The 57,671-nt window shown below is 66.7% G+C and carries 47 protein-coding genes (2 of these 47 cut by a window edge); 28 read left to right on the top strand and 19 right to left on the bottom strand.

Features of this window, described 5'->3' with window-relative positions:
* From LGM56_RS29595 to LGM56_RS29520, 16 genes are all read left to right on the top strand, one after another.
* On the top strand, positions 1–2,709 hold the 3' portion of the coding sequence (locus LGM56_RS29595; RefSeq protein WP_226207527.1) for a GLUG motif-containing protein. The gene continues 234 nt to the left of window position 1, outside the view; only the last 2,709 of its 2,943 coding nucleotides appear in the window; its start codon lies off the left edge, out of view; its stop codon occupies positions 2,707–2,709.
* A 254-nt stretch (positions 2,710–2,963) separates the two neighbouring features.
* Positions 2,964–5,975: a GLUG motif-containing protein gene (locus LGM56_RS29590; RefSeq protein ID WP_226207526.1), complete on the top strand. Its 3,012-nt coding sequence runs from the start codon at positions 2,964–2,966 to the stop codon at positions 5,973–5,975.
* A 962-nt stretch (positions 5,976–6,937) separates the two neighbouring features.
* Entirely contained in the window at positions 6,938–8,350 is a 1,413-nt protein-coding gene (locus LGM56_RS29585; protein WP_226207525.1) for an undecaprenyl-phosphate glucose phosphotransferase, read from the top strand.
* 52 nt (positions 8,351–8,402) lie between these two features.
* Positions 8,403–9,572: a polysaccharide biosynthesis/export family protein gene (locus LGM56_RS29580; protein WP_226207524.1), complete on the top strand. Its 1,170-nt coding sequence runs from the start codon at positions 8,403–8,405 to the stop codon at positions 9,570–9,572.
* Entirely contained in the window at positions 9,569–10,048 is a 480-nt protein-coding gene (locus LGM56_RS29575; RefSeq protein ID WP_226207523.1) for a low molecular weight protein-tyrosine-phosphatase, read from the top strand. Before LGM56_RS29580 ends, LGM56_RS29575 begins: the two co-directional genes overlap by 4 nt.
* Positions 10,045–12,339, top strand: coding sequence for a polysaccharide biosynthesis tyrosine autokinase (locus LGM56_RS29570; RefSeq protein WP_226207522.1), 2,295 nt, complete (start codon positions 10,045–10,047; stop codon positions 12,337–12,339). Before LGM56_RS29575 ends, LGM56_RS29570 begins: the two co-directional genes overlap by 4 nt.
* Complete coding sequence (locus LGM56_RS29565) at positions 12,336–13,583, top strand: glycosyltransferase family 4 protein (RefSeq protein WP_226207521.1); 1,248 nt, start codon at positions 12,336–12,338, stop codon at positions 13,581–13,583. The genes LGM56_RS29570 and LGM56_RS29565 overlap by 4 nt, the downstream gene beginning before the upstream one ends.
* Positions 13,580–14,812 (top strand): polysaccharide pyruvyl transferase family protein, encoded by a 1,233-nt coding sequence (locus tag LGM56_RS29560; RefSeq protein WP_226207520.1) that lies wholly within the window; start codon positions 13,580–13,582, stop codon positions 14,810–14,812. Before LGM56_RS29565 ends, LGM56_RS29560 begins: the two co-directional genes overlap by 4 nt.
* Positions 14,806–16,098, top strand: a complete 1,293-nt coding sequence (locus LGM56_RS29555; protein WP_226207519.1) for a polysaccharide biosynthesis protein — start codon at positions 14,806–14,808, stop codon at positions 16,096–16,098. The genes LGM56_RS29560 and LGM56_RS29555 overlap by 7 nt, the downstream gene beginning before the upstream one ends.
* On the top strand, positions 16,088–17,215 hold the full coding sequence (locus LGM56_RS29550) for a hypothetical protein (protein ID WP_226207518.1): 1,128 nt from the start codon (positions 16,088–16,090) through the stop codon (positions 17,213–17,215). Before LGM56_RS29555 ends, LGM56_RS29550 begins: the two co-directional genes overlap by 11 nt.
* Positions 17,216–17,222: 7 nt before the next feature.
* Entirely contained in the window at positions 17,223–18,257 is a 1,035-nt protein-coding gene (locus LGM56_RS29545) for an acyltransferase family protein (protein WP_226207517.1), read from the top strand.
* A 38-nt stretch (positions 18,258–18,295) separates the two neighbouring features.
* Positions 18,296–18,529, top strand: coding sequence for a hypothetical protein (locus LGM56_RS29540; RefSeq protein ID WP_226207516.1), 234 nt, complete (start codon positions 18,296–18,298; stop codon positions 18,527–18,529).
* A 328-nt stretch (positions 18,530–18,857) separates the two neighbouring features.
* Complete coding sequence (locus LGM56_RS29535; RefSeq protein ID WP_226207515.1) at positions 18,858–19,868, top strand: fimbrial protein; 1,011 nt, start codon at positions 18,858–18,860, stop codon at positions 19,866–19,868.
* A gap of 574 nt (positions 19,869–20,442) precedes the next feature.
* Complete coding sequence (locus LGM56_RS29530) at positions 20,443–21,033, top strand: fimbrial protein (protein ID WP_226207514.1); 591 nt, start codon at positions 20,443–20,445, stop codon at positions 21,031–21,033.
* A 73-nt stretch (positions 21,034–21,106) separates the two neighbouring features.
* Complete coding sequence (locus LGM56_RS29525) at positions 21,107–21,850, top strand: molecular chaperone (RefSeq protein ID WP_089497898.1); 744 nt, start codon at positions 21,107–21,109, stop codon at positions 21,848–21,850.
* A 199-nt stretch (positions 21,851–22,049) separates the two neighbouring features.
* A complete protein-coding gene (locus LGM56_RS29520) occupies positions 22,050–24,668 on the top strand; it encodes a fimbria/pilus outer membrane usher protein (protein ID WP_226207513.1) in 2,619 nt (872 codons plus the stop codon).
* A gap of 116 nt (positions 24,669–24,784) precedes the next feature.
* Here the strand turns inward: LGM56_RS29520 and LGM56_RS29515 are convergent, their stop codons facing one another.
* The 7 genes from LGM56_RS29515 to LGM56_RS29485 form a co-directional block, all read right to left on the bottom strand.
* Positions 24,785–27,829 carry a hybrid sensor histidine kinase/response regulator gene (locus tag LGM56_RS29515; RefSeq protein ID WP_226207512.1) on the bottom strand — a complete coding sequence of 1,015 codons (3,045 nt, stop codon included), beginning with the start codon at positions 27,827–27,829 and terminating at the stop codon, positions 24,785–24,787.
* A gap of 135 nt (positions 27,830–27,964) precedes the next feature.
* On the bottom strand, positions 27,965–28,654 hold the full coding sequence (locus LGM56_RS29510) for a response regulator (RefSeq protein WP_089497901.1): 690 nt from the start codon (positions 28,652–28,654) through the stop codon (positions 27,965–27,967).
* 441 nt (positions 28,655–29,095) lie between these two features.
* The gene (locus LGM56_RS29505; protein WP_413226807.1) at positions 29,096–29,353 is read right to left on the bottom strand and encodes a hypothetical protein; all 258 of its coding nucleotides are present in this window, start codon (positions 29,351–29,353) and stop codon (positions 29,096–29,098) included.
* Between the two features lie 43 nt (positions 29,354–29,396).
* On the bottom strand, positions 29,397–32,456 hold the full coding sequence (locus tag LGM56_RS29500) for a hybrid sensor histidine kinase/response regulator (RefSeq protein ID WP_226207511.1): 3,060 nt from the start codon (positions 32,454–32,456) through the stop codon (positions 29,397–29,399).
* A gap of 338 nt (positions 32,457–32,794) precedes the next feature.
* Complete coding sequence (locus LGM56_RS29495) at positions 32,795–33,832, bottom strand: hypothetical protein (protein ID WP_226207510.1); 1,038 nt, start codon at positions 33,830–33,832, stop codon at positions 32,795–32,797.
* Between the two features lie 123 nt (positions 33,833–33,955).
* Positions 33,956–34,783, bottom strand: a complete 828-nt coding sequence (locus LGM56_RS29490; protein WP_089497903.1) for a hypothetical protein — start codon at positions 34,781–34,783, stop codon at positions 33,956–33,958.
* 121 nt (positions 34,784–34,904) lie between these two features.
* Positions 34,905–35,492, bottom strand: coding sequence for a tetratricopeptide repeat protein (locus LGM56_RS29485; RefSeq protein ID WP_089463341.1), 588 nt, complete (start codon positions 35,490–35,492; stop codon positions 34,905–34,907).
* A gap of 359 nt (positions 35,493–35,851) precedes the next feature.
* Here LGM56_RS29485 and LGM56_RS29480 point away from each other — a divergent pair, with 359 nt between their 5' ends.
* The 3 genes from LGM56_RS29480 to atsR are packed head-to-tail and all read left to right on the top strand — an operon-like array spanning position 35,852 to position 39,087.
* On the top strand, positions 35,852–36,724 hold the full coding sequence (locus tag LGM56_RS29480) for a response regulator (RefSeq protein WP_089497904.1): 873 nt from the start codon (positions 35,852–35,854) through the stop codon (positions 36,722–36,724).
* Positions 36,725–36,766: 42 nt separating this feature from the next.
* Entirely contained in the window at positions 36,767–37,270 is a 504-nt protein-coding gene (locus LGM56_RS29475; RefSeq protein WP_089446952.1) for a molybdopterin-dependent oxidoreductase, read from the top strand.
* A complete protein-coding gene (atsR, locus tag LGM56_RS29470; protein WP_226207509.1) occupies positions 37,267–39,087 on the top strand; it encodes a hybrid sensor histidine kinase/response regulator AtsR in 1,821 nt (606 codons plus the stop codon). The genes LGM56_RS29475 and atsR overlap by 4 nt, the downstream gene beginning before the upstream one ends.
* A 54-nt stretch (positions 39,088–39,141) precedes the next feature.
* On the opposite strand, the gene LGM56_RS29465 is transcribed toward atsR, so the two are convergent.
* Positions 39,142–39,561 carry a secondary thiamine-phosphate synthase enzyme YjbQ gene (locus LGM56_RS29465; protein ID WP_089428528.1) on the bottom strand — a complete coding sequence of 140 codons (420 nt, stop codon included), beginning with the start codon at positions 39,559–39,561 and terminating at the stop codon, positions 39,142–39,144.
* Between the two features lie 10 nt (positions 39,562–39,571).
* Positions 39,572–39,898 (bottom strand): thioredoxin family protein, encoded by a 327-nt coding sequence (locus LGM56_RS29460; protein WP_039369742.1) that lies wholly within the window; start codon positions 39,896–39,898, stop codon positions 39,572–39,574.
* Positions 39,899–40,124: 226 nt separating this feature from the next.
* On the opposite strand from LGM56_RS29460, the gene LGM56_RS29455 reads away from it, so the two are divergent.
* The 5 genes from LGM56_RS29455 (at position 40,125) to LGM56_RS29435 (ending at position 43,417) form a co-directional block, all read left to right on the top strand.
* A complete protein-coding gene (locus tag LGM56_RS29455; RefSeq protein WP_226207508.1) occupies positions 40,125–40,826 on the top strand; it encodes a flavin reductase family protein in 702 nt (233 codons plus the stop codon).
* A gap of 198 nt (positions 40,827–41,024) precedes the next feature.
* Entirely contained in the window at positions 41,025–41,357 is a 333-nt protein-coding gene (locus LGM56_RS29450; protein WP_041493406.1) for a DUF2322 family protein, read from the top strand.
* Between the two features lie 108 nt (positions 41,358–41,465).
* The gene (locus LGM56_RS29445) at positions 41,466–42,335 is read left to right on the top strand and encodes a PASTA domain-containing protein (RefSeq protein ID WP_226207507.1); all 870 of its coding nucleotides are present in this window, start codon (positions 41,466–41,468) and stop codon (positions 42,333–42,335) included.
* A 210-nt stretch (positions 42,336–42,545) separates the two neighbouring features.
* A complete protein-coding gene (locus LGM56_RS29440; protein ID WP_089497909.1) occupies positions 42,546–43,178 on the top strand; it encodes a LysE family translocator in 633 nt (210 codons plus the stop codon).
* 53 nt (positions 43,179–43,231) lie between these two features.
* Positions 43,232–43,417 carry a hypothetical protein gene (locus LGM56_RS29435; RefSeq protein ID WP_226207506.1) on the top strand — a complete coding sequence of 62 codons (186 nt, stop codon included), beginning with the start codon at positions 43,232–43,234 and terminating at the stop codon, positions 43,415–43,417.
* 102 nt (positions 43,418–43,519) lie between these two features.
* On the opposite strand, the gene LGM56_RS29430 is transcribed toward LGM56_RS29435, so the two are convergent.
* The 3 genes from LGM56_RS29430 to LGM56_RS29420 form a co-directional block, all read right to left on the bottom strand.
* Positions 43,520–44,230 carry a YebB family permuted papain-like enzyme gene (locus tag LGM56_RS29430; protein ID WP_226207505.1) on the bottom strand — a complete coding sequence of 237 codons (711 nt, stop codon included), beginning with the start codon at positions 44,228–44,230 and terminating at the stop codon, positions 43,520–43,522.
* Positions 44,231–44,367: 137 nt separating this feature from the next.
* Positions 44,368–44,937 (bottom strand): hypothetical protein, encoded by a 570-nt coding sequence (locus LGM56_RS29425; RefSeq protein ID WP_226207545.1) that lies wholly within the window; start codon positions 44,935–44,937, stop codon positions 44,368–44,370.
* Between the two features lie 231 nt (positions 44,938–45,168).
* Complete coding sequence (locus LGM56_RS29420) at positions 45,169–45,627, bottom strand: Lrp/AsnC family transcriptional regulator (RefSeq protein WP_012365188.1); 459 nt, start codon at positions 45,625–45,627, stop codon at positions 45,169–45,171.
* Between the two features lie 124 nt (positions 45,628–45,751).
* Between LGM56_RS29420 and LGM56_RS29415 the strand changes: the two genes are divergently transcribed.
* The 3 genes from LGM56_RS29415 to surE all read left to right on the top strand — a co-directional run bounded on the left by LGM56_RS29415 (position 45,752) and on the right by surE (position 47,747).
* Positions 45,752–46,486, top strand: a complete 735-nt coding sequence (locus LGM56_RS29415; protein ID WP_226207504.1) for an AzlC family ABC transporter permease — start codon at positions 45,752–45,754, stop codon at positions 46,484–46,486.
* The gene (locus LGM56_RS29410) at positions 46,479–46,787 is read left to right on the top strand and encodes an AzlD family protein (protein WP_011356491.1); all 309 of its coding nucleotides are present in this window, start codon (positions 46,479–46,481) and stop codon (positions 46,785–46,787) included. Before LGM56_RS29415 ends, LGM56_RS29410 begins: the two co-directional genes overlap by 8 nt.
* 180 nt (positions 46,788–46,967) lie before the next feature.
* Positions 46,968–47,747, top strand: coding sequence for a 5'/3'-nucleotidase SurE (surE, locus tag LGM56_RS29405; RefSeq protein ID WP_226207503.1), 780 nt, complete (start codon positions 46,968–46,970; stop codon positions 47,745–47,747).
* A gap of 197 nt (positions 47,748–47,944) precedes the next feature.
* Here the strand turns inward: surE and LGM56_RS29400 are convergent, their stop codons facing one another.
* The 6 genes from LGM56_RS29400 to LGM56_RS29375 form a co-directional block, all read right to left on the bottom strand.
* Positions 47,945–48,766: an SDR family NAD(P)-dependent oxidoreductase gene (locus LGM56_RS29400; RefSeq protein WP_089497913.1), complete on the bottom strand. Its 822-nt coding sequence runs from the start codon at positions 48,764–48,766 to the stop codon at positions 47,945–47,947.
* Positions 48,767–48,780: 14 nt separating this feature from the next.
* Positions 48,781–48,921 (bottom strand): hypothetical protein, encoded by a 141-nt coding sequence (locus LGM56_RS29395; protein ID WP_226207502.1) that lies wholly within the window; start codon positions 48,919–48,921, stop codon positions 48,781–48,783.
* 224 nt (positions 48,922–49,145) lie between these two features.
* The gene (locus LGM56_RS29390) at positions 49,146–51,812 is read right to left on the bottom strand and encodes a GH92 family glycosyl hydrolase (protein WP_226207501.1); all 2,667 of its coding nucleotides are present in this window, start codon (positions 51,810–51,812) and stop codon (positions 49,146–49,148) included.
* A gap of 67 nt (positions 51,813–51,879) precedes the next feature.
* On the bottom strand, positions 51,880–54,351 hold the full coding sequence (locus LGM56_RS29385; protein WP_226207500.1) for a GH92 family glycosyl hydrolase: 2,472 nt from the start codon (positions 54,349–54,351) through the stop codon (positions 51,880–51,882).
* 327 nt (positions 54,352–54,678) lie between these two features.
* Complete coding sequence (locus LGM56_RS29380) at positions 54,679–55,146, bottom strand: cupin domain-containing protein (protein ID WP_226207499.1); 468 nt, start codon at positions 55,144–55,146, stop codon at positions 54,679–54,681.
* Between the two features lie 119 nt (positions 55,147–55,265).
* Complete coding sequence (locus LGM56_RS29375; RefSeq protein WP_226207498.1) at positions 55,266–56,489, bottom strand: Zn-dependent hydrolase; 1,224 nt, start codon at positions 56,487–56,489, stop codon at positions 55,266–55,268.
* 144 nt (positions 56,490–56,633) lie between these two features.
* Here LGM56_RS29375 and LGM56_RS29370 point away from each other — a divergent pair, with 144 nt between their 5' ends.
* Positions 56,634–57,551 carry a LysR family transcriptional regulator gene (locus LGM56_RS29370; RefSeq protein ID WP_226207497.1) on the top strand — a complete coding sequence of 306 codons (918 nt, stop codon included), beginning with the start codon at positions 56,634–56,636 and terminating at the stop codon, positions 57,549–57,551.
* Between the two features lie 3 nt (positions 57,552–57,554).
* Here the strand turns inward: LGM56_RS29370 and LGM56_RS29365 are convergent, their stop codons facing one another.
* Positions 57,555–57,671: the final stretch of a pyridoxal phosphate-dependent decarboxylase family protein gene (locus tag LGM56_RS29365; protein WP_226207496.1), read on the bottom strand. Its footprint extends 1,236 nt past the window's final position; only the last 117 of its 1,353 coding nucleotides appear in the window; the start codon falls outside the window, past its right edge; its stop codon occupies positions 57,555–57,557.

Genomic DNA, 57,671 nt, shown 5'->3' with positions numbered 1-57,671 from the left:
CAGCAAACCGACAAGCTCGTCACGAACTGGCAGGACTTCAGCGTCGGCGGCGGCGAACGCGTCAACTTCCACCAGCCCACCGCGCAATCGATCGCGCTCAACCGCGTGATCGGCGGCAACGGCAGCCAGATCGACGGCCAGATCTCCGCCAACGGTCGCGTGTTCCTCGTCAACCCGAACGGCGTGCTATTCGGCTCGGGTGCACAGGTCAACGTCGGCGGCCTCGTCGCTTCCACGCAGAATCTGTCGGACGCCGACTTCCTCGCCGGCAACTACCGCTTCTCCGGTTCCTCGACGCAAGCCGTCACCAACGACGGCACGATCACCGCCGCCGACGGCGGTAGCGTCGCGCTGCTCGGCGCGCGCGTCGCCAACAACGGCACGATCCAGGCGAAACTCGGCAGCGTCGCGCTCGGTGCAGGCAACGCGTTCACGGTGAACTTCGACGGCAGCGGCCTGCTGAACCTGCAGGTCGACGGCGGCGCGGTCGATGCGCAGGCGTCCAACGGCGGCCTGCTGAAGGCCGACGGCGGCGCGGTGCTGATGACCGCCCGCGCGGCCGACAACCTGCTCGGCGCCGTGATCAACAACACCGGCACGATCGAGGCGCGCGGCCTCAGCACGCGCGGCGGCAAGATCACGCTCGACGGCGGCACCGTGAACGTCGGCGGCAAGCTCGACGCGAGCACGGCCGACGCCGGTACGCCGGCCGGCTCGATCACGACGCGCGGCGAACGCGTGAACGTCGCGAACGACGCGCAGGTCGATACGCGCGCCGGCAACACGGCCGGCACGTGGGCGATCGAAGCCGCCAACGCGGGCGTGAACGGGGCGAATGTCGACGGTCAGGCAATCGACGCGGACACGCTGTCGCGCAACCTCGGTACGACGAACGTCGCGCTCGCGAACACGAAGGGCGACCTGACGGTCGGCGGCCCGGTCGCGTGGACAAGCGACAACGCACTGACGCTCACGTCGCAGAAGGGCAACGTCGACCTGAATCAAACGCTGTCGGCCACCGGGGCGAACGCGAGCCTGTCCGTCAACGCCACAGACCGGATTCGCGTGAACGATGCGGTAAAGCTCTCGGGCCGCAACGCGCATCTCGAGCTGAATTCGACCAACGGCCACACGCTGGCGAACGACACCGGCGTCGTCACGCTGTCGGGCGACAACGCGTCGTACAGCTCGAATGGCGAAGGCTACAAGGTGCTGCATACGCTCGCCGACCTGCGCAACGTCGACGCGGACCTGAACGGCCGCTACGTGCTCGGCAACGGCATCGATGGCGCGAACGCCGGTTTCACCAGCATCGGCGGCAGCAACAACGCGTTCGCCGGCACGTTCGACGGCCTCGGCAACACCATCCGCCGCCTGACCATCAGCAATCCCCGCAGCGACGTGGTCGGACTGTTCGGGTGGAACTTTGGGACGATCGGCAACCTGAGACTCGACTCGCTCGCCGTCAGCAGCGTATCGACGTACTACAACGCGATGATCGGCGGGCTCGTCGGCGCCAACTTCATGGGCCGGATCCACGACGTCTCGGCCACGAACGTGAACGTCGTCCACAACGGCGCGGGCCTCGGCTGGGTCGGCGGCATCGTCGGCCGGAATGTCTCCGGCACGATCGACAACGCCCGCTTCAGCGGGAAGCTCGACGGCACCCGCGACACGATGAACATCGGCGGTATCGCCGGCAGCAGCGAAGGCGCGCGCGCGACGATCACGAATAGCCGCGCCGACGCCGACATCAAGATTGCCCGCGCCAAAGATCTTGCCCAGCACATCCAGAGTGCCGGCACGCTGGTCGGCCTGAACACCGGCACCATCGAGAATTCATCCGGCAGTGGCCGCATCGCAGCCGGCGACGGCATGAACGTCGGCGGGCTCGTCGGCCTGAACGACGACGGCACGCTGCGCAACGTGTCGGCGGCCGCAACCGTCACCGCTGGCAAGGGCAGCCATGTTGGCGGGCTCGTCGGCAAGGCCGTCGGCGGCACGATCGAGCATGCGTCGGCGAGCGGTACGGTCAACGCGACGCAAGCCGCGGCAGTCGGCGGCCTCGTCGGCCTCAACGAGCACGGCAGGATCGCCAACGCGTCGTCGTCCAACACCGTCCAGGCCGGCACGTCGGCCTACGCAGGCGGGCTCGTCGGCTTCAACTCAGGTGTCCTGTCGAAGGTCTCGGCAAGCGGTCAGGTCGTCGCGGACGGCCCGGGCTCCGTCGGCGGCCTCGTCGGCCGTCACACCGGCACGATCGAGAACGCGTCGGCCGACGTCGACGTCTCGGCAGGGCGGGATGCCAACGCAGGCGGCCTGGTCGGCACGAACGGCGGCGGCGTAATCCGCAACGCATCGGCCAAGGGCAGCGTCAAGGCCCTTCGTGCCAACGTCGGCGGCTTGGTCGGTGTCAACGAGAAAGGCGGGCTGATCGAGAGCGCCAACGCATCCGGCGTCATCGGCGGCGCTGGTTCGACTCTTGGCGGCCTCGTCGCGATCAATGACGGGGCAATCCGCTCGTCCGAGTCGCATACGACGCTCGATGCCAATGCATCGACCAACCCCGGCTTCCGCGGCGGGCTGGTCGGATTCAATAGCGGCTCGATCGAATCGAGTGCCACCTTCGGCCCCGCGAAGCAATTCAACACCGTCGGCTTCAACGTCGGCCTCATCGACGGCCAACGCCGCCCGGGCCAGATCAGGTAAGTCACACCGGCCAGCGTCGGCTTCCCGCACGGCGCTACCGGTACGAGCAGCCGCATCGCGACCGTGCGATGCGGCTGCCGGGGAGCAGGCAAAGCCCGCTCCCACCAGATTCGCTTCGCCCCATGTCTCGCCGCCTCGCCGCTTTGAACCCCGGCGCAGGCGGCCGACTCGTCCCGCCCCCCGTCGCGGATTCCGCGTCGGGTCCGGGAACATTTCCCGCTGAAGATCAGCGCAACCCTGAGGAAACAACAAAGATGAACAAGACCTATGCATTGGTATGGAACGGCGCCCAGCGATGCTGGACCGCGGTCGGGGAAACCGCGCGCCGCCGCGGCAAGGCGAGCGGCGGCAAGCGCGCTGCCGTCACCGCCGTCTCGCTGCTCGGCTTCGCCGCGCTGCCCGCGTTCGCACTGCCCACCGGCGAGGCGATCACGTCCGGCAAGGCCGACATCCTGCGCACCGACGACGGCCGCACGATGAACATCAATCAGCAAACCGACAAGCTCGTCACGAACTGGCAGGACTTCAGCGTCGGCGGCGGCGAACGCGTCAACTTCCACCAGCCCACCGCGCAATCGATCGCGCTCAACCGCGTGATCGGCGGCAACGGCAGCCAGATCGACGGCCAGATCAGCGCCAACGGCCGCGTGTTCCTCGTGAACCCGAACGGCGTGCTGTTCGGCTCGGGTGCACAGGTCAACGTCGGCGGCCTCGTCGCTTCCACGCAGAACCTGTCGGATGCCGATTTCCTCGCCGGCAACTACCGCTTCTCCGGTTCCTCGACGCAAGCCGTCACCAACGACGGCACGATCACCGCGGCCGACGGCGGCAGCGTCGCGCTGCTCGGCGCGCGCGTCGCCAACAACGGCACGATCCAGGCGAAACTCGGCAGCGTCGCGCTCGGCGCCGGCAACGCGTTCACGGTGAACTTCGACGGCAGCGGCCTGCTGAACCTGCAGGTCGACGGCGGCGCGGTCGATGCGCAGGCGTCCAACGGCGGCCTGCTGAAGGCCGACGGCGGCGCGGTGCTGATGACCGCCCGTGCGGCCGACAACCTGCTCGGCGCCGTGATCAACAACACCGGCACGATCGAGGCGCGCGGCCTCAGCACGCGCGGCGGCAAGATCACGCTCGACGGCGGCACCGTGAACGTCGGCGGCAAGCTCGACGCGAGCACGGCCGACGCCGGCGCAGCGGCCGGCTCGATCACGACGCGCGGCGAACGCGTGAACGTCGCGAACGACACGCAGGTCGATACGCGTGCAGGCGACACGGCCGGCACGTGGGCGATCGAAGCCGCCAACGCGGGCGTGAACGGGGCGAATGTCAACGGTCAGGCAATCGACGCGGACACGCTGTCGCGCAACCTCGGCACGACCAGCGTCGCGCTGACCAACACCCGCAACGATCTGACAGTGAGCGGCCCGGTCGCGTGGACGAGCGACAACGCACTGACGCTCACGTCGCAGAAGGGCAACGTCGACCTGAATCAAACGCTGTCGGCCACCGGCGCGAATGCGAGCCTGCTCGTCAACGCCGCGAACCGGATTCGCGTGAACGACGCGGTAAAGCTCACCGGCCACAACGCACATCTCGAGCTGAATTCGACCAACGGCCACACGCTGGCGAACGACACCGGCGTCGTCACGCTGTCGGGCGACAACGCGTCGTACAGCTCGAACGGCGAAGGCTACAAGGTACTGCACACGCTTGCCGACCTGCGCAACGTCGACGCGGACCTGAACGGCCGCTACGTGCTCGGCAACGGCATCGACGGCGCGAACGCCGGCTTCAACAGCATCGGCGGCGGCACGACGTTCGCCGGCACGTTCGACGGCCTCGGCAACACCGTCCGCCGCCTGACCATCAGCAATCCCGGCAACGACCGGGCCGGCCTGTTCGCGGCGAACAAGGGATCGATCGGCAACCTGACGCTCGATTCGCTCACCGTCAGCAGCACGTCGACGTCCCCCAACGCATTCATGGGCGGGCTGGTCGGCATCAACTACGGCGGCCGGATCCACGACGTCGCGGCCACGAACATGAGCGTCGTCCACAACGGCAAGGGCATCGGCATACTCGGCGGGATCGTCGGCAAGAATAACGACGGCACGATCGACAACGCCCGCTTCAGCGGGCGACTCGACGGCACCCGCGACACGTTCAGCATCGGCGGGATCACCGGCAGAAACGAAGGCGCACGCGCGACGATCAGGAACAGCCGCGCCGATGCCGACATCAAGATTGCCCGGTCCTACCGCCTCCCCACGTATGCGCAGAGCGCGGGCACGCTGGCCGGCCTGAACACCGGCACCATCGAGAATTCGTCCGGTAGCGGCCGCATCGCGGCCGGCGAAGGCATGCACGTCGGCGGGCTCGTCGGCCTGAACGACCGCGGCACGCTGCGCAAGGTGTCGGCGAACGTGGCCGTCTCGACGGGCAAGGACAGCCATGTGGGCGGGCTCGTCGGCAAGGCCCTCGGCGGCACGATCGAGAACGCCTCCGCCAACGGCACGGTCAACACGATGCATGCCGCGACAACCGGCGGCCTCGTCGGCCTGAACGAACGCGGCCGGATCGCCAACGCATCGTCCGACGTCAAGATCGATGCATTCGGCGGCGGCCCGGTGGGCGGCCTGGTCGGCCGCAACGACCGCGGCGCTATCGAGAACGCAAGCGCAACTGGCGACGTGCAAGCCTACGTGGCGGCGCCCGTGGGCGGGCTGGTCGGCAACAATACGGGCACGATCGAGAATGCGTCCGCCAGCGGCAACGTGATCGCCGGCACCCGCTCGGACGTGGGCGGGCTCGTCGGAACCAACACAGGCACGATCACGCGCGCATCGGCCAGCGGCAGCGTCACGGCCGGCAGGGAATCGAACGCGGGCGGGCTCGTCGGCCTGAACGACTTCAACGGCGTGATCCGTCAGTCGTCGTCGTCCGGCAGCGTCACCGCGGACCTTTCGTGGGTCGGCGGCTTGGTCGGCGCCAACGTCAACCTGATCGAAAACAGCCAGTCGACGGGTTCGATCGACGGCGTGAATTCGGATCTCGGTGGCCTGGTGGCGCTGAACATGGGCACCATCCGGTCGTCGGAGTCGAGCACCCGGATCGGCAGCCGTCCGTTGCCGGAACCGCTCCTCCGCGGCAGCCTGGTCGCGCTGAACTTCGGGAGCATCGAGTCGAGCACGGTGTCGGGTCCGTCGGCGGGCATGCAGATCGTCGGCGAAAACTGGGGTACGGTTGACGGCAAGACCGGCTGGTAATCGAGCAGTAATCGGTTGACCCCATCGGGCGGCGAGGTGGCCGGCAGGCCATCCTTGCCGCCCGTGTGCGTTTGGAGGTGGAAGGGTTCACCCCGTCTTCGTGCGTTTCATGGCATGCGAATCGATTGGTATTTCGGGATGTTCCGGAAGGGTCGAGGCTCCTCCGGCGGAACGATGCCTGCCCGGCACGGATGCACCGTGCCTCTGCCGAACCCGGCAAACCCGGAGCATCGTCAGTCGTGCAATCCCGTCACGGTACGAATGAAACGGGCGAATACGCGGCGATACCGCCATGGGGGCGCTACGCAGCCCGTGATCACCGCTTCGGAATAGGCATCCATCCGGCCGCAGTGGTGCGAGAGCTTGCCGGGATGGCACGTATCGTCTGGCATCGGGAAACGCGACGAAGCGCTGCGTCGCGAAACGCCAGCCGATATTGCGCGCTACGCCCGGATCACCGTGGCTGCTGCGCCCTTTACGCGTCCTCCGACCTGTACACCACTTCTTCGACCGCCGCAAACCCTCCCTTCTTCGCCAGCCGCCCTCAGCTCGTTGCGAATCGTTCGCGTCGACGACCCGACATTGCGCGTCTTTCTAAAGACAAGTCCGACTCTGTCAATCGCCCATTCGGACATGAATCCGGCTGATTCGTACACGTACTAATCCATTTCCACGGCAATTAGTAGGCGTTCTATTTAAATCAGGCCTCTGCTTCCCGAAAATTGACCCTGTCGAGTCGGCCGAAACGTTTCGCAAGCATTCGTCCTTCATCGCGCGAGGCTCGGATCGCACCGTTGCAGCGCATCCGGTCGACCGGCACCCCAGGCAGCGTCTCCTTCCCCGGTGGCATTTCCCATGCAGTGGAAACAGCGGCCGCGCTCCGCTACGGCCGAGCGTGCGGTTTCGCGTCGCGATCGGAACGACGGGCGTCCCTTTAAATCAGAACGGCAGCAGAAGGGTATATGGATATGTCATTCGAACCACGGCACGCGCACGCAGCGCGTACCGCAGGCGGCCTGATCGCGCGCATTGCTGACGTCGCCCTGATCTCGTCCGGCGCGCTGGCCGCCGCGCTCGTGTTGCCTGGCACGGACGTCGATCGGTCGTCCGAACTGGCCGCCGTCGCCTGCGCGGCAACCTTTGCGCTGATGCTGTTTCCCGCATTCCGCCTCTATCACGCGCCGGCCCATACCCCCAAGCACCGCACCGCGCTGCTGACCGCATTCGCGTGGCTGGCCGCGCAGGCCGGCGCGGCGCTCGTGATGCGGGTGCTCGCGCCGACCCTGGCCATTGCGCTGCCCTGGTACCTGCTCTGGACGGCGATGAGCGGCATCGCACTTGTCGCATCGCGCGTCGTCGCCGGCACGACGCTCGAACGGATCGGCCGCCCGCAGGAAAGCGAGCGCCTCGTCGCGATCGTCGGCACCGGCGCCCATCGCGACGCCGTCCTCGACCGCATCGCCGGTGCGCCGTCGGCCGGATTTCGTGCAGCCGCGATGTTCGACATCGCCAGCGCCAACCCGACGAGCCCCGACGGCATGCCGCGCTTTTGCGATCTCGATACGTTCGCCCGGCATGTCCGCACGCACGCGATTCCCGAAGTCTGGCTCGCGCTGCCGATCGGCGAGGCGCGCATCGTGATGGCCGTGCTCGACGCGTTCCGCGACGATCTCGTCAACATCCGCTTCATGCCCGACGTCAGCAAGCTCGCGATGTTCGACGGCGAGATGATCGACCTTGTCGGCGCACCGGCGATCAACCTGGTCGCGTCGCCGCTGTCGTCGCGCGCGCTGCTGCACAAGGCGATCTTCGATCGCGTGTTCGCGGCCACCGTCCTCGTCGGCCTGGCGCCGCTGCTGCTCGCGATCGCGGCGGCGGTCCGGCTGTCGTCGAGCGGCCCCGTGCTGTTCCGCCAGCAGCGCAAGGGCGCGGACGGCCAGGCGTTCACGATCTTCAAGTTCCGCACGATGCGGCTGCACGACGCGGGCAGCGAAGTGCACCAGGCGACGCGCGACGATCCGCGCATCACACGGGTCGGCGCGTTCCTGCGTCGCACGAGCCTCGACGAGCTGCCGCAGTTCCTCAACGTGCTGCGCGGCGAGATGTCGGTCGTCGGCCCGCGCCCGCACGCGCTCGAACACGACGACCTCTACCGGAAGATCGTCGACGGCTACATCCACCGCTACCGCGTCAAGCCCGGCATCACCGGATGGGCGCAGATCAACGGCCTGCGCGGCGAAACCGACCGCGTCGAAAAAATGCAGCGCCGCGTCGAAGCCGATCTTCATTACCTGCGCAACTGGTCGTTCGCCCTCGACATGCGCATCGTCCTGGCCACCGCCCTGCGCGGCTGGGCCCACCGCAACGCGTACTGATACGCACGCGGCACCGCCACCGCGCGTCGCCGCATCACGATAAGGATGACTGATGAAATCCGCCATGATCGAGCGGGCCGGAACCGCACGTCCCTACCGCGTGCGCACGCTGCTCGCCGCAGCGGTCAGCGTCGCGCTGTCGGCCTGCGCATTCGCGCCCGGCATGCAGATGAGCGCACCGCCCGCCACCACCGACGGCCAGTTTGCCGGACACGCGAACGCCAGCGCGAGTGCCATGCCGTTCCGGATCACGACGATCGACGCCAGCCTGATCCGCCAGCTCGACACGCAGGCCGCGCAGCAGCCGAACCTGCCGTCCGGCCCGCTGGCAGCCACGCCCGGCGCGTACCGCCTCGGCCCCGGCGACGTGCTGCAGATCACCGTCTGGGATCACCCCGAACTCGCTGCCGCGCAAGGCGCCGCGCAGCAGAACGCACCGCGCACGGCCGACCCGGTTGCCGGCTTCGTCGTCGATCCGCACGGCAACCTGGCGTTCCCGTTTGCCGGCAGCGTGCCGGTCGCGGGTCTGACGGCCGACGCCGCGCAGGCGCGCCTCGCCGCCGCGCTGTCGCGTGTCTATCGCAATCCGCAAGTGACGCTGCGCGTCGCGTCGTTCCGCTCGCAGCAGGTCTATATCGACGGCGAAGTCCGCACGCCGGGCGCACAGCCCGTCAACGACGTGCCGATGACGCTCTACGAAGCGCTCGGCCGCGCGGGCGGGCTCGGCACGGCCGCCGACCAGAGCCGCATGACGCTCGTGCGCGACGGCGTGTCCTATCCGCTCGACCTGACGCGCATGCTGCGCGACGGCCGCAATCCGGCCGACGTCGTACTGTCGGCCGGCGACCTGCTGCACGTACCAGCGCGCAGCGATTACGGCGTGTACGTGATGGGCGAAGTGAACAAGCCATCGCTCGCCGTGCCGCTGCGCGACGGCCGGCTGACGCTGTCCGACGCGCTGTCGCAGGCGGGCAGCGTGAACGCCAATACCGCCGACGCCGCGCAGATGTTCGTGATCCGCGGCTCGCAGACGGGCGACCCGCAGGTGTTCCACCTCGACGCGCGCTCGCCGGTGTCGATGGTGCTCGCGAACGAGTTCGCGCTGCAGCCGAAGGACATCGTCTACGTCGACGGCAACGGCCTGGTGCGCTTCAGCCGCGTGCTGAGCCTGCTGCTGCCCGGCGTCAACACCAGCGCCACCGCGGCGCTCGCCGTCAAATGAGCGCCATCGCCACGCTGCTCGTCGTGTGCGTCGGCAACGTCTGCCGCAGCCCGATGGCGCAGGCGCTGCTCCGCGCGCGCCTGCCCGGCGTCGACGTGCGGTCGGCCGGCATCGGCGCGCTCGACGGCCAGCCGGCCGACCCGCACGCCATCGACCTGATGCGCGAGCGCGGCCTCGACCTCGCCGCGCACCGCGCGCGCCAGGTGTCGTCGCGGCACGTCACGCGCGCCGACCTGATCCTGACGATGGACCTCGAGCAGAAGCGCTGGCTCGAGCGCCGCCACCCGTTCCTGTGCGGCCGCGTGTTCCGCCTCGGCGCCGCCGCGCATGGCTTCGACATCCCCGACCCCTATCTCGGCCCGCGCGCGTCGTTCGAACACAGCCTGCAGCTCATCGAGCGCGGTGTCGACGCGTGGTGCGCGCGCATCGCGCCGGCCGCTTCCTCCCCCACCCCGCTTTCCGGACCGAATCGATGACCTCACCCGTTTCCCGCGAACGATCGCACGATCGCGGCGCCGAACTCGACCTCGCCGGCGTCGTCGACGTGCTCGCCGCCCAGCGCTGGCTGATCGCGCTCGCTACCGCCGCCTGCGTCGGCGCCGGCACGCTGTACGCGTTCCTCGCCCCGCCGCAATACCAGGCTGACATCCTGCTCCAGGTCGAGGACAGCGGCGACACGTCCGCTGCAAAGAGCATGCTCGGCGACGTGTCGTCGCTGTTCGACATCAAGTCGAGCGCCGCGGCCGAAGCGCAGATTCTCGCGTCGCGGCTCGTCGTCACGCGCGCCGTCGACGAGCTGCGCAGCTACATCGTCGCGCAGCCGAAGCGTTTTCCGCTGGTCGGCGATTTCGTGTCGCGCTTCAACACCGGTCTCGCGCACCCCGGCCTCCTCGGTTTCGGCGGCTATGCATGGGGCGAGGAAGCGATCGTGGCCGCCCGCTTCGACGTCCCCCGGGCACTCGAAGGCGAGCGCTTCGAACTGACGCGGCTCGACGGCCAGCGCTACCGGCTGACCGGATCCGCGCTGCCGTCGGCCGTCACCGGCCACATCGGGCGCCTGGAAATGTTCCCGACCGCGAGCGGCCCGATCGCACTCGATATCGCGCACATCGACGCGAATCCGTCCACCCGCTTCACGCTCGTGCGCGAATCGCGCGCCGAGACGATCGACGCGCTACGGCGCGGCCTCGACGTGCAGGAGAAGATCAAGCAATCGGGCGTGATCGTCGCGACGCTGCGCGGCCCCGACCCGCAACGGATCCAGTCGCAGCTTCAGGCGGTCGCGAACCACTACGTGCGCCAGCACATCGAGCGCAAGTCCGCCGACGCGGCGCAATCGCTCGCGTTCCTCAACGCGCAGCTGCCGGTGCTCAAGCGCCAGCTGCAGGAAGCGGAACAGCGCTACACCGACATGCGCAACGCGAACGGCACGATCGACCTGACCGAGGAAGCGAAGCTGATCCTGCAGCAGACGGCCGACGCGACCACGCGCCGCCTCGAACTGCAGCAAAAGCGCGACGAAATGGCCACGCGCTTCGCGCCGGGTCACCCCGACATGGCCGCGCTCGACGCGCAGATCGCCACGCTCGGCCGCGAGCAACGCGGCTTCGAGCATCAGGTGCGACGGCTGCCCGACCTGCAGCAGGACGCCGTACGGCTGATGCTCGACGTGAAGGTCGACACCGATCTCTATACGGCGCTGCTCGCGAACACGCAGCAGCTCGAACTGGTCAAGGCCGGCAAGACCGGCAGCGTGCGGCTCGTCGATACGGCAATCGTGCCCGAGGATCCCGTGCGCCCGAAGCGGCCCGTCGTGATCGCGGCAGCCGCGCTGATCGGGCTCGCGCTCGGCATCGCGCTCGCCTTCGCGCGCGACTTCCTGTTCGGCGGCGTCCGCCACGCGGACGAGATCGAGCGGCATCTCGACATCGACGTCTACGCGACGATTCCGGACTCGGCGGCCCAGCGGCAAATGGCACGTCGCATCGCGCAGCACGCACCGGGGCCGAACCTGCTGAGCGTACGGCACCCGCACGATCCGGCCGTGGAAAGCCTGCGGAGCCTGCGCACGGCGCTGCGCTTCGCGATGCAGGGCGCGCGCAACAACGTGCTGTTGCTGACCGGCCCCGCGCCGGGCGCGGGCAAGTCGTTCGTCGCGGCCAACTTCGCGGCGCTGCTCGCGGCCAACGGCGAGCGCGTGCTGCTCGTCGACGGTGACTTGCGCAAGGGGCATCTGCACGAATCGCTCGGCGTCCCGCGCGAGCGCGGCTTCGCCGAGCTGCTGTCGGGCACGGCCGCGCCGGTCGACGTGATCCACCGCGACGTGGTGCCGCGCCTCGATTTCATCCCGACGGGCGCCGTGCCCGCGCATCCTTCCGAACTGCTTGCCGACGAACCCGTCGCCGCGCTGCTCGACGCGCTGTCCGCCGGCTACGACACCGTCGTGATCGATGCGGCGCCGATTCTCGCGGTGACCGACGCGGTCACGCTCGGCCATCACGCCGGCACCGTGCTGCTTACGGCGCGTGCCGCGACGACACGCGTTGCCGAGCTGGACGAAGCGATGCGGCGCCTCGCGCACAACGGTGTCGCCACGAGCGGCGTGCTGCTCAACGGCGTCGATCCGCACGTCGGCCGATACGGTTCGCGCTACGGCGCCTATCGCTATACGCAGTACCGTTACGCGCCGTCGCGTTGCGGACTGGCATCGTCGATCGGCCGAAGGCTGCGCGCGCTCGTGTCCCGCCGCCGGGGAGCGCCGCGATGAGCGATTCCCGTCACCTCGAACGCGTCGCGATACGCGATGCCGCGCCGGCGGGCACGTCCGCCACGACCGAAATGCGCGCCGGCCACGCGCCGGCCCGTGCGGGACGCCTGCGGATCGCGCTCATCGTCGAAGCCGCGGGCGGCGGCGTGGCCGTCCATCTCGCCGACCTGATCGACGGACTGAGCGCAACCAACGGCATCGAACTGCACCTGATCGTGCCGCACGGCCCACGTTTCGATGCAACGATCCTCGATGCGCGCGTGCTGTCCCGCTGCGCGAGCGTGCAGGCGGTGCCGATGCGGCGCGCGGTTGGCTGGCGCGACGCGCTCGCGGTCGCCCATGTCTATCGCCACCTGCTGCGCATCCGCCCCGACATCGTGCACAGCCACAGCTCGAAAGCCGGTGCGATTGCACGCCTGTGCGTCGGGCCGTGGCGGCAGGTATACACACCGCATGCGGTCTATACGCTGAACCCGACGCTGGGCAACCGCCAGCGCCGTTTCTACGGAACCATCGAGCATCTGCTCGGCCGCCTGTGCACGCACCGGATCGTCGCCGTGTCGTACGACGAGGCCCGACATCTGAACGAAGCGCTCGGCATTCCGGCCGCGCGGATCAAGACGATCGTCAATGGCGTCCGATCGCCCGCGCTGATACCGCGCGAAGCGGCAAGGCGCGCGCTCGGCATCGCACGCGATGCATGCGTCGTCGGTTTCGTCGGGCGCTTCGATCATCAGAAGGGCGTCGACCGTCTCGTGCGGATCGCGCGCGGCGTGTATCGCCAATGCGGCCGCACCGTGCAGATCGTCGCGATCGGTTCCGGCGACTTCATCACGGCGGCCGGCAACGAGGCCGACGATCTTCCGCCGAATCTTCACGTCGTCGGCCGCGTGAACCATGCGAGCCGCTATTTCTCCGCGTTCGACCTGTTCGCGTTGCCGAGCCGCTACGAAGGCTTTCCCTACGTGTGCCTCGAAGCGATGGCGGCCTGCGTGCCGATCGTCGCCACGCAGGTGTCCGGCGCGACCGAGCTGATCGCCACGCATGACATCGGCGTCGTGGTGCCGAACGAAGACGACACGACGCGTTTCGCCCGCGCGGTCGTCGCGCTCGCGAACGATCCAGCAACACGCGACGCGATGCGTGCGAACTGCGTGGCGGCCTTCGAGCACTTCTCGGCCGAAACCATGGTCGCGCACACGCTCGACCTCTATCACACCCTTTCCGGACGAGGCCCGGCATGACTGCTCCCATTCACGTCGCGCTGCTGCATGCCTACAGCGCCCGCAATTCCGGTGACGGCCTGCTGGTCGACCTGTCTGTCGGCCTGCTCCGTGAAGCCTTCGGCGATGCCGTCCGCGTGTCGATCGTCGCGGCCGATCCGGCTTCGTTTCCGTCTTACGACGACGTATGCGGGGCGCCTGTGCTCGCCGAACGCGGCAAGAGCCGGCTCGTCGGCGCCGCCGCTGCCGCACTGCCCGTTCGAATGAACCGCAGGTTGAACGCACTGCGCGACCTGCTCGACGAAGCCGACCTGATCGTCGGTGTGGGCGGCGGCTATCTGCGCGCACGCACGGCCATCGAAGCGCTCAAGCTCGAAGCCGGCCACCTGCTGCAGATGCGGGCCGCGCTCGCTTCGGGCAAGCCCGCCGTCTATCTGCCGCAAAGCATCGGCCCGGTGCTGTCCTCGCGCGCCGTCGGCATGCATCTTCAGTCGCTGCTCGGCGCGTTCGATACGGTATTCGTGCGTGACGACCGATCCGCCGCCTTTCTCGCCGCGAATCCGAACGCGCGGCGCGCGCCCGATCTCGCGGTGCTCGACTTCGGGCATCGCAGCGAGTCCATCCTTCGGCATGCCGCGCCGACGAGCGACACCGCCCGCCACGTCGCGTTCGTGCTGCGCCGCGCGCCGGCCTGGAGCGCGAAGCGACGCGCGCGCTATGACGCGTCGATCGCGCGGCTGATCGAGCAGGTGCGCGCGACGTGCCGGGTCAGCTTTGCGGTGCAAAGCACCGGGCGTGGCAACGACGATCCCGCGTACTACCGCAGTCTCGGCATTCGGGAACCGCTGACGCCGCTCAAGACGCTCCTCGAAACCGACCGGCCGGACATCACGGTGTCGGTCCGCCTGCACGGCGCGCTCGAATCGATCCTGCATGGCGTACCCGCGTTCCACGTCAGCTACGAGCGCAAGGGCTTCGGCGCGTATGCGGACATGAAGCTCGGCGACTGGGTCGTCAACGGTGCGGATTTCGATCCGGCGCAGGTCTGCCGGACGATCCTCGCCCCCGGCGCTACCCAGGCGTTCTGGAACGCCGCGCAGGGCGGCTTTACGCGCATCCGTGCCGCACGCGCACGCGTGATCGACACGCTGCGCGCCGCCCGTCGTGCCGATTCCGGCTCCGACGTCGAAACGAATGCCGGAGCCGACGTAAAAGCGACAGCAGCCGTCGACGAGGTCACGCCATGCTGACGCGCCTGCTCCTGCGCGGCCTGGCGCTCGCCCTGAAATTCGCGCTCGCGATCATCGTCGCGCGCACGCTCGGCTTCGACGCGGTCGCCGCATACGGGCTCGCGGTCGCCGCAACCGTGATCGCATCGAAACTGCTCGGCCTCGGCTTCAGCCCCGAACTCAACCGGCGGCTCAGCGAAGCTGATCCGTCGCCAGCGTTCGGCGCAATGCACACCCTTTGCCTCGCGTACGGCGGGCTCTACCTGCTGCTCATTGCGACGCTCGCCATTGCGACGAGCAACGGCGACGCCGGCCTGCTCGCCCGCTTCGGCCTGTCGACGCGGCTCGCGTGGTGCGTGCTGCTCGTTGCGCTGTCCGAGCATGCGGCATTCGAGGCGAACGGCTGGCTGTTCTCGCTGCATCGACCGCGCGCCGGCTCGCTGCTGCTGTTCGTCCGCACGGGTGCATGGGCCGGCCTCGCGTGCGCGGGGCTGCTCGTCGGTGCGCTGCATTCGATCGAGGCCGTCCTGGCCCTGTGGTTCGCGGCCAATACGTGCGTCGTCGCGCTTTCCTGCTGGCGTATCCGCGCGGTTGCACGCCACGCGCACGGCAGCCCGCAGGCGGCTCGCGCATCGGCCGCGCGCGAGCGCGGTGTGCTGTCGGTCTGGTGGCACGGGTTGCCGTTCTACGTGGCCGGCATCGTCCTCGCGTCGCTGCAATACGCGGAGCGGTTCATCGGCGGCGGCCAGCTGGGCGCCGATGCACTCGGCCGGTACGTGTTCGCGTGGTCGATCGCCAACGCGATCCAGGCACTCGCTTTCTCGACCGTCGTCGTGACGGCCGGCCCGCGCTTCGTGCGCGTGCTGGCCGACGCGCCGCATACATTCTCCCGGCTCGCCGTGCGCGCGACCGTGGCCAGCGTGGCCGTCACCTCGATCGCGGCGGCCGCGGTCCTTGTGCTGCATCGCGACCTGCTCGCGCTCGCGCACGAGCCGGCGGCCACCGGCGAGTTCGCCCTGTTCGCGACACTGCTCGCGTCGTTCGTGCTGCGCGGCGCAGCGGACGTGCTGTGGACGGCCGCGATCGCACTGCGCACCGGCTGCGCCGTGATGGTGTCGATGATCGCGCTCGCGCTGTCGTACCTGCCGCTGGCGTGGGGCCTGATCGTTCACGCTGGCGCGATGGGCGCGGCCATCGCGCACCTGGCGGCAAGCGCCGGCATCGTCGTCACGCTGGCACTGATCGTCGCGCGCACCGGCCGGTCGCGCATGGACGCAAGCATGGAGGCTGCCCCGCATGCTGCGTAACCTGATTGCCGGTGGCCCGGCACTGAGCCGCGGCGTGACGCGCGCGGTCGGCGCGATGATCGTGTTCGTCTACTGGATCGTCTACGCGAAGGCCGGCACGTTCCTGCCCGAGTTCGTGTTCCGCGACGCGGAGAAGATCCAGAGCCAGATTGGCGGCGGGAGCACTTACGAGGGCACGTCGTTCGATGCGGTCGCGAAGTTCTATGCACTGCTCGGCCCCACGGGCACGTCGCTGTTCGTTGCCGCGATCGGTACGGCGTTCATCTGGCGGATCGTCGGCGAAGGCCGCCGCCTCGGGTCGCTGGCCGCGACCGTCGTGCTGCTGGCGCCGTGCGTGTTCTTCAATCTGTTCGTCGCGAGCAAGGACACGCTCGTCGTGCTGATCGCGCTCGTGCTGGCCGGCACCGTGCGGCGCCGCTCGAGCGCGTGGACCTTCGTGGCCGTCGTTGCGCTCTACGCCGGCTATGCGGCCGTCGTGCGCAGCTACTTCGCACTGATTCTCGCGATCGCGCTGGCCGCGTTCCTGCTCCGGCACGTGTCATGGCGCGGCAAGACGTTGCTGATCGGCGCGGCCGCGATCACGCTGTTCCTGCTGCCGCCGGACGTGTACTACCTGCTCCAGCATCCTCGCGACATGGCAGCCGACTATCTCGCCTACGGTTCGCCATTCGGCGCGCGCACGAGCTTCTACAACCCGGTCGTGCCCGATTCGTTCATCGCGTTTTGCGCGAACTATGCGTATGCGGCGCTGCGGTTGAACCTGCCGCTGCTGTTCGATGTGGGCGCAAAGGAACTCGCGATGCAGCTGTTCGTGTGGATCGCGCTGGCCGCCGTGTGGCGTCGTGCGCGGCATCGCACGCATCCGGCTCGCGACCTGCTTGCCTGCGTCGTCATCGGTCACGTTGCCGTATCGATGCTGTTCGAACCGGATCTCGGCAGCTATACGCGCCACCTGTCGAGCGTCGCGTTGCTGTGCGCGCTTCAGTTCGCGGGATTCGATTCGCGTGCCGGTCGACGCCGGCCGGAGCGCGCCGCAGCGGCGAACGGCATACGACAACCGAACGCACCTGCCGCGCCAACTCTCGCCCGCCTGCCGCACATGGACACCCCCCGCTGAACCCGACATGCAGACCTTCCCCCTCCATTCCGGCATCTTCCGGAACCTCCAATGCGCGCGCGCGTTTGCAGCGCTCGCCGTCGTCGGGTATCACATGGGCGTGCTTCCGTTCGGGCAGGCCGGCGTCGATATCTTCTTTGTCATCAGCGGCTTCATCATGTCCGTCGTTGCGCCGCGCGAGGGGCGCGACTTCCTGCGCAAGCGCCTGATCCGGATCGTGCCGCTCTACTGGCTGACCACGCTCGGCGTGTTCGCGATCGCGGTCGTGAAGCCGCAATGGCTGAATTCGACGACGGCCAGCGTCGACTATCTCGTCAAGTCGCTGCTGTTCGTGCCGTACGTGAAGGAGAACGGCCATTGGGGGCCGCTGAACCTCAATGGCTGGACGCTCGAATACGAGATGCTGTTCTACCTCGTCATCGCCGGATCGATGTGGTTCGTTCGCGCGCGTCATGCAACGACGTTCGCGGCGTTCGCGCTTGCGCTGTTCTGCGCGTACGTGGCCGCCGGCGGCCCGGCGGGCGAAGTCGTCGCTCATCTCGGCCAGCCGTTCGTGCTCGAACTCGGGCTCGGTGTGCTCGCCTGCCGCGTGCTGGAAACCGGCATCGCCGGGCGCCTTCCAGGCTTCGCCTGGCTCGCGGCTGCCGCAGCCGCGCTTGCTGCGATACCGCTCGCCGCCGACCTGTCCGGGACGCTGGCCGGTTTTGAACGTGTTTTCTGGTGGGGCGTGCCGGCCTGCGTACTGATCGTCGCCGCGGTCGCGCTCGATCTGAGGGGCTGGACAATCAGGAGCCCGACGCTCGCCCGGCTCGGCGATGCGAGCTATTCGATCTATCTGCTGCATCCGTACGTGATCGGCGCTGCGAACAAGATCGTCGACGCGCGTCTCGATACCGGCACGGGGTCGGGCACGGCGGCCGTGCTCGCGACGCTGGCCGCCGTCTGTGCATGCGGCTATGCCTGTCACGCGTGGATCGAGCGGCCGATGCTTGCTGCCATGAAGAACGGGTTGTCGTGGAAGCGCCGTGCGTCGGCGTCTTGAGCTCAATTGCGATTGACGCGAAAACCTGATGCGAATGAATGATGGGAACAAGTCACTCGTACTTGTTCCGTCGCTGCGCCGACGGTTTGATTGGCGTCAACATCGGCCGCATCGACCGCTCGGCGACGGAGAGCCGCATCGCATTCACGAACCGCTATGGCCCGAATTGCGACGCACTTGTCGCTGTCAACCAGGAAACGCCAAGCGGTAATCGCGTGCCGGTAAAAATGATTGGCATCTTGAAGAAGACGCCGATCGATCAACAAAAATAAGACAAGTAACGGCGGATAAATATGTGAGTTAGTACGTGTACTAAATACACCGTCTCACCGCCCCAATATCATCACTTCTGCAAACAACCGGCTCCTCAATCCCGGCATCGACGCAGAGGATGGCAGTTTCCATCTCGTCCACCCCGATCCGCTTCGCGACGGTAAATCCACTCGTGCGCGCTTTGAGCTATCAATGACAGGCAAAGCGATTAAGGGAGCCGGTTCCCACTCGGCACGCGGGCGAACGCAGCGACCCACGGAGCGGCTCGACACCACCATCCGTGACGCGCAACCGCTCAACACACCAAATGAACGAGGTTACGATCCCATGAACCAGAACCGAAAGAGATCCGTCGCGACCAGCGCGGGATTAGGCTTGGCCGTGTTGCTGAGTGCGCTGGCACCTGGCGACGCGTCAGCCCTCGAATGCAAAGCGCTGACCGGTGAGACGCTCCCCTTAACCCGGAAGATCGCGTCCTTTTCTACGCCATCGTTCAGTCCATCAGTGCCCGTCGGAACCGTGCTTCACAGCCAGAAAGCCGTTGCAAAGCCAGCCAGCGGTAAACCTACTGAAATCAAATGCGACAATTACTTCAGGGCCATCAAACACGCGGCCGACAAGGTCACCGGTGCATACAACACATGGCCGACCTCGATCGCCGGCATTGGTATCCGCATACGCATTGACAACGACAGTACGGATTGGTGGCCCTATACGATTTTTACAAGTCAAACAACCCTAACCTCAGGAAACTTTCCTTTCGTCATCGAGTTCGTCAAAACGGGACCGATCACCGCCGGTGGAACGATTTCGGGTGAGATCACCGGCTCCTGGCTTGACAGCGTCAAGTACGCGTCCTACGTCATGGAAGGCGACATCGTGATCAAGCCGGTGGTGCCGACATGCAAGGTCCGGCAAACGTCGCTCAGCGTGCCGCTCGGCGACATCGCGGCCAACCGCGTCATGCCTAACGTCGGCGATACGTCGGAGGCCAAGCCCTTCAAGATCGTGCTGGATTGCAGCGGCGGTGAAGTCGGCAGCATCACGAGAACGTTCATGACGCTGACCGACGTGAACGACAATGCGAACATCGGAAGCACGCTGACACTGTCGCCCGAATCGAGCGCGAAGGGTGTCGGCGTGCAGGTCCTGAACGGCTCGAAGGTCGTCTCGTACGGCCCGGACAGCAGCGAGACCGGCAACACCAACCAGTTCTCCACCGGCGCGACCAAGAACGGCGTGCTCGAGATTCCGCTGAGCGCGCGCTACGTGCGTACCGGCATGATGATCGGCGGCACCGTGAAGGCGCGTGCGTCGTTCACGATGAGCTATCAGTAAGTAAAGACAAACGGCGCGCCCTTGGCGCCCGTTTCATACGCTCGGCTGCATTCGTCGGCCGACAATCGAGCAGCATCGATCCGCGTTCCGGCATGGTGAAACGGTGGCCCCGACACGACGCCACCTCTCTCCGCCTCCCCTTCCGACTCACCGCGCATCGACGCATCGCATACACGACGCATCGCATACACGACGCGTCGCCCCGGCAATCCATCCGGTCAAATTTACATTCATTTATTTCGCAATACATATCGATATCCCAATACCGGAGGGTGACGTATCACGACTACGCCCACCCGATCGAGTCCGCGTCGCGAAAGCAAGATCTGCCCGACCGCGCGCGAATCGTCAAATCTGGCTAACAGTCTGAAAAAGACAGGCGTGTACCTCACTAATTTTCATTAATTCGTACGTGTACTAGTAGTTATTGGACCTCATTCGATCTCGTCCAATTTTCTCGAATCCCCTGAATTTCGATAATTGACACCGAAATGTAAAGCACTGCTCTCCTGCAAAACCGGCGGGCGCCGCCTCTACTTTTCACCCTGTCAATCTATCGTTTGAGATCGAGAACATGAAAATCGCAACGCGCACTAAAGTCCTTTCGACGCTTCTGGCTGTGGCGGGCCTCGGCCTGGTATCGGCCGCCCATGCATCGGACGGCACGATCACGTTCACCGGCAACATCACTGCCGCAACCTGCAAGATCGACGGCACCGACGCCGGCCAAACGTCGAACAAGTCGGTGGCGATGCCGACGGTCAGCACGGGCTCGCTGAATGCAGCGGGGGCCGTCGCGGGCCGCACCGCGTTCGGCTTCAAGCTGAGCGGCTGTGCCGTGGATACCGAAACGAGCAAGGGTAACCCGACGAAGGTCCGTGTCGCATTCGAAACCGCAACGAACGTCACCGCCGACGGCAAGCTGTCGCTCGACAAGGGCACGGCGGAAGCACCGGAAGCCAGCAACGTCGTGCTGCAGGTCCTCAACGACCAGCAAGCACCGATCAAGGTCGGCGCGAACGCGAACGACCAGAACTCGCAGGTCGTGACGATCGGCGCAGACGGCTCCGCGCAGATGAACTTCTTCGCGGAATACCTGGCGACCGGCGCCGCAACGGGCGGTTCGGCGAACTCGAAGGTCCAGTACTCGGTGGTCTACGAGTAAGCGCTTGACGAGGCCCGCCGCCCGGCGGGTCTCGTTCTTCGTTCGCCCCTCCCTAAAACGAAAAAAGGCCGCCATGAAACTCATCCAATCGCTCCAATCCATTGCGCTGATCTCTACGCTGATCGCCTCGCAAGCCTATGCGAGCGTGGTGATCTCTGGCACCCGCGTCATCTTCCCGGGCAACGAACGTGAAGTGACGATCAAGCTGTCGAACGACGGAAAAGCGCCCGCGCTCGTCCAGACCTGGATCGACACCGGCGATCAGAATGCATCTCCGGAAAACATCAACGTGCCGTTCACGCTCACGCCCTCGATGTTCCGGATGGAACCGAACAAGGGCCAAACGTTGCGGATGGTCTATACGAACGAGCCGCTGCCTGCCGACAAGGAATCGCTGTTCTGGCTCAACGTGCTCGAAATTCCGCCGAAAGCCGATGACAGCACCGATCGCAACCAGTTGCAGATCGCATTGCGCACGCGCATCAAGGTCATGTTTCGTCCGGAAGGGCTGAAGGGCGACGCGAAAGACGCACCTGCCCAGGTCCGCTGGCAGATCGCCCCCGGCAAACAGGGCGCCTACGTCCTGAAGGCCACGAATCCCACGCCGTACGTCGTCAATATCGGCAGCATCCTGCTGCACACGGGCGGGCAGAAATATGACGCCGGTGCAGGCTACGTCGTGCCCGGCGCCACCCAGGAATTTCCGGTTGCCAAGCTTAACGCGATGCCGGCTGCCGGCGCGAAAGTGCAATTCAACAGCATCAACGACTGGGGCTCGTCGACCAACAACGAACAGCCGCTGTCGGCTCAGCCGTAACACCGGTTGACTCCGCGCCCCTGATCACCGGCGAAGCGGGCACATCGTGCCCCGCTCGACAGGAGCGATCAACCCGATCGCCGATTGACCCACTTTCTTCTTCGCTCATGACGCGTGCGTTCGACATCGCGAACGTTTGCGTCGCACAAGCGTGCCTCAGCGGATACGCACACATGACCCTCAACTGGAGTGCCGGGGAATGATTTCGCCGATTGAACGTTCGAGCGCCGAGGTATCCAGCCTGCCTCGGCTCAAACCTGTCTACGCGCTGGTGCTGTCGAGTCTCGCGGCGTGGTCGGCCGAGGGCCGCGCGGATGCGCTCGAACCGCCTGCGGCCCCCATCGAGCGCATCCAGCTCGCGCAAACGGATTTCGCGCAGGCCACTTTCGACCCCGGCTTCCTGAACAACGGTAGCGGCCAGGCCGTCGACATCTCGCGCTTCTCGCGCGGCAACGTCGTGCAACCGGGCACCTACACGGTCGACCTCATCGTCGGCCAAAGCTGGAACGGCCGCTACAGCATCGCGTTCAACAGCGCGCCGGGCACACCCGACGCGCAGCCCTGCTTCGACGAGAAGCTGCTGCGCCGGATCGGTGTCGATTTCACGAAGCTGCCGGCGGAGACGGTCGCCGCAATCGCCGTCAAGGGCGAATGCCGCCGGATCGGGCAGGTGATTCCCGAAGCCAGCGTGTCGTTCGACTTCAGCGAGCAACGCCTGACGCTCAGCATTCCGCAGGCATCGCTCGTGAACCAGGCGCGCGGCTACGTGAGTCCCGATCAATGGGATGCCGGCGTGCCCGCCGGCATGGTCGACTACAACCTGAACGTCTACAGTTCGAAAGTCCGCGACAGCCGCGCCGACACGCAGGCGTACCTGGGCCTGAACGCTGGCTTCAACGTCGGCAACTGGCATTTCCGTCATCAGGGTTCGGCTACGTGGTCGCAACGCGGCGGCAGCCAGTACCAGAACCTCTCGACCTACGTGCAGCGCGATCTGCCGAGCCTGTCGTCGCAACTGGTGCTTGGCGAGACGTACACCTCCGGCGAACTGTTCGACTCGTCGCAGTTCCGCGGTGTGCGGCTGTCCAGCGACGACCGGATGCTGCCGGATTCGCTGCGCGGCTATGCGCCGGTCGTGCGCGGCGTCGCGAACTCCAACGCGAAGGTCACGATCAGCCAGAACGGCATGACGCTCTACGAGACGACCGTCTCGCCCGGTGCGTTCGAGATCCGCGATCTCTATCCGACCGGTTACGGCGGCGATCTCCAGGTGTCCGTCACCGAAGCGGACGGCACCGTGCATACGTTCTCGGTGCCTTACGCGGCCGTTCCGCTGTCGCTGCGGCCGGGCATCCATCGCTACAGCTTCGTCGCGGGCGCGTTGCGCAACCAGCAGAACTCGAGCAACCCGCTGTTCGCGCAGGCCACCTACCAGCGCGGCCTGACCAACATGCTGACGGGCTATGGCGGTGTCACGGTTGCGGCCGGGTACGCATCCGCGATGCTCGGTGCGGCCTTCAACACGCCGATCGGTGCGGTGGGCCTCGACTTCACGCAAGCGTCCACGTCGATCCCGGGTGTCAAGCGCTTCAACGGGTCGAGCTTGCGAGTCAGCTACGCGAAATCGATCGAACCGACGGGCACCAACGTCTCGATCGCGGCCTACCGCTATTCGACGAGCGGCTACTTCAATCTGAACGACGCGATGAGCACGCGCGACGCGGTGCGAATCGGGTATCCCGTCGATACGGTCTGGCGGCAGCGCAACCGCGCGTCGCTGATGCTCAGCCAACAGCTCGGCAAAAAGGCAGGGCAGCTCAGCCTGACCGCGTCGGCCGCCAACTACTGGAATCGCCCCGGCGCCGACGTCAACTATTCGGCCGGCTACAACAACTCGTTCCGCAACATCTCGTACAGCGTGTCGGCCTCGCGTCAGCGCAGCTTCAATGGCGAGAAAAGCACGCTGTACTACGTGAGCGCGACGATTCCGTTCGGCAAGGCAAGGCCGTCGACGCTCTCGAGCAACGTGTCGCACGACACGCAGGGCCGCACGCAAGTTCAGTCGATGCTCAACGGTTCGCTCGGCACCGACAACGACCTGTCGTACGGGCTCGCCGCGAACCACACGAGCGGCAATGGCGGGTCGAGCACCGAAGGTAGCGGCAACCTCACGTATCGCGCCCGCTTTGCCGAGCTCAACCTCAGCGCAGGCGGCAGCTCGAACTACCAGCAAGGCTCGATCAACATTCGCGGCGCGGCGGTTGCCCACCCGGGCGGCGTCACGCTGTCGCAGCCGCTGTCGGAAACCTTCGGCATCGTCGAAGCGAAGGGGGCCGAGGGCGCGCGCGTCGCGAATGCGTCGGGCGTACGTGTCGACGGCCGCGGCTATGCGATCGTGCCGTACCTGACACCGTACAACCTGAATACGGTCGAGCTCGACCCGAAGGGCATGTCGATGGACGTCGAGCTGAAGGAAACGAGCCAGCAGGTCGCACCGCGCGCGGGCGCCGTGCCGTTCCTCAAGTTCGAGACCGATACCGGCCGCTCCGCCGTGATTCTGGCGCGCAAGTCGGACGGCACGCCGATTCCGTTCGGTGCTGCGGTCACGGACGAAGCCGGCAAGGAACTCGGCCTCGTCGGCCAGGGCAGCAAGCTGTTCGTACGCGGCCTGAAGGACAACGGCGAACTCGTCGTCAAATGGGGCAACGATGGCCGTTCGGTCTGCAAGATCGTTTACGACCTCCCGGTCAAGGCGAGCGAGCGCAAATCGACGTCGTACCGGCAGATCACCAGCGTGTGCCGCACTGGCGCGATCTGAGTCAGCGCCTTCATGTGCAGACAACGCCCGCCTTTTGGCGGGCGTTGTCGTTTCCGGGTGCCGGCCGCGTGATAACGTCACCCTGGGGCCCGCGCTTCACGCCCCCTCATTCCAAGTCAGCGCCCGAATTCCGCCAGACGATCCAGCGCTTCATCGATCCTGTTACGGAAGTCCGGCCAGTTCGCGCCGAATGCCGTCAGCCCGTCGTCACGCACCGCAATCGCCTCCATCTCCGCACAGGCGTCGCGCGCGGCGTTGTCGCCGGCGAGCGCGAAACCGCCCCGCATCGAATGCAGTTCGACTCGGATCGACGCGGTATCGCCAACGGACAATGCGGCATCGAGCACGTCGAGCGAGCGCAAGGTCGCCTCACGCAACGTTCGGCGGATTTCATCGGTCACGACCGGCGCCGCATGCCGTGCAGGCGCGCCCGTCGAACCGCTGTCGGCACTATCGCGTGCCGCGTGCTTGTGGCCATGCCGCAGCAACACCGCGTCGAGCACATCGATCGACAATGGCTTGAGCACCACTTCCGCCACGCCCACCTGCGCACAGCGGCGACGATCTTCATCGGTCGCATGCGCGGTCATCGCGATCACCGGCACCTTTGCACCCTGTTCGCGCAGGAAATTCGCCAATGCGAAACCGTCGAGCTGCGGCATGCTCAGGTCGGTCAGCACGACGTCGAACGTGTGCGCGAAATACGCACGCATCGCTTCCATCCCGTTCTCGACGATCATCGCGTCGTGGCCGAGCGCATCGAGCTGATCGCGCAGCAGCGCGCGGCTGGCCGGGTGATCCTCGGCGACCAGCACGCGTAGCGGCGGCACGTCGTCGCGTTGCTGCTGCGTTTGCGCAACGTGCACTGCATCCGGTTCGGGTTCGGAGCCCTGCCAGCCAGCCGGCGCGTCGGGGAGCGGCAACGTCGCCACGAACGTCGAGCCCTCGCCTGCGCGGCTCTCGACCGTCAGTTCGCCGTGCATCAACCGCGCGATGCGGCGACACAGCGGCAAGCCGAGCCCGGTGCCGCCGAAGCGGCGATAGATCGACGCATCGGCCTGCATGTACACGTCGAACAGCGTCGGCAACGCGTCCTCGGGAATGCCTACGCCCGTGTCGCGCACGGCAATCTCGACGCAACCGGCACTCGCGCCGCCACGCGCCAGCCGCGCGTCGATCGTAATGCCACCATGCTCCGTGAACTTGATCGCGTTGCCGACGAGATTCGACACGAGCTGACGCAACCGCGTCGGATCGCCGACGTAGCCATTGGCCAGTTCCGCCGCGACATGGCATTCGAGCGCCAGCCCCTTCGCCTCGGCAAGCGGCCGAAAAATCGCCGCAACGTCTTGCAGCACACGCCGCAGGTCGAACGCGATGTGCTCCAGCGCCATCTGGTTCGATTCCGCTTTCGACAGGTCGAGCACGTCGTTGATGATGCGCAGCAGCGCATCCGACGACGAAACGATCGTCTTCAGGCGGCGCTGCTCGACCGCCGGCAATTCGGCCCGCCCCATCAGCTCCAGGTTGCCGACGATCGCATTGAGCGGCGTGCGGATCTCGTGGCTCATCGTCGCGAGGAACGTCGATTTCGCCTTGTTGGCGTCGTCTGCAGCCACGCGCGCCTCGCGCAGCTTGTCTTCGGTCAGCTTGCGGGCCGTCACGTCGGTCAGCGTGCACAGCAGCACGTCGACGCCCCGGAACTTGGTACGGACGATATGTGCCGCGAGGTAAGTCGTGTCCTGACCGGGGCGCTCGACAGCCAGCTCCTGCTGCATCACGAAACGCCGCTCACCCTCGCCTGCCGCCTGCCGTTCGCGATACGCGTGCCAGATGCGTTTGCCGAGCGGCGGCCCCGATGCGTCGTTGTCGTACGCAAGCGCGGCGTCGTTGCGCACCACCGTGTCGCCGTCGGCCGCCGACAGCAGCAGCAAGCCGGCCGGTGCCGTGCGGATCAACGTGCGGTTGAACGCCTCGCTTTCGATCAGGCGGATCGCGCGGCGGTTCGCGGGGCGAAGCGCACGGCGGTCGAATGTGACGATCGCGATCCACAGCATCGCAATGGCAAGCAGCGCGGCGGCCAGCGTCACGCTCACGCCAACGGCAGTCGCCCTTGCCACGCTTCGCCACGAGAACGTCGTCAACACGGTGAGGCTGGAATCAGGCGACCGGTCGCTGATCACGAACCGCGTGCCGATCCGGCGCACGGCGACATGCCGCACGGCCGATACACGCGCGTCGTTCAGGACGCGCTCGATCATCGCCGGGTCGCGCTGTCGCCCGAACACCACCGCACCGCGCGCGTCCACGACCGCGACATCCTCGTCGTCGGATTGCGGCGTCATGACGTCGTCGAGACGAAACTGGCCGTTGAAGACGAGCCAGCCGAACGGGCGGCCGGACGCATCGTCGAGCCGGCGCCCGAACCGCACGACGGCGCGACCGACGATCGGATCGTAGCGACGGTCGATCATGTACTTGCCGACATCCAGCCCGAGCTTCTGCTTCGTCGCGCCGGTCGGCATCAGGCGGGCGGTCAACGCGTGCAGGTCGGTATCGAGCGGCAACGACCGTGCGTGCGCAACGAGCCCCACACCCAGCACGCCGAGAAACGTCCCGTCGAGCCCGATCAGGTAGCCGCCGAGCGGCTCGGCGTTTGCCGGGCGCGGCGGAAGTAACGAACGGCCCGAGCCGCTGTCGAATTGCGGAAGCATCGCCCCGAGATATCCCGCATACGACTCGGCCGGCCGAGCCGCCGTGACTTCCGCGATCGCGAACAGGCGGTCCCCACGGCCGAGATCGCCGGCGGTCAACCTGCCGTGTGCCGCCGAGAAGGCCTGGAGTGCATCGGGCGGCGGTTGTGCCCCCTGGCTCCAGAGTTGTTCCGCCCTGGGCCCGAAGGTCGCCAGCATCCCGTCCACCGCCTTCTGGTTCGCGTAGAACTCGGCCTCGCGCAGCAGAAACGTCGACCGCGCCTGCCCCAGGCTGTCCTGCACCTCGAGCCGGATGACCAGCGCCGCGCAGACCAGGATGAATGCGGTGACCGCACCGCCGCCGCCGTACAGCAACACCTGCTGCTGCCGCCGGACGCGACCCGGATCGAACGGCTTGCGGCCCACCGCCGCCGCGTGCGCGAGAAGTCGTTTCAGTTTTGCGGGCATGGATCGTTATCGGTGGCGCCGGACAGGGTGGTCACGCGCCGTACGCATGCATCCGGCGCGCCGCTCGGCCGGATCGCCCGTCGCCGTGCGACGCAATGGTCGATGCATCCGGCAGGGCCGCATTCGGCTTGCCGGCTATTCGCTTGCGGCAGGCGCATCGGGCGCCGGTACGTCCGACACGGGTGTGTCGGGCAGGTTGCCGTCGCTCGCATAGCGGATCAGGTCGGCGTCGCGCACGACGCCGAGCTTCTTCATCGCACTCGTTTTCTGCGAGCTGATCGTCTGCTTGCTGCGATGGAGCTGTGTGGCGATTTCGCCGACCGTATAGCCGGCGCCGAACAGCCGGACCACCTCGATCTCACGTGTCGTGAGCGGGCGTGCCGTATCCAGCGTGCCCGCCGACTCCAGCAATTGCTTGATGTACGGCGACAGGTAGTTGGCGCCGACGTACGCTGCATGCACCGCACCGACGAGATGGGAAATCGCATCCGACTTGCTCAGGATGCAGCCGACGCCCTGCTTGCGGATCGCGTGCAGCACGCTCGGATTGTCGATCATCGTGATCGTCACGAGCTTCAGCGCCGGATAGCGGCGCTGCAGGAACGACAGCAGCACGAGGCCGTCGCCGAACTTGCCGCCCGGCATCACGTAGTCGACCACCAGCACGTCGCTCGGTTTCTCGTCGAGCGCCGCCACCAGATCGGTCGAATTGGACACGGAGCCGACGAGCCGGATCGTGCTGCTCTCCGCGAGCGCCTGCGACATGCCCATCGCGGATGATGGGTGGTCGTCCGCCACCATCACACGCACAAAGAATTCATCCATGGTCCCTGTTCTCCCCGAGGCTTTCGATCGCGCATACGCCGGCGGCCGCCAATGCGGGCCGCGGCTCCGTTCCATCCAGCGGACGGGCCGTCGAGTCGACCGTCGCTTCGATACATCGGAGAATGCTAGCGCGCCTCGATTTTAAGATAAAACACTGACAAGACCGTAAGCATTGGCTGACCGGCAGAGGCGGGCCGTGTTCCGCGCCGCCCCGTGACGTGACCCGCATGCGGATACCGGGCGCACGCACCCGGCTGTTGACGATCAGCATACGCTTGCAGGAAAGCATCACGGGCGCGGGTGAAACGGACGATGACGCACGCCGCAGGCTCCCGGTGCGAGGCACCGCGGCGCCCGGTTTGCCGCAGCGCCGTCGTGACCGCCTGCGTGGCGGCGCACCCGTCACACAGCCATTGCACACCGGCGTGCTACCCGCCGTGACTATCTGTGCGTCCCCTCATCCGACTCGCCCCGCTCCTCCAGCACCTGCTTCCACTCCGTGATCGCGCGCCGCTTCTGTTGCGGCGACATGATCATGAATTCGTTCATCCTGCCGAGAAAATCCTTTCTGGACTTCTCGGGAAGCGTGGCGAAATCGAGCAGCATTACGAAGACTTTCACCATATAGCGCACGGTCTCCCCCTCTTCTCTCCTGATTGATCTGCGCCGCTCCTGCCGATGCGGCGCGCTGCCTTCCATTCTTCGGACCCCGGCACCCTCGGGCGTGACACATGATCCCCACTCACGCCGTGTCGCCATGCGCGAAGTGCGCGACGTCCTGTTTCTGTATTCTTTCGCCACCCTTCGGCACGCCGCGCCGTCGGCCAATGCCCGCCAACGCGCCACGCAGGTGCGCGAGCGTCACCGGCCTGGTGAGCACGCAGCCGATTCCCGCGTCGCCATATCGCTGCCCGTCACCGGGCGCGACATGCGACGTCACGACCATCACGTCGCAATCCACGCCGAGCGCGCGCGCGGCATTCGCCAGCGCGCAGACCGACATGTCCGGCAGGCGGGCATCCACCAGCAGCACGTGCCACGCGCCGGTGGCCAGCAGGTCGAGCGCCGCTTCAGCCGAACCGGCCGCCTGCACCTCGCAGCCGAGCACGTGGAGTTGCTCCCGCAACAGCGTGCTGCTGACGGAATCGATGCCGGCGAGCACCACGTGCCATGCGCCCGGACGCACGGTTTCCACGTGCTTGCTCGCCGGCCGTTGCGCGGCCAGGCCGCCGGCGTCGGCCATCGCCTGCGCAAGCGCAGCCTTCAAGCCGCCCAGCGCATAACCCGACACGCGTATCGTCCTGCCCGCCCGGTACGCTTGCGGCGGGCCGTCCGGTGCGGCGAACACGACAGGGCCGTCGCCGCCCAGGCTGTCGAGCTCCGTGCGCGACCACGCATCCGAATCGCCGAACAGGACGATCGCGGCGGCCCGCGCACGACGGTCAGCCGGGATCCGCGCCGGGCGCTCGTATGCGTCGACGTCGAAGCCCCATGCACGCAGATGCGGCAACGCAAAGCGCTGCCATTCCGTACGCGCGACGACGATCACCGGCACGCGCGCGCCGCGCGCGGGATGCGCGTCGAGCGGCACGACCGCCATGCCGAGCGGCAACGTCAACGTGAAACGGCTGCCGGTGCCCGGCACGCTCGCCACGTCGATCCGCCCACCCATCGCGGCCGCGAGGCGATCGCACAGCGCGAGCCCGAGCCCGGTGCCGCCGTAGCGGCGCGTGATCGACGCGTCGACCTGCGAGAACGCCTTGAACAGCTTATGGCGATCGGCGCCCGCGATGCCGATGCCGGTGTCTTCGACCGCGATCGACAGCTCGGCGCTGCCCCGTCCGGCCGACACAACCGACACGCGCACCAGCACGTGCCCGCTGGCGGTGAACTTGATCGCGTTGCTCAGCAGGTTGCCGAGCACCTGCCCGAGCCGGGTCGGATCGCCGCGCATCCGCTGCGTGTCGCTCGCGTCGATTTCACAGAACAGCGACAGCCCCTTCGCCTTCGCGACCGGCGCGAACGCACCGAGCGTGCGCTCGATCACGCCGATCACGTCGAACACGATCGCTTCGACCGTCATCGCACCGGCTTCGATCTTGGAGAAATCGAGGATGTCGCTGACGAGCGTGAGCAGGCCCGACGCTGCCGTGCGCAGCGTCTGCACGCGGCCGTGCTGCGACGCATCCAGCGCGGAACGGTCGAGTAGTTCGAGATTGCCGAGGATCACGTTGAGCGGCGTGCGGATCTCGTGCGTGATCGCCGCGAGGAACGACGACTTCGCCGCATTCGCCGAATCGGCCGCGTGCACCGCTTCCTCGAGCTGCCGGACGAGTTGCCGGCGTGCCGTGACATCGGCGACCGCGACGATCAGCACGTCGATCTCCTGGTAACGCGCGCCGCACGCGCTCACCTCGAGATGCAGCGGCGCAGCGCCTGCGCTCGCGTCGGCCAGCACGAGATCGGTCTGCAGCGTGCCGCCGGCCGCGCCGCCTGCAATGAACGCGTCGTAGCGCGCGACGGCCTGCGCGGACAGCGTGCGGTAGTCGCTGCCGAGCCGCGCGATCATCTCGGCCAGCGCGGGGCTCACGAGCATGAAATGCCCGTCGGCGCGCGAGATCAGGCCGAGGCCGACCGGTGCCGTTTCGATCACGCTGCGGCACAGCGCCTCGCTGTCGAACACACGCTGCGAGCGCGCATAGACGGACGCGAACACATGCCGATGGAAGCGCACGAGCAGGGTCCACATGATCGCGATGGTGAGCAGCGACGCGCCGAGCAGCAGGCTCGCACGCCACGCGACGTTCGCGACGACGTCCGTCCACGGCAACGCATAGGCAAGCGTCCAGCCCGTCGCATCGAGGGTGCCGTGGAAGATCACGAAGCCGTCGCGGAACGCGGCCTGCTCGGACTTCGTGCGATCGCGCGACGGATCGAGCGCCAGCAGGCGGGCGGTGCGTGCTTCGTCGCCGGCCACGCCGGGGCTCGCCGCGACGAGTTGATTGTCGCCGGTCGTCACGAAGAACACGCCGTCGACCGGATGCTCGGGCAGCCATGACAGCAGATGCTCGGGGGCGTATTCGGTGACGAGTACCGCGAACGGTTCGCCGTCGGCCTGTGCCTGCGCGGCGAGCCGGATGCGGGCGGCGCCCGAGATCGGATCGATGAACGGCGGCAGCCAGCGCACGTGCGGGCGACCGGGGGTGCCGCCCTCCTGCGCCGGGACGGCGCCGAAATCGATCCGCAGCGCATCCATCACGCGCGCGCGGCCCTCCGGCGTCGCGAGCGCGCCGCCGCCGGCGCCGGTATCCGGCACGAGCCCGAGCAGGCTCGTGCGCGTGCTGTAGTGATAGCCGACAAGGGTATGCCCGCGATTGATCGAGCTTGCCGCGCAGATGCGCGCCAGCAGCACGGACAGCGACAGGTAGCGGGCCACCTCGGTACGATCGGCGGGCTGCGTCGACACGCCGAACACGACGGACGGATAAGGCTTGATCGCGGCCCGCTCGCCGTCTTCGTAGAACGCATCGATCACGCGCTCGGGCGCCGGCTCCGTCTCCCGCCAGATCAGCTGTGCATTGGTCACGCCGTTGCGGAACGACGTCTCGCTCACCTTGATCTCGTTGAGCGTCTGCACCATGCCCGTCAGGAAATTGTGCCGCTCGCCATCGAGATAGCCGTACACGATCGAACCCATCCCGAGCGCGCAGGCGATCAGGATCAGGATCGTGACGACGATCCCGCCGCCGAACACCGAGATGTTCTGATAGCGGCGAATGGATTGGAGCGGACTGTATGGCATGTCGCAATGCGACGACGCCGGGGCACCGGGATGCGCCTGCATCCGGCTCCGGTATCGCGGACGAAAGTGGCCCAGGGAATTGGAATGCCACGATCATGCCAAACGGTTTTCCTAAAATCAGTCCGGAATGAACGATTTAGTACAAGTCCAATATGATTGAATTTTGATTTGGAACTTGAACGAAATCCGCCCCCCCATCCGGTCGGCGAGGGTCAGAACGATGTCCGTGATTGCCGGATCTGCGCCGGGTGCAAAAAAGCGGGGGAGCGCCGAACTCCGGCTCTCGCCCCGCTTCGAAATAATGCCCGGCCGGCGGCTGTCGCAGCCGCGTCGTTCGCTCAGTTCTGCGTGAGCGGATTCAGTGTCGTGCACAGGAAGCCCGTGCAGTTCTTCGGCGTGAAATAGAACGACGCCATCGCGAGCGGCGGCGTGGTGCCGAGCGCCATGTCGCTCAGATACGCGCTGCCCTGCCCGCCGAACGTGTTCGACTGCTGGACGAAGCTCGCGCCGGTCGACTGGATCGCGGCCGACTGGTACGTGAAGGTCGGCGACTGCGTCTGGTCCTTCACGTAGACCCACGAGATCGCCGCGCCGAACGCCATCGCGCCCTTCGCGCGATACCCCTTCGCCCCTTCGCTGTTGGCCTGCGCGATGAAGTCGCTGACGGTCGACGCCGGCGCCAGCGCGTCGTACGTATAGGTCGCGCTCGACGCGTTGTTCTTCATGTAGATGTTCGCCTGCACCGACGCCACCGCGATCGGCCCCAGGAACCAGTAGCCCGACTGGCCCTGGCCGTTCGCCTGCGTGAGGAACGCATTCGCGTCGGCCGGCAAGCCGGTCGTCGTGTACGTGTACGTGGCCGACGAGCCGCCGTCCTTGCGATAGAGGTCGCCATACGTGAGCGGCCCTTCGTAGCGGTAGCCGCTCGACCCTTGCGCATTGGCCGTGTTGACGAACGACGTCATGTCGGCCGGGGCGTTCTGCAGCTGGTACGTGTAGGTCTGCGCGGTGCCGTCGTTCACGAAGATCGATTGCGTCCCGCCGTTGCTCGCGCTGAAGTAATAGTCGCCCAGATAGCGGTAGCCCTTCGCGCCTTCACTGTTGACCAGCGTCAGGAAGCTCGCCTTGTCGGCCGCGACGGGCTGCGCCTCGTAGCGCCACGTCAGCGTGCCGCCGCCCGAGCCGCCGGAACCGCCCGAACCACCGCTGCCACCGCTGCCGCCGCTTCCCGTCCCGCCCGAACCCGTGCCGCCGGTTCCACCGGTGCCGCCGTTGTTGCTCGAGCCCGATCCACCGGACGCCGCGGGCGAGGAATCGTCGCCGCCGCAAGCGGTCAGCGCCAGACAGGTCAATGCGATCAGGGCAACGGCTTTCATCGGGATCACCTCGGTGCAAAAAAGGACGAACGAAGCCGGCACGCGCGGATCACGCGGCGCGCACGGACAGTCAAGCATCACGAATCAGGAATCGACCGGCGGCGCACCGCCGGCCCGCGAACGTCAGTTGACCTGGAGCTGGCCACCGCGGCCGAGGCCGCCCTTGACGTCCTGCGCCTTGTAGCTGCGCAGCGCGACGACCATCTTGTTCCACGCATCGATGAACGCAACGACCGTCGCCTTGCCTTCCGGCGTCGTCGAGAAACCGGCGAGCCCGCCACCCACGCCGCCGCCGAAGCCGCCCAGCGCCGCGCCGTAGTTCGTCGCCGTCGAGCTGCCTTCCGACGCCGCGATCTGCACCGCCGAGCGCACGTCGAACAGCGTCAGCGTGACGACCGACGCCTTCGTCTGCAGATGGCCCGCTACCGCGGCCACCGCGCTGTTGCCGATCAGCCCGCCGATCATGCTGCCGATGCCGCCGATCGGCGAATCGTTGATGACGATCTGCGGTTCCATGTAGTAGTCGGCCGCGACACGCTGGCCCTTCTGCTGCTTCGAGCCCGCACGGTACTCGCCCGAGTTGCGCTGCAGCTGCGTGATGCGCGACAGGCGCGCGTCGCTCTTCTGGTTGCCGATCGACGTGATCACGAAGCAGTTCGACTGCTGCACCGCCAGGCGCAGCAGCGGGTCGATGCTCGTCACCTTGGTCGCACTGCCGAACGGGCCCCACCAGTCGGCGTTGCGGCCATCATCGACAGCGATCGTGCCGAGCGGCGACGTGCAGCGCTGCAGCTGCGAATCGGCGCCGGCGCTCGCGCCACCCGCGGCGGCACCGGTCACGCCCGCGTTCTGGCCGCCGGGCGTCACCACGCCGCCGCAGCCTGCCACGGACGCGCAAAGCGCTGCCACCAGCGCACCTTGAGTGAGACGTTGGGAAAGGATGGTCTTCATGTCGTTGTCGATCGATTTAGAGTCGTTGTTCGGCTTATGTGTTCGTGCGAACTTCGATAAGCCCCCCGGCTGGCGCGCGATGGTGGTCTCCCCGCTGCTGCCCCCGTTGCTTCAGCCCCGGTCAGTAGTACCAGTACGTCTGCTGCCAGACGCCGTAGTACGGATAGCCCGAGTACCAGTAGCCGTAATAGCGATCACGCCATTCCGTGCGCCATTTCCAGTCTTCTTCGTCTTCCTTCTTGGCCTTGCGCGCCAGATCGAGCAGCTTCTTCGACTCCTTGTCGCCGCGGCCGGCCGCGATCGACAGCCACTTCTCCGCTTCGCGCGCATCGGAGCCCATTTCCTCGAGGCCGAACAGGTAGAAACTGCCGAGCGCCTTTTGCGCCTGCAGGTCGCCACGCTCGGCGGCCTCGCGCATCCACTTGAGTGCCTGGTAGCTGTCCTGGCGCACGCCGTCACCGCGGAAATAGCGCAGGCCGAGGTCGTAGGCGGCCTTCGGCTGGGTCTTCGCGGTCTGCTTCAGCGCAGCGATGCGCGGGCTTTCCTGGTCTTCCGAATCGTCCCTCTTTTGATAGGAGACCTGATCTTTAGGACGGTCGGAACAGCCGGTGTCGTCGCAGATCCGCACCGTGTTGCTGGTGAGGGACGGATCCTGCGCGCACGCGGCCAATAGCAACAGCAGCCCCGATGCGATCAAACGGCGGTACATTGTTACTTTCCTCAGGTTTTATTGGCGCCGCAATTCTTCGAGCTATCCACCCCCGCGAGCTCGTACCCGGCGGCGCGCGGCGCAACGGATACAATCCGCCGACGCCGACACGCACTCCAAGGCTCTCTCAGGTTCTCTCTTCGAATCGTTCCGTCACTGCTTCATTGCTGTCGCTTTTCGTTGTTCCGGCTGTCGCCGGCATCGATCTCCAAACATGACGCGACAAACAATAGTGACGTGGTGAGCAATAATAATGAAGAAAAAAGGCATGTCAAGGTCATTCGCTTTTTCAAAGCTTGCATGACACGTCAGTTTTGATATGCTCACCCTCGCCAAAAACCCCTGGAGACCCCATCGAGATGTCCAACAGCGAGCAGGCCAACGTCGATCTGATCACCGCCAACAAGGTGCGCGACCTACTGAACCGGAACGGGATTCCGCCGCGAAGTCACAACACGACGATCGCGAACGTGCTCGGCCTGAGCTTCTCGGTCGTCACGCGCAAGATGAAAGGCCTGATTCCGTGGAACCTGTCGCAGTTGCAGGACATCGCGACGCACTTCGGCGTGCCGCCCGCGATCCTGCTCGACGACAAGGGTACGCAGCCGGCCGCCGCCGAGATGATCGACGCGACACTCGTGATCGAATCGCGGCGCTTTCGCTGCCGCGCCGCGATCTCGACCAAGGCCAGCAGCCAGAGCGAGACGGATTTCGTCGCGCTGCAGTGGCAGGGCGAATGGCTGATCACCGAGCGTCAGCACGCGCGCGAGGGCCGCACGTATCCGGTCGACGTCATCGAGCTGCGCTCGACCCAGCCGAACGTGTATGCGGCACGCATCGCCGTGGTGGACGATTCGCAGGATGTCGCCGAAACGGTATGTGAATATTTCATCGAAAAAGGCGTGAACGCGATTCCGTACTTCGACGGTGCGGCATTCCGCAAGGCACTGGAGGTCGAGGATTTCGACGGCTACATCCTCGACTGGATGCTCGGCGACCAGACCGCCGCCGAACTCGTGCGCGGCATCCGCTCGAGCGAGAACAGCGGCGCGCCGATCTTCCTGCTGACCGGCAAGATCTCGACCGGCGAAGCCAGCGAGGACGAAATCGCGCACATCGTGTCGCACTACAACGCGCGCTGCGAGGAAAAGCCGGTGCGCCTGCCGATCCTGTTCGCCGAAGTGGCGCGCGAACTGAAGATCACGCTGCCGGCCACGGCCGCGGCGAACTGAGACCACCACGGCACATCACCACCGCACGACCGAGGGCAACCCATGCGAATCTCGACCATCTGGACCAAGCGCCTGCTGACGGCCTGCCTGCTCGGCATGGCCGCCGCGACCTGGGCTGCTTCGTCGTTCACGTTCACCGTCGACGGCAAGATCGACAAGCACAACCAGCAGGGCAAGACGGCGTACGTGTTTTCCGAGCAGGCGCTGATGGCGCTGCCGCAGCACACGATCGTCACGTCGACGAGCTGGACGCCGAAGGCGGCCTTCACCGGCCCGCGCCTGTCCGACATCCTGAAGACCGTCGGCGCGCACGGCACGCAGATCGAGTTCCGCTGCATCGACGAGTACACGTTCACGATTCCGGTGTCCGACGCCGATCGCTATGGCGTGATTCTCGCGCGGACGATGAACGGCAAGGTGCTCGGCAACGACAACTACGGCCCGCTGTGGATCATGTACCCGCGCGACCAGTATCCCGATGAACTGAAGACGCCGCTCGGCGAAGCCAAGTTCGCGTGGCAGATCATCGGCCTGACGGTGAAATGAAACGCCGGCGATGGAAAAATAGAAAAATCATCCTGGTCCTCGGCGCGCTGTGGATCATGGGGTTCGCCGCGTGGGCGTTCCTGCTGTGGGACCTGCTCGCCACCTCGGTCAACGAGGGCGTGCTCGAAGGGCCGCGCGAAGGCGTGTTCTGGACCGCCGCGCAATACCGCAACGTCTATACGCGATTCGACCGGCAGCTGATCCTCTACGCGACACACCAGGACGACGACTTCAATCACGTGCAGATGCAGCTCGACAGCCTGTCGGTGTCGTTCGGCTTTCTGCAGCGGCCGTCGGAAGTATCCGAATACTGGCTGCGCATCCCGCGCGCGCGCAACGAGATCGACGCGCTCGGCGAATTCATGACGCGCCTGAAGCGCGAAGTCCCGTTGCTGCGCGATTCGCCGAAAAGCGCGCAGCAGGTCATCGACGAGGTCAACGCGTACTGGCCGAAAGTCAACGGCCTCGCGAACTATTTCCGCGCGATCGAAATGGCGCAGCGCGACTTCACGTTCCATCAGCTGAAGGAGAAGCAGCGCGCGATCCTGATCCTCGGCATCGTGCTCGGCGTGATCCTGTGCGCACTGTTCCTGCTGCTGTTCTATACGATGCGCACGCGTGACGACCTGCTCGAGCGGCAGGACGCGGCGCTCGACGCGGAACGCAAGGCGTCCGACCGCGCGTTCGAAATGATCGAGGCGAAGAACGCATTCCTCGGGATGGTCAGCCACGAGTTACGCACGCCGCTGCAGGCGATCTGCGGATCGGTCGAGATCCTGCTCGCGCGCCCGCAGTCGGAGGCGAACCTGAAGACGATCCGGCGGCTGCAGAATTCCGCGTTGTCGCTCGAGGCGCTCGTCAAGGATCTGACCGACTACATCAAGCTGCGCTCGACGAAGCGCCTCGCCGAACGGGAAACCGTCGGCATGGCGTCGCTGCTCGCCGAGGTGCTCGATCCATTGCGCGAGAAGATCGCGGCGAAGCGGATCGCGATCGCGCAGCAGGTCGAGCCGCACGACCTCACGATCCGTTCGGATCGCAAGCTGCTGCGCCAGGTGCTGTCGAACCTGATCGAGAACTCGGTCAAGTACACGCTCGGCGGGTCGATCGACGTGTCGATCACGCTCGCCGACGCGCCGGCCGGCCCGCAATTGAAGATCGCCGTGCGCGACACGGGCACCGGCATCGCGAAGCCGCACCTGTCGAAGATCTTCGAGCCGTTCTATCGCGCGAACGACGCGGTCGGGCTGCATGTGGACGGGATCGGCATGGGGCTCGCCGTCGTGCGCGAAATCGTGACGACGCTGCGCGGGCATGTGGACGTGCGCAGCGTCGTGGGCGAAGGCAGCGAGTTCGTCGTGACGCTGCCGGCCGAAGTGCCCGGCATCGACACCGCCGGCCACGCGGCCGGCGACACGCTCGCGCTGCCGCACGCATCCGTGCACCGCGACCGGCGCGCGCTGGTGGTCGATGACGACGACAACGCGCGCGAAACGCTCGGCGCGATGCTGTCGGCGCTCGGCATCGATGCCGATCTGTGCGGCGCCGGGCAGGAAGGCGTCGCGCGCTTCGGTACGGGCCATTACGACATCGTCGTGATCGATCTCGAACTGCCGGACGTGAGCGGCTTCGAAGTCGCGCGGCGCATTCGCACGGTCGCGGTACCCGACGACGACGGCCGGCATCCGGCGATCCTCGGCGTCAGCGCATATGAATCGGCTGCGCTGCGCGAAAACAAGCAGGTATTCGACGCCTTCCTGCCGAAGCCCGTCCACCTGCGCGAACTCGGCGCGCTCGTCGAGAAGCTGTTCGCCTGAGCCGGTGTGCCGGCGATGCGCCGCTCGTTGCCGCCTTTTGCCGCTTGTTGCCGCTTACTCGCCGATCAGGTGCAGCACGATGTCGCGGCGGTGCGCCGCGCGGCGATGCTCGAACAGGTAAATCCCCTGCCACGTGCCGAGCACCATGCGCCCCTGCTCGACCGGGATCGACAATTGCACCTGCGTGAGCGCCGTGCGCAGATGCGCCGGCATGTCGTCGGTGCCTTCGGTGTCGTGCTCGTAGCGCGTGGCGTCCTCGGGCGCGAGCGTCGCGAAGTAGCGCTCGATGTCGCGCTGCACCGACGCGTCGGCATTCTCCTGGATCAGCAGCGATGCCGAGGTATGGCGACAGAACACGGTGAGCAGGCCGGTGCTGATGGCCTGCTGGTCGACGAACGCGCGCACCTGCGACGTGAATTCGACGAGGCCGCTGCCGCGCGTGTCGATGCCGATATGCGTGATCGCCTGTTGCATCGTCGTGACCTCAAGCCAGCGCGGCGAAGCCGTCGGCTTCGATCTGCTTCGCGTCGGCGGGGCGCACGACGCGCGCGACTTCGACACCATCGCGCAGGAACACCAGGGTGGGCCACAATTTCACGCCGAACGAGCGGCCAAGCGGGCGGCCCGGGCCATCCTCGATCTTCAGGTGCCGCACGGCGGGGTGCGCGGAAAACGACGCGACGATCGCCGGTTGCGCGCCTGCGCAAATCCCGCACCAGTTCGCGCCGAATTCGATGACGGTCGGGCCGCCCAGTGCGTCGACTTCCGCGCGCGTCGGCGCGTTGGCGGTGTAGCGTTGCTCGGTATCCATCAGGCCCTCGTGTGCGTTGGCGGAACAGGGCCGCGCGAGCCCGTGTAACGCGGCGGGCGCGGCCTGCGATTTCCTACTGTAGCGGAAAAGCGCGTGCGATGCCGGGCGGTCCTGCCCGGCGCAAATGCCATTCCTGCCCCTCTGGAATGACACGACAAGATTCGGAGCGCCACGCCGCCGCGACAGGATCAGCATGCGGACTGATCCCTCAACGAAGGCACCGATCATGAACGCTCCGCATTGCGTCACCGAACCGAACATCCTCTATTTCGGCACGCCCGTCGTGCTGGTCAGCACGCTGAACGAAGACGGCACGGCCAATCTCGCGCCGATCTCGTCCGCGTTCTGGCTCGGCTGGCGCGGCGTGATCGGCATCGCCGCCAGTTCGCAGACCACCCGCAACCTGCTGCGCACCGGCGAGTGCGTACTGAACCTGCCGTCGTCGGCACAGGCGCACGCGGTCGACCGGATCGCGCGCACGACGGGTACCTGCCCGGTGCCGGACGGCAAGCGCGCGAAGGGCTACGTGTACGAACCCGACAAATTCGGCACGGCCGGGCTCACCGAGGCGGCCTCGCAAACCGTCGCGCCGCCGCGTGCGCTCGAATGCCCGGTGCATATGGAAGCGGTCGTCGCGGCCACGCACGGGATCGGTGAGGAAACGCTCGACGTGCGTGGCCACATCCGCGTGTTCGAGTTGCGCATCCAGCGCGTGCACGTGCACCCCGACCTGCTGATGGACGGCCATGCGGACCGCATCGATCCGGACAAGTGGTCGCCGCTGATCATGAGCTTCCAGAAGTTCTACGGCCTCACGCCGCATCAGGTGCATGCATCGCGGCTCGCCGAGATTCCCGAGCGCGCATATCGCAGCCCGGACATCGAGCGCTCGCGTGATGCGGGCGTGCCGGCCGGCGCGGGGCGGTAGTGGCGTGGAGCGCGATGGCCGGCACGTTGGGGCAACGACCGCGTATGCCTGAGCCGCATCCTTGCCGCCGGACGATAGCCCTGCGTTGGCGTGGTGCACGGCCGGCGCCCACGTGCCGACCGGTGCGCAAAGGCCGATCGGATAAGATACGGCCGGCCATGCTCATTGGCCCCTGACCGAACCGACGGAGTGTTTTCAGTGATTCAACCGACCCAAGTATTCAAGGACAATCTCGCGCAACTGCCGGCCATCGACGGTGTCGCGCGCATCGATCTCGTCGGCGCGAACGGCGACGTGGTCGCGACCATCGAGAACCAGCCAGGCAAGCAAGGCTCGCTCGCGGTGTACCACTACCTGAAGCAGGCATTCGGCACGCTCGACGCGAAAGCCGCCGAGCACGGCCTCGCGGTGTTCGCCGAACATACGGCCGACGCACGCAACCGCCCGGGCGCACATCCGAACGTCGATCGCCTGCTGGCCATCGTCGACGGCGGCGAAGCGCTGCGGATCGACGTCGTCGCGAAGGGCTGAGTCATCGGTGGCACGCTGGTGCGCTGCCGGCCGGTGCGCGCGATCATGACACGCGGGCGCAAACCCGCGATCATCGCGCCCGTGCCCCTTTCCCCGGAGACCACCCAAGTGTCCCGTTTCGTTGCGTTGCCGTTTGCCCGCCGTCTTGCGCCGATCGTGTCGATCACAGCCATTGCATGTGCCGCGCTCGGCGGTACGGCGTCGGCCGACACGCTGCGTACGACCTCCGATATCGCGGGCGCGTCACTGGTGCCGCTCGGTGTGCTGCCGCACTCGCCGGAGAACGGTTCGCTCGACTCGTTCTGCGCGCAATATCGCGCAAAGACGACCACCGCGGCCGGCCGTGAAGTCGCGAAGCGCGACTGGATCGTGACGTCAGAAGCACCACTCGGCCGCTACACGGTCGTCACGTTCGCGAGCGGATTCAATGCCGGCACGAGCGCGATCTGTTTCGCACGCAACGGCAACGTCGGCGTGTTCGACGGCACGACGCTCGTCGCGCTCGGCTACACGGCGCGCAAGGCGGGCTGGCAGCTCGGCACGGCCGATCGGCTGGAAAACGGCGCGCTGCTGATCTGGGGCGGCGATGGCCCGGCGCCGCCCGTCGGCGAGTTGCATGAAGAGAACGGTAGCCTGCGCTTGACCGGCGTCGCGGCTGAAAGCACATACTGCCAAGGCCGCGTGGTCGTGCCCAACGTGTACGGCAAGCCGCTCGACGTCGCGCGCCGGATCCTGATCGCGAAAGGCTGGCAACCGCTGCGCCCGCGCGAGAAGCCGGATGCGACGGACGGCGCGGCGACGCTCGCGAAGCAAGGCATCATCGAAGCCGAAGCCTGTTCCGGGACCGGCATGGGCTATTGCGCGCTGCGCTACCGAAATGCAGCCGGCGTGCTCGGCGTGACGACGGTCGGCGGCGAGCCGGACAAGCCGTCGGCGAATACCGTGATCGATTATCAGGTGGCCTGCCGCAAGCCTTGAACCGTGCGGCGATCGCGCACGCAAGGCGCTGCATGGGCGTATGCCGTTGATGCAGCGGCGGGCACGATCGGCGTGCCGCACGCAGCGCATCGGGGTTGACGATCGGCCTCAACGGCCGGCCAGACCATCGTCCATTCGTTCGATTGACCGGCCTCGCGCGCCCTCCTAAACTGACCTCCCTTTTACGCGGTATCCACAAAAGGGACTTCCATGATCGACCTCCCCACGCTCGCGCTGTTCTCCGGCGCGTGTCTCGCACTGACTGCCACGCCGGGCCCCGACATGCTGCTGATCGCGTCCCGCAGCGTGAGCCAGGGCCGCCGCGCAGGCTTCGCGACACTCGCGGGCATCCAGGCCGGCACCTACTGCCACGCACTGGCGGCCGCGCTCGGGCTGTCGCAGCTCTTCGTCGCGGTGCCGCTCGCCTATGACGCCGTGCGCTTCGCGGGCGCCGCCTATCTGCTGTATCTCGCGTGGAAGACGTTCCGTTCGGATGCGACCGCGCTGTCGCCCGTCGCGTCGCCGCGTCGCCACTCGAGCGCGGCGATCTTCCGCCAGGGGCTGACGACGAACCTGCTGAACCCAAAGATGGCGCTGTTCGTGCTCGCGCTGTTTCCGCAGTTCGTGCGACCCGGACACGGTTCGATCGCCGTGCAGATTCTCGTGCTCGCGACGGTGCTGAACTTGATCGGCTTCGTCGTGAACGGCGCGGTCATCCTGTCCGCGAGCCGGCTGAGCCAGCGGATCGGCGCGCGCCGCCGCCCGTCGAAGCTGCCGCAGTACCTGCTCGGCTCGGTGTTCGTGGGGCTGGCGGCGCGGCTGGCGGTGGCGGGGCGGCAGTAGTCGTGAACCTGCCGGGGAATCGCGCTGGTGCAATCGAATTGATGAGGTTTGATATGGGAACGTATGAAGATCTGCGCAAACGCGCATTGTCCGACCCCGAGTTGCGCGCTGAATACGAACGACTGAACCGCGAGGAATTTGCAGTGCTCGACGCAATGCTTGCCGCGCGGCGAGCGGCCGGCGTAGCGTCGACCGATATCGTGGAAGACACGGAGCCGAGCGCGCCCACCGTGGAGTAGCACCGGCTCGCGTTCGTGGCGAGCCGGCGTGCGCGATCACGCGATCGCCCCTCAAGCGGGCGACGGCCGGTGACAAAAGGTTCGTGATCGCGCTCGCTTGAGTCAGACGCTGTCCGGATCGTCACCTTCGGACACGTTCTCGACGTGCTTGCGCGTATCCGCCACGACCTTCAACGCCGCGCTATCGAGCAAACTCGCCGGCGTCACCGTGCGGCGGCGCCACGGAATCCTGCCGAAGTACCAGATCCGCCAGAAGCCGAGCGGATGATCGGGATTCCGGCGCAGCAGCACGTCGAAGGTCTCGACGTCGCCGAGCACGATCCGCGTCGCATCGCGCACGACTTCGCGCACGAACCGCGAGCAAAACTGCCGGCGCGACGCAAGATTGAACCCCGTGTCGTAGACCACGCCGATCCGGCGCATCGCCGCGTCAACAAGCCGGCGCCGCTGCGCGGCATCGAGCGGCTGCTTCAGCCGCGCGATCACCCACGCGCCGCGATCGGAGCGCGCAAGAAACCGCGACATCGTCGTGACGCGCGATAGCGGAAACGTACTCTCCGCAATCAACGGCTCGCCGCCGCGCTCGCCGACGACGATCCCGACGTGATTCGTCCACGAGCGCGTCGCGCTCGCCACTTCGAGAAACGGCCGCACGGTTACGCGGATGAAGACGATGTCGCCGATCTCGGGCTCGATCGGCAGCGGCATGTCATGCGGATCATGCGGAACGTGTGAACCCACGGAGAAGAGACGCCGCCGGCCCGCTTCCGGCGAACGGATCATGAGCGGCTGGCAGCCGGTATCGACAACCATACGGACCTCGCGCGAGTGGGGATGGCGCGAGCATGTCAGCCGCCGCCGCGCGCCGCATCCGCTTCTTGCGCAAGGGCGGGTATCCGCGCCGCCGGGTGGCGGATTTCGATACCCGTGCGCGTACCGCCGCGCTTCGTTCAGCGTGTCGCGCCCAGCGCCACGCGCAGCCGCTCCATCAACTGCGTGTAGTACCGCAGCACGTCGTCCTTCGGCACGACGTTCGCCGTCGCGAAACGGTCCAACCACGCCGGTTTCCATTCATACGAGCCGTGCACGCTGCGATCGCCGTCGGGCGCCTGGACCAGCGATCGGATCCGCGCATCGCGGCCCGGGCCCGTATGCACGTCGAACAGCGCGTGGATATACGTGTGATACGCGTCGTACACGTCGTCGTCGAACAGGTAGCGGTAGATGTGGAACGTGCGGTCGAGGTCACGCTTCGCGCGGATCACGTCGTCCGGCGAGATGTCCTTCCAGTAGCCGATCCACGTGTAGAAGCACAGCAGCGCATTGAGCTGCGGCGCGACCGCGTCGTACAGCGCGAGCCGCTTCTCGATCAATCGCTGGTTGGTCCACTGCACGAGTTCGAGCCGCTTCAGCCGGCGCGCGACGAGCCAGCCGAGACACGCGACCGACAACGGCGTCAGCACGCCCAGCACGAGCTTGACGATTTCCAGCGAATTCCACGGATTGTTGATTGGCTGCATGAATGGCCCGACAAGAAGAAACGCATTCGCATCACAGCACGACCCGGCGCGCAGCGCCGCCTGCCCGATCACGTCGACATTGACCGTTAGTTGCTTGCGCATCGAACGTCGCGAAACCACTCGGGCAACCGGTTCGACGCAGCGTGATTCGTCAGTCTATCGGACGATTGTCACCGAGCCGTGACCGTTCGTCGACCCGTCGTCGTCGCATGGCTGAGCACGTGCGTCACGCTAGGTCGGCAGCGCCGACGTGAGCTTGACCTTCTGCATCGGGATGTCGGTCTTCACGCTCAGCACACCCGGAATACGCGTGAGGGTTTCCATCTGGAAGCGCCGGTAATCGTCGATGTCGGCCGCGACGACGCGCAGCAGGAAATCGCAGTCGCCCGCCATCAGGTGGCATTCGACGACTTCCGGCATCTGCTGGACGGCCTCGGCGAAGCGGTTCACCGATTCCGCGTCCTGCCCCTTCAGCCATACGCGCGTGAAGATCGTCAGCCCCTTGCCGACTTTCGCGGGATTCAGCACGGCCACGTATTTCTCGATCACGCCGGCTTCCTCGAGGAGGCGCACGCGCCGCAGGCACGGCGACGGCGACAGCCCGACCTCGTGCGCGAGTTCCACGTTCTGCATGCGGCCGTCGCGCTGGAGCGCGCTCAGGATCCGGCGGTCGATGGCGTCAAGTTTCATTGGCATCCGATTCCAAAAAATTTTCAAATCACGCGTTCAATGCCAAATTCTGAGAAAAATCTGGCCACAACGCAACCCGATTCGAGTCAAAAAAGCAGACAATTCCTCCCCCGAAGGAGGAGTAATGAGCAGTAGCGTTTCAACGTCGTCAGGGCTTCGCGACAAGCCCGCCTATGTCGCCGAGATGGGCCGCGGATTACGCGCGGCGCTGCCCGTCATGCTGGGTTTCGTGCCGTTCGCGCTCGTGCTGGGCGCGCAGGCCGCGCAGAAAGGGCTGAGCCTGTTCGAAGTGCCGATGATGACCGGCATGAACTTCGGCGGCGGCTCCGAATTCGCGGCGATCCATCTGTGGTCGTCGCCGCCGCACATCGCGCTGATCGTCGCGATGTCGTTCCTCGTGAATTCGCGCCACATCCTGATGGGCGCCGCATTCGAGCCGTATATCCGCCGCCTGCCGCGCCGCCGCGCGTTCTTCGCGCTGTTCTTCATGTGCGACGAAAGCTGGGCGATGTCGCTCGCCGACGCCCGGGCGCGCTCGGCCACGCACATCAGCGTGCCCTATTACGCGGGCATCTGCATGGGGCTCTACCTGACGTGGATCTCGATGACCACGCTCGGCGCGGCCGTCGGCCCGACGATCGGCAACGTCGAGCAATATGGCTTCGACATGGCGTTCACAGCCGTATTTCTGGTGCTGCTGCGTGGGATGTGGAAAGGGATACGCGCGAGCCGCCCGTGGTTCGTGAGCCTCGTGGTCGCGGCGGCCACGCACCTGGCCGTGCCCGGCGCGTGGTACGTCGCGTCCGGCGCGTGCGCGGGGCTGATCGCCGCGCTGCTGTGGGAGCCGCGCGATGCCTGATTTCCCGGATTTCAGCACGGTCGCGACGATCGTGCTGATGGCGTCGACCACCTATCTGTCGCGCATCCTCGGCTACGTGCTGCTGCGCAACCGCACGCTGAGCCCGCGGATGGCGTCGGTGATGGAGAACGTGCCCGGCTGCGTGCTGATCTCGGTGATCGCGCCGGCCTTCGTGTCGACGCGCCCGGCCGACCTGCTCGCGCTGGCCATCACGCTGATCGCGGCGACGCGCCTGTCGATCCTGCCGACCGTCATCGTCGGCGTCGTGTCGGCCGGCCTGCTGCGGCACCTGCTCGGCTGAACGGTTCCGACCCGCCGCGCACGCCGCGGCACGGCCACCGACCAACGGGCGCGCGATGCGCCCGTTTTCACATCCGCGCCCATCGCGCGACACGACGATCCTCACGCGGGAATGCTAGCCTTGTGGCTTGCGCCACGCTGCACTCCCCTCTCATTGCCCAACTCCGCGAGGATCGTCCCGATGCAAGAAACCCGCCCGCTGTTCGACCGCGTCCTGCTCACCAACGACGACGGCATCGACGCCCCCGGCCTTGACGTGCTCGAACACGTCGCCACGCAACTGGCGCGCGAAGTGTGGATCGTCGCGCCGGCGGAAGACCAGAGCGGCACGTCGCACTCGCTGAGCCTGCACGAACCGCTGCGCGTGCATCGCAAGGGTGAACGCCGTTTCGCGGTGCGCGGCACGCCCGGCGATTGCGTCGCGATCGCGACCAGCCACCTGATGAAAGACGCACGGCCCGACATCGTGCTGTCCGGCGTGAATCGCGGCGGGAACCTCGGCACCGAAACGGTGTTTTCCGGCACGGTGGGCGCCGCGATGACGAGCATGCTGGTCGGCGTGCCGGCCATCGCGCTGAGCCAGGCCTTCACCGATCGCAACGCGGTGCCGTGGGACACGGCACGCTCGCTCGCGCCGGACGTCATTCGTCGGCTCGTGGCCGCAGGCTGGGACAGCGACGCGTGCCTGAACGTGAATTTCCCGCCGCGGCCCGCGCAGGACGTGCGCGGCCTGAAGGTGACGAACCAGGGCGCCGGCACGCTGCAGGGCGTCGAGATCGTGTCGGGGCGCGACCCGCGCGACTTCGAGTATCACTGGCTGAAGCTCTCGCGCGCGCCGCGCGACGACGATGCGGATTCGGAAACGGTCGCGCTGGGTGACGGGTATGTCGCCGTCACGCCGCTGAAGTTCGAGCGCACGCACGATCAGGCGCTCGCGCAACTGCGGTCGCGGCTCGGCTGATCGCGTCGCTCGGCAAGCAAGCGGTCGCGGTAGTCGCGCCTGTGACACCTGCGCGCGGGTGCGCGGCCGCATCCGCCTTCGGTGCTTCGGTGCTTCGGTGCTTCGGTGCTTCGGTGCTTCGGCGCTTCGGCGCTTCGGCGCTTCGGCGCTTCGGCGCTTCGGCGCTTCGGCGCTTCGGCGCGTCACCGGCTCTCGCCTCACGTCAGATTCATTCCCCCGTCGAGCATCACGATCTCGCCCGTCACATAGTCGGACGCGACGAGCATCGCGACCGTCTGCGCGATGTCGTCCGGTGTTGCCGCACGGCGCATCGGCGCGCGCTCGCGCCAGAGCTGCTGCGCATCCGTCCAGTCGGCCGTGAGCGGCGTATCGACGAGCCCCGGCGCGACCGCATTGACGCGAATCGCCGGCGCGAGCGTTTTCGCGAGCAGTCGCGTCGTGTGATTGAGCGCCGCCTTCGCCGCCGCATACGGAATCGACGCGCCTTTCGGCCGCACGCCCGCGTGCGAGCTGACGTTCACCACGCACCCGGCCCGCCCGTGCGACGCTGCCTCGCGCAGCGCAGCCTCCGCCTCGGCGACGAGCCGGAACGGCGCGATCACATTGATCTCGTGCATCTCGCGCCACACGTCGGGCGTCGCCGCAGCGAGATCGTCGTGCGGAATCACGCGGCTGACGCCCGCATTGTTGACGAGCACGTCGAGCCGCCCGTGTACGGCAACGGCCTCGCGGATCAACCGCACACGCTCGGTATCGTCCGTGAGATCGGCCTGCACATAAGCTCCGCCGAGTTCGCGCGCCATCGCACGTCCCACGTCGGCCGAGCGGCGCGAATGCAGGATCACCGCGTAGCCGTCCGCCACCAGGCGGCGCGCGATCGCCGCACCGATCCCCGACGTCGATCCGGTGACGAGCGCGACCGGCCGATGCACGCGCGACGCGCGCGGCTCGGCGACGGTTTCGGTTTCAGGTTCCGTTTCGGAAATCGGGGCAGACATCGGCGGGAGCGGCGCGTCCATATCGGGGAACCCTGTCAGTGGCGTTCCCGCATCATAAGCGCGACGACGCCCCATGACACGAACGTGACGGCGACCGCCATCGGGATTGAACCGGTCAAGCCGAAGCGGCCGGCCGTCCGGTGCCGGATCCATTCGATGCCGAGCCGGAGCGGCATGAGCGATCTGCCGGCCGGGACGGAAACCATCGCCTGCTGTCGCGCCCCGTTTGCGTGTGAGCCGCCGAAGCAGTCACCGCGTTGGCGCATGGCGTCCCCGCCGCGCGGCCCAAGGACAGATCCCCGGGGCAGGCCGCTTCCTGCCTCGCGGCCGCGGCCCGCACCGTCGCGTCACATGAAGGGGAAGAAACGCGGCCCGCGTCGCAGCGGGCCGCTAGCAGCCGCTACTTGCCGGCCAGCGCCAGCGACGGCGCGAGCGCGCTGTTCGGATCCTGCCCATTCCAGGTGCTGACCCATGCGTCGTTCGGCGTCGACCCCATCACGAAATCGAGCGTGCCGCCGGCCTTCATCTCGTCGTACGTGATGTACGGCCGATGCAGCGGCGTGCCGTTCAGGCTGACCGACTGGACATAGCGATTGACCGACGACGGCGAGCCGCCGCCGGCCGTATGCGCGGTCACCTTGAAGCGCCGCGTCGCGCCGAACTTCAGGCCCTTGCCGTCCCCGCCGCCCGACGCCACCGGAATGTCGATCGTCGCCTCCTCGAACAGCGGCGTGCCAAGGTAGAACACGCCGCCCACCGGATTCAGCGAATAGATGCCGAGCGCGGACAGCACGTACCACGCGGACAGTTGCCCGCAATCGTCGTTGCCGGGAATCGCCGCATCGCGCACGCGGCGCGGATCGGCCAGCGCGGCCTTCAGGCTGTCGCCGCTCAACAGCGCGCGATCGCCGGCCGTCAGCGTCAGCGAGTACATGTCGTCCATCACCGAACGCACGCGATCCTGCGTCTTCGACGGCACGCCCGCGACGTCGTACAGGTACGGCAGGTGGTTCGCCGGCTCGTTCCCCGCGAAGAACTGGCCGCTGCGTCCGGTCAGGTCCGGAAAGCCCTGGTTGTCGAGGAAGGTCAGCGGGTTCGCCGGATCGAACGTGCGGTCGAGCTGCGCGATGAACTGGCTCTTGCCGCCGAGCAGCGCCACGAGGCCGGGGAAGTCGTGGAAGATGTTCCACGTATCGACCCACGAATTCGATTCGGAGAAGTCCGTCTTTTCCGCCGCCGTCGGATCGAAGCCCGCGACCCAGTTGCCCTGCGCATCCTTCGGCTGCGCGAACTTCCAGCCGTTGTTCGGCACCGGGTTGAACACATTCCGGTAGTTCTGGCTGCGTTGCAGGTAGGGCCGGTAGTCGGCCGTGCTCTTGCCCGCCGCCTTGCCGACCGCGGCCGTCGCCCAGTCGTCGAACGAATAGTCCTGCGTCGTCGACACCGATGCGTTGTCGCCCGCGGTCACGTAGCCGCTCTGACGGTACTGGTCGAAGCCGTGCGCGCTCGCGTTCTGCGTGGTCGTCAGCGCAGTCCAGATGTCGTCGATGCCCGCGCTCGTCAGGTGCTTCAGGTACGCATCTGCGATCAGCGGGATCGACGGATGGCCGGTCATCGTGAAGGTTTCCGTCTGCGCGAGCGGCCACACCGGCAGCTCGCCCTTGCCGTTCTGTTTGAACTGCGTGAGCAGCGACTTCACCCAGCCGTCGACGCGTTCGGGCTGCACCAGCGTCATCAACGGGGACTCGGCGCGGAAGGTGTCCCACAGCGAGAACGTCGACGAATAGTCGAAGCCCGGATTCGCATGCTTGCTCGTGGTCGGCGGCGACGTCGTGCCGTCGTTGGTCGAATCGGTGCCGACGTAGCTACCGTCCGCATTGTTGTAGACGGTCGGCGCGAGCATCGTGCGGTACAGCGACGTGTAGAACATCGTCCGCTGGTCGGCGCTGCCGCCCTTGATCCGGATCCGGTCGAGCGCGGCGCTCCACACGCGCTCGGCCGCGCCACGCACCTGGTCGAACGACTTCGCGCCGACTTCCGAGGCGAGATTGGCCTGCGCATCCGCGATGCTCGACGGCGAGATGCCGACCTTCACCGTCACCGCGCCGCCGCTGTCGTTGCCGTCGGCGAACGTCAGGTAGGCCTTGAAGCCGTCCGCGCTGAACGCGACATGCTTCGTATCGAACGGCTTCGAGAAACGCGCGACGAAATACGTCGGCTTGTTGTTCGCCCAGTTGTTCGTGATCTCCCAGCCGGCGATCGTCTGCGCATCGATGACCTGGATCTTGCCGCTCGCGGTCGAGCCGCCGATCGGGTTGTCGATGCTGACGATCATGCTGCGCTTCTGCGCGGCCGCGCTCGGGAAATACGTGTAGCGATGCACGCCCGCATGCGTGGTGGCCGTCATCTCCGCGAGGATTTTCGCGCCCTGCACGTTCCACGGCGTGTTGCCGCTGCCGACCGGCGCCATCGTCACGCGGTAGTAGCCGGGGCTCGCGGTTTCGTCGTCGTGGCTGAACGACGCGTTGTACGTGATCGACGAATCGGCGGCGACCTTCGCCAGCGTCGCGGTGTCGACCGGCGCGAGCGTCGGCAGGAACCGCACTTCGCCGCCCGAGCCGATGCCGGTGCCCGACAGGTGCGTATGCGTGAAGCCGGTGATAAACGGATCGTCGTACTGGTAGCCCGACGTGCGATCCCAGTTCCACGGCAGCGTGTGTGCGCCGCCGGTCGTGTCCGGCCCGAGCTGCACCATCCCGAACGGCACGGTCGCGCCCGGGTACACGTGGCCGTGGCCCCGCACGCCGCTGCTCCAGTCCGCGTTGATGTCGAGATTCGCGGTGCCGATCATCGGGTCGACGCTGTGCAGCACCGACCGTTTGGTCGCGCCGCCGTTTTCGCCTTGATCGTTCTGATCGCCCTGGTCGTTCTGGTTGCCTTGATCGTTCTGGTTGCCCTGCACGTTCGACCGCTGCGCGAGCATGCTCGCATCCGTCGAACCCTGATCGCCCCCGCACCCCGACAACACGGCAAGGCACCCGACACCCACCACATGACGTAGCTTCATCCGTTCGTCCCTCCCTCTCTCTGCGTCGATCCTGTCGGCAAGAACCGCTCGTTGATCCCCCTGGCCATTACGGCGCGCTGGCCGCCTGCGGGAACGACGGCATCGCGGATGCGTCGGTGCCCCAGGTCGTGGCGCTCGCGTCGGACGTCATCGCGTACGCCAGCTTTCCGCCCTTCGCGATCTGCCCGAACGGCAGCCACGCGGTGGCGTAAGGCGCGCCGTTCAGCTTCAGCGACTTCACATAGAACGACGCGGCATCGCTGGAGCCGGCACCCGGCGCGACGATGTGCAGCAGACGGTAGCTGCCGTCCTTCTGCCCGACGCGCACCGTGATCTTCTCGAACTGCGGGCTCGACAGCGCGACGCCGCTCACGCCCGGCACGACCGGATAAAGACCGAGCGCAGCCCACACGTACCAGCCCGAGATCGCGCCGAGATCGTCGTTGCCCGGCAGTCCGGCTGCGCCCGTGCCGAACTCGTTCGCGAGCGACGCGTGCAGCACGCGCTGCGTATGCGACGGCGCACCGGCCCACGCATAGACCCACGGCACGGCCATCGTCACTTCGTTGCCGACGTAGAAATACGGCTGCACGGTGCCGATGTTCAGGTGCGTGAAGAACGTATCGAGCCGCTTGACGACCGGCGCGGCGCCGCCCGCCTGCGCGACCACGCCGGCGAGATCGTTCGGCACGTACCACGTGTACTGCTCCGAATTGCCTTCCATGAAGCCGGTGCCGTCGGTGACCCACGCGCCGGCCGACGTCTTCGGCTGGATCGCGCCCTGGTCGAACAGGTTGTGCCAGTTGCCGCTCGACTTCAGCAGCGTGCCTGCCGTCGTCGTGTCGCCGAGCGCCGCCGCAAAGCGCGACACCGCGAAATCGCGCACCGCGTATTCGAGCGTGTTCGAGGCGGTCTGGTTGTCGCCCGAGCCCGACGACGGCACGTAGCCGAGCCGGTCGTAGTCCGCGCGGCTGCCCATCACCGGCGTGCCGGCGCACGCGGCGCCCGGCGCCGTGCTGTTTTTCATGATCGACAGCGCAACCTGCGTGTCGAAGTTCGTCGCGCCGAACGCATGCGCGTTCGCGACGATGATCGAGCCCGCATCGCCCGGCATCACGGCCGTCTCGGTATTGAAATAGGCCCAGCGCGGGAACGCGCCGCACGCCTTCGCATCGAGCACGAGCGACTGCACGATGTCGCTGGTGCGCACCGGGTCGAGCAGCGCCTGCAGCTGGATGAACGAGCGGTCGATGTCCCAGCCGGAGAAGTTCGCGTACATCGTGCGGCCTTTCTCCACCTGACGCGTCGGCGCGGCCGCCGCGCCGTTCGACGCGTAGAAGTCCGGATACTGGCCGTTCACGTCGTTGAAAACGTTCGGGTGCAACGACGCGTGATACAGCGCGGTGTAGAACTTCGTCTTGTCGGCGTCGCTGCCGCCCGTGACCTGGATCGCGTTCAGGCGCGCATTCCACGCGGTGCTCGCCGCGCGGCGCACGGTGTCGAAACGCCAGTTCCGGTTGCCTTGCGCGTCCGTCTCCGGATTCTCCGCGCGCAGGTTCGCCTTCGCATTCGCTTCACTGACGAACGAGATGCCGAGCTTCATCATCACGTCGGGATGCTTGCGGTCGACCTTGAACGTCACGGTCACCGGGCTGTTGTTCGACAGTGCCGGCTTGGCCGCGAACGGCTGACTGAATTCCGCGTAGTAGTAGACGGGCACCGCATGCCCGGCCCAGCAGAACCCGCCGCCCGCGATCGTGCCCGACAACGCGCGATCGCCGACCTGGCTGATCGTGTCGGCCGTGGTGCCCTGCGCGCGGTTGTTCAGCACGGTCGGATCGATCGCGATCGTCGCCTGCTGGCCCTGCGCGAGCGCCGGATACGTGAAGCGTGCGAAACCGGTGCGCACCGTCGTCGTCAGCTCGGCCTTGATGCCGTTGCCGAGCGTGACGCCGTAATAGCCGGCCTGCGCGGTTTCGTTTGCGTGGCTGAAGCTGGCCGGCGTGCCGGCGTCGCCCGGTGCGAGTTGCGGCATCACGTTCAGGTAGCCGCCGTTCGCCCAGCAGCCGGTGCCGCTCAGGTGCAGGATGCTGAATGCATTGATCGACGTGTCGCCGTACCAGTAGCCGCCGGAGAAACCGGAGCCGTCGCCCTTGCTGCTGTCGTATTGGGCGGTCGGTGTCATCGGGCTCCATTGCATCATCCCGAACGGGACCGTCGGCCCCGGGAACGTGCCGCCGCCGAGGCCCGAGCCGACCGGGTCGGCCGGCTGGTCGGTCGCGTAGTCGGTGCCGATCAGCGGATTGACGTATTGCGCGACGCGGATGTCGGCGTTTTTCTTCGACGACTCGTTGCCGTTGCTGTTGTCGTTTTCGTTACCGTTTTCGTTGCCGCCGTTGCCGTTTTCATTGCCCTGCGACTGCGCGGCAGCCGACAGGTTCGCCGCAGCCACCGACGGCGAATCGCCATCACCGCCGCAGGCAGACAAGACCACGCACAGCGCCAGCAGCGCCGTTCCCACCCCCCAGTTCCTGGACATCGCCCGTCTCCGTATCGTTCTTGAATCTGGATATTGATTCGAACTACTGAGCTTTCAATCAGGATGCTTTTGATGAATTCCGCTTGCCCAGACAATCGGTCGAAAATCCCGGCTGTGTGTCGTTATTGCCGAATGCGCGCACCTGGAAACAGACGCGCCGGCATGTCGAAATACCGGCGCCCCGCAACGGACAACGCGCACAAGCGTGCCCAAATAAACGCGTTTTCTCTACCCCGTGTTTTTACGAATTTTTATTTCGTTTATCTAAACACACGGTTATTGATTCGGTTTTTATGTGGAATGGGGCACTGAATGCACGATTGGCGATCAAGGCTGCTTCGGCAGATCGACATAGTCCTCGAGCTCGCCGGCCACATAAAGCCGCTTGCCGAGTCGCGGGTATTCGCAGACGTCGTGTTCGAGCCGCTGCCCGCCGACGAGCAGCTCCAGCGGCGTATCGCCGGTGTTCTGCACCGTATGCGCTTCACCGCCGCGCGGAAAGCCGATGAAATCGCCCGGCCCGATTTCACTGGCGCGTTCGCCGATCGTGACCGCGCCCGTCCCGGACAGCACGTACACGAACTCCTCTTCGTACAGGTGACGGTGATACTCGGCCGATTCGTGACCGGGCATCAGCGTGAGCAGGTGAACACCGAATTGCGTCAAGCCGGTCAGATCGCTGAGTTGTCGCTTGAGACGAACGGCATTGGGATTCAGCGAATGCACCGCGCGCGTCGGTTCCATCTTCGCGATATCGGCGGCCTTCAGCAGTTCCCGGGGAAAGGGAGTCGACATGGGGATCTCGCAAACGTGAATTCTTTGGTTGAACGCGGCGCCAGCTTGGCGCGCGCAGCGGCCATTGTCCGACATTTTCACGCTTGCGGAGGGGTTGCGGGCCCCGCCATCGCATGCGGCTAGCGCGCGCAATCGGCCAGCAGGTTCGCCAGCACCGATGCGCCTTGCGCGAGGTGCACCGGATCGGCATCTTCCGCTTCGTTGTGGCTCAAGCCGGCCTTGCACGGCACGAACACCATCGCGGAAGGCGCGACGTACGACAGGTTCACCGCGTCGTGCCCCGCGCCGCTGCACATCTCCTTGTACGGATAGCCGGCGGCAGCCGTTGCCTGCCGCACGCGCTCGACGCATTCCGCATCGAACACTACCGGCTCGTATTCTGCAATCGTCTCTACCTGCACGCTCGTGCCGCGCAGCGCGGTGCGCTGCATGCAGATCGCCTCGATGTCGGCGACCAGTTGCTGCAACGCCGGCCGCGACGGGTGACGCACGTCGACGCTGAACCGGACCTTGCCCGGAATCGTGCTCGGCGAATTCGGCTGGCACGCGACATGGCCGACCGTCACGCGCGCATCGTCGTCGAAGGTGTGACCGTGCTCGACGATCGCCGCGATCATCGCGGCCGCCGCGCCCATCGCGTCACGGCGCACGCTCATCGGCGTCGTGCCCGCATGCGACTCGAAGCCGGTCACCGTGACGTCGAGTTCGTAGATGCCCTGCACGCCCGTCACGACGCCGATCGGCAAGCCGGCCTGCTCCAGCACCGGCCCTTGCTCGATATGCGCTTCGAAATACGCCTTCGGCATCTGCCGCTCGCGCGCGGGGCCAGCGAAGCCCGTGCGTTCGAGTTCGTCGCGCAGCAGCGCGCCCGTCTGCATGCACGGGCGATCCAGTGCGTAGTCGAGATCCAGCGCGCCGGCATAGACGGCCGAGCCCATCATGCCCGGCGTGAAGCGCGAACCCTCTTCGTTGGTCCACGCGACGACGTCGATCGGATGCCGCGTTTCAAGGCCGCGCTCGTTCAGCGTACGAATCGCTTCGAGGCCCGCGAGCACGCCATAGACGCCGTCGAAGCGGCCGCCGAGCGGCTGCGTGTCGAGATGGCTGCCGCACGTCACGGGCGGCAAACCCGGTTCCGTGCCCGGCCGGCGCGCGAACACGTTGCCGATCGGATCGATGCGGATCTCGCAACCGGCTGCTTCGCACCACGCGATGAAGCGGCGCCTGCCGCGCGCGTCGTCGTCGCTGAGCGCGAGCCGGCAACTGCCGCCGTGCGCGGTCGCGCCGATCGTCGCCATCTCCATCAGCGAATCCCACAGCCGTTGCTGGTTAACGAGGATCATCGTGACCGCTCCTGAAAAGCACCGAGCATATACACTCGACCCAATAAGAAAAATCCAAGATTTCGTTGTGGTCGATAACTTTTTCTTGTCACCCGGCGTTCGGCCCGGCAGCCCGCGCTTCCTTCGTATTCGGATCGGTCATTCATGAAGCTCAAGCAGCTCGACGCGTTTCTCGCGGTCGCCGAGCATCGCACCATTCGCGGCGCGGCGCGCGCGCTCGGCGTCACGCAACCGGCGATCAGCAGCATCGTGCGCGAGCTCGAACAGGAACTCGGCGTGCCGCTCGTCGTGCGCAGCGTAAAGGGAATTGCGCTGACCGATTACGGCAGCGCGTTTGCGATTCGCGCGCGGCTGATCGTCGAGGAGATCCAGCGCACGCGCGACGAAATCGAGCAGTTGCGGCTCGGCACGACCGGCTCGGTGTCGATCGCGGTCAGCCCGACCGTCGCGCTGACGCTCCTGCCGCGTGCGTTCGCCGCGTTCTCACGCGACCTGCCCGGCGCCACGCTGAACGTCGACGATGCGCTGACCGCGACGGATCTCGCGCGACTGCGCGACGGCTCGCTCGACTTCATCGTCACGCATCAGTTGTCGAACGCGATACCGGACCCTGACGAATTCGCGAGCATTCCGTTGTTCCGGACGGCGTTCGCGGTCGTCGCGAGAAGCCGGCATCGGCTCGCGCGCGCCCGCTCGCTGCGCGAGCTCGTCGATGCGCAATGGTGCGTGCCGCGCTACGGCGACGAGGGAGACGATCTGGTGCGCTCGATCTTCATGCCGTTCGGCATCGACGTGCCGAAGCGCGTGGTCCACTGCCCGTCGTTTGCCGCGACGCTCGGGCTCGTGTCGCAAACGGATGCGCTCGGCGTGTTCGCGCGGCCGCTCGCCGACGTCGAACGCAAATCACGCGGCATCGTCGCGCTGGACCTCGCCGAGCCGATGCCCGCGTTGACGGTCGCGATCGTGATGCGGCGGCATGCGCTGCTGACGCCGGCCGCACTGCATTTCATCGAGTGCCTGAAGGGCGCGGCTGCAACCGTTCAGGGCACGGACGGCGCATGATGCTCAGCGCACGTGCACACCGCGCAGCTCCGTCAGCAAGGCCACGAGACGATCGATGTGCGCGTCTTCGGTACGCCACGACGACACGCTGATCCGGAACGCCGGCCGCCCCTGCCACAC

Source organism: Burkholderia sp. AU38729 (assembly GCF_020419725.1).
Classification (GTDB): Bacteria; Pseudomonadota; Gammaproteobacteria; order Burkholderiales; family Burkholderiaceae; genus Burkholderia.
This window is presented reverse-complemented; position numbering and strand designations above follow the sequence as displayed.

What these genes read in the sequence shown, in the direction of transcription:
- LGM56_RS29590 (WP_226207526.1), top strand. Translation starts at nt 2,964, where the DNA reads ATGAACAAGACCTATGCATTGGTATGGAACGGCGCCCAGCGATGCTGG.
- LGM56_RS29585 (WP_226207525.1), top strand. Translation starts at nt 6,938, where the DNA reads ATGGATATGTCATTCGAACCACGGCACGCGCACGCAGCGCGTACCGCA.
- LGM56_RS29580 (WP_226207524.1), top strand. Translation starts at nt 8,403, where the DNA reads ATGAAATCCGCCATGATCGAGCGGGCCGGAACCGCACGTCCCTACCGC.
- LGM56_RS29575 (WP_226207523.1), top strand. Translation starts at nt 9,569, where the DNA reads ATGAGCGCCATCGCCACGCTGCTCGTCGTGTGCGTCGGCAACGTCTGC.
- LGM56_RS29570 (WP_226207522.1), top strand. Translation starts at nt 10,045, where the DNA reads ATGACCTCACCCGTTTCCCGCGAACGATCGCACGATCGCGGCGCCGAA.
- LGM56_RS29565 (WP_226207521.1), top strand. Translation starts at nt 12,336, where the DNA reads ATGAGCGATTCCCGTCACCTCGAACGCGTCGCGATACGCGATGCCGCG.
- LGM56_RS29560 (WP_226207520.1), top strand. Translation starts at nt 13,580, where the DNA reads ATGACTGCTCCCATTCACGTCGCGCTGCTGCATGCCTACAGCGCCCGC.
- LGM56_RS29555 (WP_226207519.1), top strand. Translation starts at nt 14,806, where the DNA reads ATGCTGACGCGCCTGCTCCTGCGCGGCCTGGCGCTCGCCCTGAAATTC.
- LGM56_RS29550 (WP_226207518.1), top strand. Translation starts at nt 16,088, where the DNA reads ATGCTGCGTAACCTGATTGCCGGTGGCCCGGCACTGAGCCGCGGCGTG.
- LGM56_RS29545 (WP_226207517.1), top strand. Translation starts at nt 17,223, where the DNA reads ATGCAGACCTTCCCCCTCCATTCCGGCATCTTCCGGAACCTCCAATGC.
- LGM56_RS29540 (WP_226207516.1), top strand. Translation starts at nt 18,296, where the DNA reads ATGATGGGAACAAGTCACTCGTACTTGTTCCGTCGCTGCGCCGACGGT.
- LGM56_RS29535 (WP_226207515.1), top strand. Translation starts at nt 18,858, where the DNA reads ATGAACCAGAACCGAAAGAGATCCGTCGCGACCAGCGCGGGATTAGGC.
- LGM56_RS29530 (WP_226207514.1), top strand. Translation starts at nt 20,443, where the DNA reads ATGAAAATCGCAACGCGCACTAAAGTCCTTTCGACGCTTCTGGCTGTG.
- LGM56_RS29525 (WP_089497898.1), top strand. Translation starts at nt 21,107, where the DNA reads ATGAAACTCATCCAATCGCTCCAATCCATTGCGCTGATCTCTACGCTG.
- LGM56_RS29520 (WP_226207513.1), top strand. Translation starts at nt 22,050, where the DNA reads ATGATTTCGCCGATTGAACGTTCGAGCGCCGAGGTATCCAGCCTGCCT.
- LGM56_RS29515 (WP_226207512.1), bottom strand. Translation starts at nt 27,829, where the DNA reads ATGCCCGCAAAACTGAAACGACTTCTCGCGCACGCGGCGGCGGTGGGC.
- LGM56_RS29510 (WP_089497901.1), bottom strand. Translation starts at nt 28,654, where the DNA reads ATGGATGAATTCTTTGTGCGTGTGATGGTGGCGGACGACCACCCATCA.
- LGM56_RS29505 (WP_413226807.1), bottom strand. Translation starts at nt 29,353, where the DNA reads ATGGAAGGCAGCGCGCCGCATCGGCAGGAGCGGCGCAGATCAATCAGG.
- LGM56_RS29500 (WP_226207511.1), bottom strand. Translation starts at nt 32,456, where the DNA reads ATGCCATACAGTCCGCTCCAATCCATTCGCCGCTATCAGAACATCTCG.
- LGM56_RS29495 (WP_226207510.1), bottom strand. Translation starts at nt 33,832, where the DNA reads ATGAAAGCCGTTGCCCTGATCGCATTGACCTGTCTGGCGCTGACCGCT.
- LGM56_RS29490 (WP_089497903.1), bottom strand. Translation starts at nt 34,783, where the DNA reads ATGAAGACCATCCTTTCCCAACGTCTCACTCAAGGTGCGCTGGTGGCA.
- LGM56_RS29485 (WP_089463341.1), bottom strand. Translation starts at nt 35,492, where the DNA reads ATGTACCGCCGTTTGATCGCATCGGGGCTGCTGTTGCTATTGGCCGCG.
- LGM56_RS29480 (WP_089497904.1), top strand. Translation starts at nt 35,852, where the DNA reads ATGTCCAACAGCGAGCAGGCCAACGTCGATCTGATCACCGCCAACAAG.
- LGM56_RS29475 (WP_089446952.1), top strand. Translation starts at nt 36,767, where the DNA reads ATGCGAATCTCGACCATCTGGACCAAGCGCCTGCTGACGGCCTGCCTG.
- atsR (WP_226207509.1), top strand. Translation starts at nt 37,267, where the DNA reads ATGAAACGCCGGCGATGGAAAAATAGAAAAATCATCCTGGTCCTCGGC.
- LGM56_RS29465 (WP_089428528.1), bottom strand. Translation starts at nt 39,561, where the DNA reads ATGCAACAGGCGATCACGCATATCGGCATCGACACGCGCGGCAGCGGC.
- LGM56_RS29460 (WP_039369742.1), bottom strand. Translation starts at nt 39,898, where the DNA reads ATGGATACCGAGCAACGCTACACCGCCAACGCGCCGACGCGCGCGGAA.
- LGM56_RS29455 (WP_226207508.1), top strand. Translation starts at nt 40,125, where the DNA reads ATGAACGCTCCGCATTGCGTCACCGAACCGAACATCCTCTATTTCGGC.
- LGM56_RS29440 (WP_089497909.1), top strand. Translation starts at nt 42,546, where the DNA reads ATGATCGACCTCCCCACGCTCGCGCTGTTCTCCGGCGCGTGTCTCGCA.
- LGM56_RS29435 (WP_226207506.1), top strand. Translation starts at nt 43,232, where the DNA reads ATGGGAACGTATGAAGATCTGCGCAAACGCGCATTGTCCGACCCCGAG.
- LGM56_RS29430 (WP_226207505.1), bottom strand. Translation starts at nt 44,230, where the DNA reads ATGGTTGTCGATACCGGCTGCCAGCCGCTCATGATCCGTTCGCCGGAA.
- LGM56_RS29425 (WP_226207545.1), bottom strand. Translation starts at nt 44,937, where the DNA reads ATGCAGCCAATCAACAATCCGTGGAATTCGCTGGAAATCGTCAAGCTC.
- LGM56_RS29420 (WP_012365188.1), bottom strand. Translation starts at nt 45,627, where the DNA reads ATGAAACTTGACGCCATCGACCGCCGGATCCTGAGCGCGCTCCAGCGC.
- LGM56_RS29415 (WP_226207504.1), top strand. Translation starts at nt 45,752, where the DNA reads ATGAGCAGTAGCGTTTCAACGTCGTCAGGGCTTCGCGACAAGCCCGCC.
- LGM56_RS29410 (WP_011356491.1), top strand. Translation starts at nt 46,479, where the DNA reads ATGCCTGATTTCCCGGATTTCAGCACGGTCGCGACGATCGTGCTGATG.
- surE (WP_226207503.1), top strand. Translation starts at nt 46,968, where the DNA reads ATGCAAGAAACCCGCCCGCTGTTCGACCGCGTCCTGCTCACCAACGAC.
- LGM56_RS29400 (WP_089497913.1), bottom strand. Translation starts at nt 48,766, where the DNA reads ATGGACGCGCCGCTCCCGCCGATGTCTGCCCCGATTTCCGAAACGGAA.
- LGM56_RS29395 (WP_226207502.1), bottom strand. Translation starts at nt 48,921, where the DNA reads ATGCCGCTCCGGCTCGGCATCGAATGGATCCGGCACCGGACGGCCGGC.
- LGM56_RS29390 (WP_226207501.1), bottom strand. Translation starts at nt 51,812, where the DNA reads ATGAAGCTACGTCATGTGGTGGGTGTCGGGTGCCTTGCCGTGTTGTCG.
- LGM56_RS29385 (WP_226207500.1), bottom strand. Translation starts at nt 54,351, where the DNA reads ATGTCCAGGAACTGGGGGGTGGGAACGGCGCTGCTGGCGCTGTGCGTG.
- LGM56_RS29380 (WP_226207499.1), bottom strand. Translation starts at nt 55,146, where the DNA reads ATGTCGACTCCCTTTCCCCGGGAACTGCTGAAGGCCGCCGATATCGCG.
- LGM56_RS29375 (WP_226207498.1), bottom strand. Translation starts at nt 56,489, where the DNA reads ATGATCCTCGTTAACCAGCAACGGCTGTGGGATTCGCTGATGGAGATG.
- LGM56_RS29370 (WP_226207497.1), top strand. Translation starts at nt 56,634, where the DNA reads ATGAAGCTCAAGCAGCTCGACGCGTTTCTCGCGGTCGCCGAGCATCGC.